Here is a 57,552-nt window from a genome sequence, read left to right as displayed (position 1 = left end):
TAGGGCACAACCAAGAGTCAAGCCGAGAAATTCGGGAAATATCGCCGGAGAATCCATTTTCGACCCCGAAACCCGAAAGACTTCTACAACGAATAATTCGCCTCGCTACCAATCCCGGCGACCTCATCCTCGACAGCTTCCTCGGCTCCGGCACCACCGCCGCCGTGGCGCACAAGATGGGTCGGCGCTGGATCGGTATCGAAATGGGCGAGCACGCGCGCACCCATTGCCAGCCGCGTCTGGCCAAGGTCGTCGATGGCGAGCAGGGTGGCATTTCCGCTGCGGTGGGTTGGCAGGGCGGCGGCGGTTTTCGCTTCTACCAACTCGGCCCCAAGGTGTTCGACGACCGGGGGCGTATCAACCCCGAGATCAAGTTCGAGCACCTGGCCGCGCACATCTGGTTTGCCGAAACCGGCACCGCGCGCAGCACGCGCGCGATGAAGTCGCCGCTGCTGGGCGTGCACGGCGGCACGGCTTATTACCTGCTCTACAACGGCATTCTGGGCGACCTAACACTTGCGGGCGGCAACATGCTGACCCTGAAGCTGCTGGCCAGCCTGCCCGCGCACGACGGGCCGATGGTGATCTACGGCGAGGGCACGAACCTGAGCGACGAGCGCCTGCGCTCGCTGGGCATCACGTTCAAGAAGACGCCCAACGACATCCGGGCGAGGTGACGGCATGGACTTGAAGGACTACCAGGACAAGTCGCTCACAAAGCTGGGCGACTTTCTGCGCGCCGCGCGCGCCGATGGCATTGCCCAGGCCTTTGCCGCACACGCCCACCCGGACACCAAGACCATGCTGGCGCCCGAGTACCGCGCCCTGCGCGACAAGGAGGGTGCGGAGCTGCCCAGCCTGCGCGGCGTGCCCTATGTGGCCATTCGCATCCCCACCGGCGGCGGCAAGACGCTGATGGGCGCGCACTTTATCCGCTGCGCGGCCGACCATTGGCTGGAGCGTGAGCGCCCGCTGGTGGTGTGGCTGGTGCCCAGCCGCACCATCAAGCGGCAGACGCTGGACGCCTTCAAGAACCGCCGCCACCCCTACCGCCTGGAGCTGGACGCGGCCTTTGGCGGCCAGGTAGCGGTGCTCGACAGCGACGAGATCGAGCAACTGACGCCGCAGGAGCTGGCCACGCGCACCTGCATCGTCGTTGCCACCATGGCGGCGGCGCGCGTGCACGACATCGACATCCGCGACTTCTACGCGCACAAGGAGGCGCTGGAGCCGCACTTCATCGCCTTGCCGAAAGACGCGCGCTTGCCCGAGCTGGAGCCGACCGAGGACGGCAAGGGGCCGCGTTTTTCCTTTGCCAACCTGTTGCGCCTGCACCGCCCGCTGGTGATTACCGACGAGGCGCACAACGCCAGCAGCGAGCTGTCTGCCACGGTGTACGAGCGCCTGGCGCCCAGCGCCATCATCGAGCTCACGGCCACGCCGGACATGGCCACCAGCAATGTGCTGGTGCGGGTGTCGGCATCGCAGCTGTATGCCGAGCAAATGATCAAGCTGCCGGTGCTGCTGGAAGAGCACCTGGACGGCTGGGACGTGGCCCTGCGCCACGCGTTGCTGCGGCGGCAGGAGCTGGAAGAGGCGGCGAAGAAGGAGCCGGACTACATCCGCCCGATTCTGCTGGTGCAGGCCGAGCACAAGGGCGGCGAGGCCACGGTGGACGTTATCTATGACCACCTGACCGGCGAGGACGGCGAGCGCATCGACAAAAGCTGGGTGAAGATCGCCACCGGTGAGCAGCGCGAGCTGGATGGCATCGACCTGTTTTCCGCCGATTGCCCGGTGCGCGTCATCATCACCATGGAGGCGCTCAAGGAGGGCTGGGACTGCTCGTTCGCCTACGTGCTGTGCTCGGTGTCGGGCACCAAATCGGCCACGGCCATCGAGCAGCTGCTGGGCCGCGTGCTGCGCATGCCGTATGCACGCACGCGCACGCAGGCGGCGCTGAACAAGGCCTATGCGCATGTGGTCTCGCCGTACTTCGGCGCCAAGGCGGTGGAGTTCACTGACCATCTGGAAAGCATGGGGTTTTCAAGGTTGGAAGCGGCGCAAAGCGTGCCCGTGCAGCCTTCGCTGCTTGCCGATGTCGGTGAGCACCCGGCCTTGCGAGTCGAATCGCTGCGCTTCACGGCGGCCAAGAGGCCGGACCTGGCCAATGTGCCGGCGGCGGACCTGCGCCACATCAGTATTCAACCGGCCGAGGAGGCGGGCAAGTTCACGGTGGAAGTCAGAGGCGCGGTGCAGCCCGAGAGCGTGGAGGCCATCGCCAAGGTGTTTACCGGCAAGGTCAGGGAGCAGGTGCGCACCGCGCTGGAGCAGCACAACACGCGCGCCAACCTGCGCCAGACGCCGGCGCAAAAGGGCGTGAAGTTCGAGGTGCCGCAGCTGGCGATTCAGTTTGGCGAGCGCGTGGTGCCGGTCGAAAACGACCTGCTGGTGGAGGACGGTTTCTGGAATCCGGCCGATAGCGCGGGCACGCTGGATACCTTGAGTTTCGACACGCGCACGCAGACCTGGGAAATCGACATCGGCGAAAAGGCGGTACAGATGCACATGGTGCAGGAGCCGCAGACCGAATACCTGTCTGGTCTGTCTGGCGACTGGGAGGAAGCCGACCTGCTGGTGTGGCTGGAAGGCCGGGTGGTGCAGAACAACGTGCGCCAAGAGGTGATGATGGCCTGGATAGCCCAGGCCATCGCGCCGCTCAGGCACAAGGGCTACAGCCTGGGGCAACTGGTGCGCGGGCGTTTCATCATCGCGCGCCGCCTGCTGGCGCTGCTGGACGAGGCCAAAGCCCAACGTGGCAACCAGGCGCACCAGCGCCTGTTCGAGTTGGAAGAGGTGGTGGTGGACCCTGCCGTGGTGTTCCGCTTTGCCGACATGGCCTATCCCATGCGCTCGCCTTGCCCAGCGCCGCACGACTGGCCCAAGCACTATTACGCGGTGCCGGGCGACCTGCCGTTTCGCCGCAAGGACGGCGCGCTGGCCGAGGAATACCGTTGCGCGCTGGCCATCGAGCGCAACCCCGAGGTGGACATGTGGGTGCGCAACCTGGCGCACCCGACGCAGTTCCGCTTTCCGACCGCGACAGGCTTCACCTACCCCGACTTCGTCGCCAAGCTGCGGGACGGGCGGATTTTCGTCATCGAGTACAAGGGCGAGGATCGCTACGACCACCCGAAGAACGTCGCCAAGCGCGCCGTCGGCGAGTTGTGGGCGCGCAAGTACCCGAACGGGCTCTACCTGATGCCGAGTGACAGGGGCACAGCAGGTCGCGACATCGACCAGCAGATTGCGCATGCCATAGCCAGGTAATGGGCGGCGATAGGCCTGGGTGCGATATTTGAACGTGTTGTGCTGGTCGTATGCACGCTACGACTGGATGCGCCGGATCAAATTGACTTGCCATTGAAAAAGTTGTACAAATCGTGGCGTGGCTACGACTAATTCAAGCAAGTTAAACACGCTCTACACCCGGCTGGCACCGGGAACGCCGCTGACCTCCGAGGACTTGGCGGCGTTGGGCATCTCTGCCGACCTGGCCGTTCACTATGTCCGGGCAGGGTGGCTCACGCGCCTGGCGCGGGGGGTGTTCTGCCGCCCCAACGATCCCCCAGTGCTCCATCCCAGCCTGCTGCTGTTGCAGCGCCAATTCGAGGGGCTGCACGTCGGCGGCAAGTCGGCATTGGACTGGTACGGTGTGCGGCAGTACGTCTCTCAGCAGCCGGTGCTGCACCTGTATGGCTGGAAGGCAGCGCGCTTGCCGCAATGGTTCACCGAACGCTTCCCGGCCGAGTACCACCGCAAACGGCTGTTCGATGAGCAGCCGGAGGCCTTGCTTCACGTCGGCCCGTTCGAGCAGCGCAGCGGGGCGCCGCAGGTGTCGGCGCCAGAGCGCGCCCTGCTTGAGCTGCTCTCCGAAGTCGGCGTGCGCCAGCCCTTGCAGGAAGCCCGCGAACTCGTCGAAAGTGCGTACAACCTGCGTGCCGACGTGCTGCGCGAGTTGTTGCAGCATTGCACGAGCGTCAAGACCGTGCGGCTGTGCCTGCAACTCGGCCGCGAGGCGTCGCTGCCTTGGGCGGCCAAGCTCGACCCGGCCGCGCTGCCGACGGGCAGCGACCGGCCCTGGGTGTCTCGATCGGCCCATGGCCTGCTGGTGCTCAAGCCATGAACCAGACGTATCTCGATACCGCGCGCCTGCTGACGCAGGTGGCGCCACTGGTGTTCGTGGACGATACCTTTGCCCTGAAGGGCGGTACGGCGATCAATCTGTTCGTGCGCGACATGCCGCGCTTGTCGGTCGATCTCGATCTGGTCTTTCCCGATCACACCTTGCCGCGCGACGAGGCACTGGCGCGCATCAACGAGGCCATTCGCCAGGCTGCCGAGCGGTTGAAGAAGCGAGGATTCCAGACACACGCGCCAGCGGCAGCGGCAGGGGAGACCAAGCTGCTGGTGCGGCGTGGCTCGATTCAGGTCAAGGTCGAAGTCAATTTCGTCATGCGCGGCACGGTGCGGCCGGTGCGCCGGGGGAAATGTTCATCTGACCCCATTTATCCATTTATCTCAGTTAGATCAAGCCGACCCCAGACTCCATCGGCTTGGAGTAAAACTGTTCGCCCGTGACCAGAATTACACGAACGGACTTTCGAGCCGCATCTTTCGCTTCGGCTAGGCTCAAAGGTATTGTCGCTACCAAGGGCTCGGCAACACTCAGAAGTCTCGGGAGCGAACCTTCTGCCGAAAATCGATCGTACTCAGTGATGATGCCACCTAGGAGGTGTCCAGTCTCTCGAACGCCGATCGATGAAATCGTGACCGGGCGGCGAGAGTTGTTCGTTATCACGACCTCGATCCAGGCTCGCGTGGCTTCGATTGAAGTGGTATGGAAGCCAGGAGGCACATCGGTGCAAACCTTCGATGCCACGTGCACATTGGCCACATCCAACGCTTGAGCAATGCTGACTGAACGGTGGGCTGCCAAGGCAGAAAATGCTGCAGCCGTAGCGCTGAAAATCGCGGTCATCAATGTGGTGCGCTCCGAGAAGCTCCCCCCATAGGTGGCCACCAACCCTAGGGTACTCGCGCCGATTGCAACAAGCACAAAGGAGGTCCAGTCCAAACGCTTGAGCCATCCTCTCCACTCAAACGTCCTCATCCACGATGCCCATCTGACGCGCTTCATAGCCTCCCCTGTTTGCGCTCAACCACGGTGGATTTGTGGAATTGGTGGAATTGGTGTCAGATCAACATTTCCATGCGAGCACGACACGCATGAGAAAGTCAACTGCACGTTTACTCCACCGCATCCGCCGGCTGCCGCTGCAGCATGGCCAGGATGTTGGCAATCTTCTCGCGCAGCTCGCGCCGGTCGCAGATGAAATCGACCGCGCCCTTGGTCTGCAAGAACTCGGCGCGCTGAAAGCCCTCGGGCAGGGTCACGCGCACGGTGTTTTCGATCACGCGCGGGCCGGCAAAGCCGATCAGGGCCTTGGGCTCGGCGATCACCACGTCGCCGACGAAGGCAAAGCCGGCCGACACGCCGCCCATGGTGGGGTCGGTCAGCACGCTGATGTAGGGCAGGCCCTTCTTGGCCAGGCGGGTGAGGGCGGCGTTGGTCTTGGCCATTTGCATCAGGCTCATCAGGCCCTCCTGCATGCGCGCGCCGCCGGTGGCGGTAAAGCAGATGAAGGGCACTTTCTGCTCGATGGCGGTGTGCACGCCGCGCGCAAAGCGCTCGCCCACCACGCTGCCCATGCTGCCGCCCATGAAGTCGAACTCGAAGGCGGCGGCCACCACGCTGATGCTCTTGACGGCGCCGCCCATGACGACGAGCGCGTCGGTCTCGCCGGTGTTTTCCATGGCCTCCTTGATGCGCTCGGGGTACTTGCGGCTGTCCTTGAACTTGAGCGCATCGACGGGCACCACCTCTTGTCCGATCTCGTAGCGGCCTTCGCCGTCGAGGAACACGTTGAGCCGCTCGCGCGCACCGATGCGGTGGTGGTGGCCACAGTGCGGGCAAACGTTCTGGTTTTGCTCCAGGTCGGTCTTGTACAGCACGGTGTCGCACTCGGGGCACTTGATCCACAGGCCCTCGGGCATCTGGCGGCGCTCGGACGCGTCGCTGGGTTGGATCTTGGGGGGCAGCAGTTTTTCGAGCCAGCTCATGACGGGTTCCTTGAAGGTCGGCGCGGATTATGCGTCGAGTGCGGCGCGGATCGGGCGCAGGAAATCGGCCGCGGCGGCGGCCACGCGCTCGTGCGGTTGATTTTCGATTGCCTGGATCAGGCGGGTGCCGATGACCACCGCGTCGGCCACGCGGCCGATGGCGCGGGCGGTCTCGGCGTCGCGGATGCCGAAGCCCACGCCGACGGGGATTTGCACGTGCTGGCGGATGCGCGGCAGCATGGCCTCCACCTCGGCGGTGTTGAGCGCGCCCGATCCGGTGACGCCCTTGAGCGAGACGTAGTACACGTAGCCGCTGGCCACCTGCGCCACTTGCTGCATGCGCGCGTCGGTGGAGGTGGGGGCCAGCAGAAAAATCAGGTCCATGCCGGCGGCCTTGAGCGCGGCGGAAAACTCGGCGCATTCCTCGGGCGGGTAGTCCACCACCAGCACGCCGTCCACGCCGCACGCCGCCGCATCGCGCACGAAGGCGCCGGCGCCATGGGCGAGGTCGTAGCGCTCGATCGGGTTGGCGTAGCCCATCAGCACCACGGGGGTGGTCTTGTCTTTGGCGCGAAAGGTCTTGACCATGGCCAGCACCTGCGTGAGGCCAATGCCCAGGGCGAGGGCGCGATCGCCGGCTTTCTGGATCACCGGGCCGTCGGCGCTGGGGTCGGAGAAGGGCACGCCCAGCTCGATCACGTCGGCGCCGGCGGCCACCATGCCGTGCATCAGCGCGGGGGTGATGTCGGCGTAAGGGAAGCCGGCCGTGACGTAGGGGATCAGGGCCTTGCGGCCTTGCGACTTGAGGGTGGCGAAGGTGGTGGCGATGCGGCTCATTGGATAACCTCCGTGCTTTGCACTGCGGTGCGAGCCCGCTTCGGAACGGCCGTGCGCGGGCTCATGCCTTGGCTCCCTTGACGACGTGACCGCGCATCGAAGGGCGGTCGTAGAAGTCGGCGCCATCGAGGTCGGCCACGGTGCCGATGTCCTTGTCGCCGCGGCCCGACAGGCACACCAGAATGGACTGGTCGGAGCGCATGGTGGGCGCCAGCTTGAGCGCATGGGCAAAGGCATGGCTGGATTCAAGCGCGGGGATGATGCCCTCGATGCGGCACAGGTGATGAAAGGCCGCCAGTGCCTCGGCATCGGTCGCGCCCACGTACTCGGCGCGGCCGGTGTCTTTCAGCCACGCGTGCTCGGGGCCCACGCCGGGGTAGTCCAGGCCGGCACTGATGCTGTGCGTCTCGGTGATCTGGCCGTTGTCGTCCTGCAGGATGTAGGTGCGGTTGCCGTGCAGCACGCCGGGGCTGCCGCGCTCCAGACTGGCCGAGTGGCGGCCAGAGTCCAGGCCTTCGCCGGCGGCTTCCACCCCGATCAGGCGCACCTGCTCATGCGGGATGTAGGGGTAGAAGATGCCCATGGCGTTGCTGCCGCCGCCCACGCAGGCCAGCACCGCGTCGGGTTGCCGGCCGTGGGTCATCTCGGGCATCTGCGCCAGGCATTCGGTGCCGATCACGCTCTGGAAGTCGCGCACCATCATCGGGTAGGGGTGCGGCCCGGCCACCGTGCCGATGATGTAGAAGGTGTTGTCCACGTTCGCCACCCAGTCGCGCATGGCTTCGTTCAGCGCGTCCTTCAGCGTCTTGCTGCCCGATTCAACCGGCACCACGGTGGCGCCCAGCAGCTTCATGCGGTAGACGTTGGGGCTTTGGCGCTTGACGTCTTCGCTGCCCATGTAGACCACGCATTCCAGCCCGTAGCGCGCGCAGATGGTGGCGGTGGCCACGCCGTGCTGGCCGGCGCCGGTCTCGGCGATGATGCGCGGCTTGCCCATGCGGCGCGCCAGCATGGCCTGGCCGATCACGTTGTTGATCTTGTGCGCGCCGGTGTGGTTGAGGTCTTCGCGCTTGAGGTAAATCTGCGCGCCCCCCAACTCGCGGCTGGTGCGTGCGGCGTGGTAGATGGGCGAGGGGCGGCCCACGTAGTGCGCCAGCTCGTACTGGAATTCGGCCAGGAAGTCCGGGTCGTGCTGGTATTTGGCGTAGGCGTCTCTCAGCTCGTTGATGGCGAAGGTGAGCGTCTCGCTGACAAAGCTGCCGCCGTAGCGGCCGAAGTGCCCGCTGGCGTCGGGCTGGTGATAGTCGGTCATGATGGTTTGATTCCTGCAAAGAGCGCATCGGCCGCATGCACGGCGGCGACAAAGCGCATGATCTTGTCGGCGTCCTTGATGCCCTTGATGGGCTTGCCATCGGGACCATCGGCTTCGACGCCGGAGGAGACGTCAACCGCGAGCGAGTGCCCGCGGCCGCGCAGCGCGGCCAAGCCAGCGCTCACGTTTGCAGGTGTAAGCCCACCAGACAAGACGAGGTGAGCGGGAACGTTTGGTGGTAGCAGTGACCAATCGAATGTCTTTCCGCCGCCGCCGTAGCCATCGACCTGTGCGTCCAGCAGCAGGGCTTGGGCGGCGCGGTAGCGTGAGGCAAATTCTAGCAAGCCCGAGCCCTGGGCGGGATCGAGCGGCAGGCGCGCTGCACGCCAGAAGGGGCAGCGGGCGCGCTGCGCGGCGGCCAGGCAGTCGGCCGGCGATTCATCACCATGAAACTGCACGATAGCCGGCGCCACGCCTGCGCAAGCAGCTTCTATTTCTGTAGCGTTGGCGTTGACGAACAACAGCACCGGCGTGACCAGCGGCGGCAGGCGTCGTGCCAGCTCGGCCGCGCGCGCGGCCGTCACGTGGCGCGGACTCTTGGGGTAGAGCACGAAACCGACGGCATCCACCCCGGCCGCCACGGCTGCGTCCACGTCCTGCTCGCGTGTCAGGCCGCAGATCTTGATGCGGGTGCGCGGTGCAATTGCTTCATTCATGGAAGCCAATCATAGGCCGCGGTGCGCTCCGGCAGGCCCCAGTGGGGGGCATAGACGGGCCCGCGAAAGTACAGGCCGTCCGGCGCGAAGGTGGGGGCTGCGGCGTCGCGGTCGCGCGCCTGCAGCACCTCGCGCATCCAACCCGGCGGCTGCAGACCCTGGCCGACGGCGATCAGGCAGCCCATGATGTTGCGGATCATGTGGTGCAGGAAGGCGTTGGCCTCGAAATCGAAGCGCCAGTACGCGCCGCGCTGCTCGATGGTGATGGGAGCCAGTTGCTTGATGGGCGAGGGGGCTTGGCAGATGCTGGCGCGAAAGGACGTGAAGTCGTGCTCGCCTTGCAGGTGCGCGGCGGCGGCGCGCATGGCGTTGCCGTCCAGCGGGCGAAAGCTCCAGCCCACGCGGGCCGCGTCCAGGCTGGGCCGCACGGGCGATTGCAGCACGATGTAGGTGTAGCGGCGCGCCAGTGCGCTGGCGCGGGCATGGAAGTCGGCGGGGACCGGCCGCGCCCACTGCACGGCGATGTCCGGCGGCAGGTAGCGATTGGTGCCGCGCACCCAGGAGAAGGGCTCGCGCTGCACGTCGGTGTCGAAATGCACCACCTGCATCAGGCCATGTACGCCGGCGTCGGTGCGGCCGGCGCACAGGGTATGCAGGGCTTGGGTGGAAAACTGCTGCAGGGCGCTTTCAAGCCGGTCCTGCACGGTCTGGCCGGAGGGCTGGCTCTGCCAGCCGTGATAGTGGGTGCCGGCGTAGCTGAGTCCGAGGGCGAGTCTGGCCATGGGGGTATTGTGGCCGCCTGCACGGGCCAAAAAAACGGCGCCACCAAGGCGCCGCGGAAGGTCAAACGAGAATCCGCGCCTGGGTCAGAGTTCTCCCAGGAAACGCTCCGCGCGAACCTTGAGCGCGCCCGTGGCCTCGGCAACCACCTCGCCGGCCAGGGAGCGTGCACCGTCGATGTCGCCGATGGCGCGGAACTCCTGCGCCAGCGCCAGCTTGGTGGACAAGGGATTGTCGTCGGCGTCTTCAAACTGCTCGGTCTTCACCTCGGCGCCCGAGCGCGAATCGGGATCGACCGACAGGGCGCTCATGTCAAAGTCGATCATGCCCGAGTTGGATGCGGGGGCGGGGGCTGGAGTTGGGGCGGGGGTTGGCGCGGGCGCCGACTTGGCAGACACCGGCGCGGGCGCCGATGTGCCTTGCAGCTGGGACGGGGGCGCGAAATCCATGCCCAGGTCCAGATCGACGAACTCGCTGTCGGCCTTGACGGGTTCGGGCGTGCGCTCGAGCGCCTGGCGGGCCGAGGGCGTGGTCGCAGCCGCGGCAGCCAAACCGCCCGCGACGGTCGCCGTGACTGCCGCAGCCGCCGGCGCCGCAGCCTTTGCCACGCTGCCGGCCGCCTGGCGGACCGAGTCGCCCAGGTCCAGGTTCAGGTCCAGCGGCGAGCGCGCGGTGTCGGTGCGGTCCTTGCTCAGGATGACCTGGGCGGTCTGCGGTTCGGTGTCGGCGCCGAACTGGCGCCGCCCGGTTGTGGGCGCAACCTTGGAGATGGGCTTGCCGCCCGGCTTGTACAGGGGGTTGTTGGGGTCCAGCTCGGCGCCCAGGCTGGCGATGGCCTGCCAGTCGGGGCCGCTGCCGTCGGTCAGGGGATGGGCTTCGGAGGCGATGGCTTCCAGGGCGCGGGCGTCGCGTCGCTTGGCGTAGATCTCGGCCAGCTTGCGGTGGATGGACACGCGGCCGGGGTGGGTGAGCAGGGCTTCCTTCAGGATTTCCTCGGCCTGCATGTCACGGCCGTAGGCCAGGTACACATCGGCTTCGGCCACTGGGTCGACGTCGCCGGCCGCATCGAGCTGACTGGGCGAGTACGCCATGGACGAGGAGCCACTGGCACGTTCCTTGGTGTTGACCTGCTGGCCGCCGCTGGCGCCGAAGAAAGAGTCGGGCTGCAAGCGGCTTTCGATGAATTCGCTGTCGCGCGCGGCGTCCTTGCTCTTGCGCTGGCGCGAGCGGTAGACACCGTACCCCGCCAACAGGGCGATCAGGCCGGCACCCGCGATGGGCAGCAGCGGGTTCTCGGTCAGCGTGTCGAGGAAGGACGGCTCGGCCGCGGGCGCGGGGGCTGCCACCGGCGGTTTGGGTTGAGCCGGGGCGTTGGCGGCCACCGCCGGCGCCTCCGATGCGCTGGCTTCGGGCGCGGACGCGCTGTCGGCTGCGGGGGCCGCACTGGCCTCGGTGGCGGGTTCGGACGCCGCGGCCATTGCAGCGGGCGCTGCATCGGCCGTGGCTGCGCTGGCGGTCGGCGCTGCGGCGACGGGCGTTGCCGAGGCGGAAGGGGCGGCGGGCACGCTGGGTGCGCCGGCTGCGATCGGCACGTTCAATGCCGGCACGGCGCTGCTGGCAGCTGGCGCGGCGGCCGCGGGGGCGCTGGCGGCGTTCTTCAAGCCGGCGAGCTCGTTCAGGTTTTTCTTCAGCTCGGCGACCCGGTCGGCTTCTTCCTTGGCCTGGCGCGTCTGCGCGGTCTGGGTTTCGGCGCCGCTGGCGGCACCCGCCTTGGACAGGGTGAGGCGGTCGGGCGCGGGCGCTGGCGCCTTGCTGTCCTGCACCTGGGCTTGCACGGTCCCACTGGTGCTTTGGCCGCTGCCGCCTGCCGCCGGGGTGGCCGTGGCGTTTTGGGCAACCGCGCTGCGGTAATTGTGGAAGTCGCGGCTTTGGGCCACGACGGCGCGGCGGGCCGCTGGCCTGGAAGTCGCCTGGGCCTGCTCGGCCGTGGGCAGTTGCAGCACGGCGCCCGACTTCATCAGGTTGACGTTGCCGCGAATGAAGGCATGCGGATTGGCCTGCAGCAATGCCACCAGCATCTGGTCGAGCGAGACGCCGTCGATGGCGTGCGCAGCGGCAATGCGCCCGGCGGTGTCACCGCGCTGCACGGTCACCTGCTCGCCGCTGCCGGAACTGGCGGCTGCGGGCGCGGGTCTGGGTGCGCTGCGCGTTGGTGCGGGTGCGGGTGCGGTGGCAGCGCGGCTGGGTGCGATTTGTTCGGCAACCGCGGGCTTTTCTGGCGCCGCGGCGGCTTGGGCCGGCGTGGTGACGACGGCCGGTGCGGCTTCGCGGGTGGGCGGGTCGAGCAGCAGGGTGTAGTCCCGCACGATGCGGCCGTTGGCCCAGTTGGCCTCGATCACGACGCCGACGTAGGGCTCGTTGATCGGGCGCGTGCCGACGATGCGAAGGTAGGCTTGTCCGTTGGCGCGGCGCTGCAGCGTGACGCGTGCCCCAGCCAGCGCGGGGCTGTACTCGACGCCGGCGGCGCGAAACGCCTGGGGCGAGGCCATGTTGGCCTGGAAGGTTGACGCTTCTTCCGACGAGATTTGTGGAATCTCGACCTCGGCGCGCAGCGGCTCGCCCAGCGCCGAGCGCACGGCAATGGCGCCCAGTGCGACGGCTTGCGCATCCAGGCTGATCGACAGCAGCGCAAGCGCGGTGGCCGAGGCCAGAGCGGCCTTTTTCAGGAGGGGGAAGCCCGCCGCGCGTGCAGGCGCCGAAATTCCCTCTCGATCATTGACAGTGTTCTTGTGCATGGCTTGTTGGAGGCAGGGAGTTTCCCGCCAGTACAGACTTGAAAATCGACGTTAACATCAACGTATTGGGCTGACAAGCTGATACGCCTCTCAAACGCGGACACAAGTTCAAAGTGCCTCAGCCCGTGGCTTGGATGTTGTCAGCAGACAACGCACGCTGGCTTGATGCCGCCCCCGTTTCGCGCAGGGGCGCCGGCGCGGGCTCAGCGCTCCAGCAGGATGCGCAGCATGCGGCGCAGCGGCTCGGCCGCGCCCCACAGCAGTTGGTCGCCGACGGTGAAGGCGCCCAGGTATTCGGAGCCCATGGCCAGCTTGCGGATGCGGCCCACCGGGATGCGCATGGTGCCGGTCACGGCCACGGGCGTCAGCTCTTTCATCGTGGCCTCCCGGGTGTTGGGCACCACCTTCACCCATTCGTTGTCGGCGGCAATCATGGCCTCGACGTCGGCCACGGGCACGTCCTTCTTGAGCTTGAAGGTCAGCGCCTGGCTGTGGCAGCGCATGGCGCCCACGCGCACGCAAAAACCGTCGACCGGGATGGCGGGGCTGCCAAAACCCGGGCCCAGGCCCATGATCTTGTTGGTCTCGGCCATGCCCTTCCATTCTTCCTTGGACATGCCGTCGCCCAGGTCCTTGTCGATCCACGGGATCAGGCTGCCGCCCAGCGGCACGCCGAAGTTGGCGGTTTCGCCGGCCGACAACGCGCGCTGCTTGGCAATGACCTTGCGGTCGATCTCCAGGATGGCGCTTTTGGGGTCATCCAGCAGGTTGCGCACCTCGGCGTTCAGCGTGCCGTATTGCGTCAGCAGCTCGCGCATGTGCTGCGCGCCGCCGCCGCTGGCCGCCTGGTAGGTCTGCGTGCTCATCCATTCGACCAACCCCGCCTTGTACAGCGCGCCCACGCCCATCAGCATGCAGCTGACGGTGCAGTTGCCGCCGATCCAGTTGTTGCCGCCCCTGGCCAGCGCGTTCTTGATGACCGGCATGTTGACCGGATCGAGGATGATGACCGCGTCGTCCTTCATGCGCAGGGCCGACGCGGCGTCGATCCAGTGGCCCTTCCAGCCCGCGCCGCGCAGCTTGGGAAAGACGTCGTTGGTGTAGTCGCCGCCCTGGCAGGTGATGATGATGTCGCACTTTTTCAGTGCGTCGATGTCGTGCGCATCCTTCAGCGTCTTTTCGTTCTTGGCCATGGCCGGCGCTGCGCCGCCGGCATTGGAGGTGGAGAAGAACAGGGGCTCGATCAAGTCGAAGTCCTTTTCCTCTTGCATGCGATCCATGAGGACCGAGCCGACCATGCCGCGCCAGCCGACCAAACCAACCAAACTGCTCATTTTCTAGCCCTTTAACAAGTGAAAAACCGGTCAACGGCCACACTGCTCGCCCGGCTCGTCTGGCCAGGAAGGGCGCGCGACGAGCCAAGGCTGGATCAGCCGGTCGTCTTTTTGGTGATGATTGCACATGCCGCCACGCCAGCCGAGGCGGCGGTGATGTTCTGGATGAACGTATCGGCGGCAAACATGCCTTGGCATTGTACCGGAGTCCCGCCATTCGCCGCTGGCGTTGGGATACGCGGCCACCATCCTCGGCTACAGTTGCCGCTTGCCTTGCCAGCCCAACATGCCCACATCCCTGCTGATGTCCAAGAATCGCCTCGAAGCCCTTTCGGACGGCATCTATGCCGTGGCCTTGACCCTGCTGGCGCTCGATCTCAAGCTGGCAGCCTTGCCCGAGGCCAGCAACGCGAGCTTGGGCGCCGAGCTTGAAAACCTGCTGCCCAAGGCGCTGATCTGGCTGCTGGCCTTCTGGGTGACGGCGCTGTTCTGGCTGGCGCAAAGCCGCACGTTGCGCCAATACGACGAACTGGACAAGCCGGCCATGATGATCGAGCTGACGCAGCTGGCCCTGATCACGCTGCTGCCGTTCACCTGCAGCCTGATGGCCGAACACGGCGACCTGGGTACGGCCGCGCTGGTCTACAGCTTGCACCTGACCTTGTTGGCCGTGCTCTCCTGGCTGCGCATCGCGCGGCTGTTGCGCACGCCCGCATTGCGCAGTGCCGACGGGTTCGACGAGCCGGCGGCACGGCTGCAACTGCAACGTGCCGTGGTGGTGGTGCTGTGTGCGCTGGTGACCGTGGCGCTGGCGTGGTGGCTGCCGGCGTGGAACATGCTGGCCATGCTCGGCATCGTGCTGCACCGCCGTGCCAGCGCAACGCCCGGTGCCGCCCGGGCATAGCGCGCGCTCAGGCCAGGGCGCGCACCACCGCGTCGCCCATCTGCACCGTGCCGACCTTGGTCGTGCCTTCGCTGTAGATGTCCGGCGTGCGCAGGCCTTGGGCCAGCACCTTTTTCACGGCGGTCTCGATGCGGTCGGCGGCCTCGGCCTGATTCAGCGAAAAACGCAGCATCATCGCCGCCGACAGGATGGTGGCCAGCGGGTTGGCCACGCCCTTGCCGGCGATGTCCGGGGCGCTGCCGTGGCTGGGCTCGTACAGGCCTTGCTTTTTGTCGTTCAGGCTGGCCGAGGGCAGCATGCCGATGGAGCCGGTCAGCATGGAGGCCTCGTCGCTCAGGATGTCGCCGAACATGTTGCCGGTGACGATGACGTCGAAGGCCTTGGGCGCCTTGACCAGCTGCATGGCGGCGTTGTCCACGTACATGTGCTGCAGCTCGACGTCGGGGTAGTCCTTGTGGGTCTCGATCACCACGTCCTTCCAGAACTGGAAGGTTTCCAGCACGTTGGCCTTGTCGACGCTGGTGACCTTTTTGCCACGCTTGCGGGCCGCCTCGAAGGCGACGCGGGCGATGCGCTCGACTTCGGGGCGCGAGTAGCGCATGGTGTCGAAAGCTTCCTCGCTGCCCGGAAAGTGGCCGTCGACGGCGGTGCGCTTGCCGCGCGGCTGGCCGAAGTAGATGTCGCCCGTCAGCTCGCGGATGATGAGGATGTCCAGGCCCGCCACCAGCTCGGGCTTGAGACTGGAGGCGCCGACGAGCTGTTCGTAGCAGATGGCGGGGCGGAAGTTGGCGAACAGGCCCAGGTGCTTGCGCAGACCCAGGATGGCCTGCTCGGGGCGCAGGGGGCGATCCAGCTTGTCGTACTTCCAGTCGCCCACGGCGCCGAACAGGATGGCGTCGGCGCTCTTGGCCAGATTCAGGGTGGACTCGGGCAGCGGGTGGCCCGACGCTTCGTAGGCGGCGCCGCCGACGGGGGCGGTTTCCATCTCGAACTTCAAGTCCAGGGCCTTCAAGACCTTGACGGCCTCGGCGACGATTTCCGTGCCGATGCCGTCACCGGGGAGAACTGCGATTTTCATGACTCGTATACTATTGGATTTGTAGCTGCTCACGATTGATTGAAGCGCGCTGGCGGGTTATTTGGCTTGAAATCGTGGGGTGCCCACTCGCCCTGCGCGGAGGATGGGTGCCCGGCCTTGCGCAGGTTCAACCCAGGGTGCCGAGCGTATGCGCCAGCCAGGGCTTGGCGGCCAGGCGGCGCGCCTCGAAGGCCTTGATCTCGTCCTGGTGGCGCAGCGTCAGGCCAATGTCGTCCAGCCCGCCCAGCAGGCAGTGCTTGCGAAACGGTTGCACGTCGAAGGCGATTTCGCTGCCGTCGGGTTTGACGATGACCTGGCGCTCCAGATCGACGGTGAGCTGGTAGCCGGCAAACGCGTTGACTTCGTCGAACAGCTTGCCGATGACGGACTCGGCCAGCACGATGGGCAGCAGGCCGTTCTTGAAGCAGTTGTTGAAGAAGATGTCGGCAAAGCTGGACGCCAGGATGGCGCGAAAGCCGTACTGCTGCAGCGCCCAGGGCGCGTGCTCGCGGCTGGAGCCGCAGCCGAAATTCTTGCGCGCCAGCAGGATGGAGGCGCCGGCATAGCGCGGCTGGTTCAGCACGAAATCGGGGTTGGGCTTGCGCGCGGCCGGGTCCATGCCGGGCTCGCCGTGGTCCAGGTAGCGCCACTCGTCGAACAGGTTGGGACCAAAGCCGGTCTTCTTGATCGACTTGAGGAACTGCTTGGGGATGATGGCGTCGGTGTCGACGTTCTCGCGGTCCAGCGGGGCCACCAGGCCCTTGTGCACGGTGAATTTTTCCATGGCGGGGCAGCGGTCCTCTTACTTGTCGGCGGCGCGCTCGATGGCGCCGCCGGCTTTTTGCACGTCCTGGCCCATGCCCTTGACGGTGTTGCAGCCGGCCAGCACAAAGGTCAGCGCGAGGGCGAGGAGGGTGGCGGTCTTGGTCATGATGGCTCCTTGGGTTGTGTCAGGCAAATTGGCGGATATCGACGAAATGACCGTGCACGGCGGCGGCGGCGGCCATGGCGGGGCTGACCAGGTGGGTGCGCCCACCGGCGCCCTGGCGGCCTTCGAAGTTGCGGTTGCTGGTGGAGGCGCAGCGCTCGCCGGGCTCCAGCCGGTCGGCGTTCATGGCCAGGCACATGCTGCAGCCGGGCTCGCGCCACTCGAAGCCGGCAGCGGTGAAAATTTTGTCCATGCCCTCCGCCTCGGCCTGCTGTTTGACCAGGCCCGAGCCCGGCACCACCATGGCCAGCTTGACGTTGGACGCCACCCGACGGCCTAGCTTCTTGACCACGGCGGCGGCGGCGCGGAGGTCCTCGATGCGGCTGTTGGTGCAGCTGCCGATGAAGACCTTGTCGATCACGATGTCGCTGATGGCCTTGTTGGGCTGCAGGCCCATGTAGGTCAGGGCGCGCTCGATGGCGTGGCGCTTGCTGGCGTCCTTTTCCTTGTCGGGGTCGGGCACGCGGGCGTCGATGCCCACGACCATCTCGGGGCTGGTGCCCCAGCTCACCTGCGGCACGATGGCGCGCGCGTCCAGCTCGACCACGGCGTCGAACTTCGCATCCGCATCGGTGTGCAGCGTGCGCCAATAGGCCACGGCCTGATCCCACTCGGGCCCGCCGGTGAACTTGCCGCTGACCAGGTCGGTGCCGGGCGCCATCGGGCGGCCACGGACGTAGTCGATGGTCTTGTCATCGACCGCCACCAGGCCGGCGCGCGCGCCCGCCTCGATGGCCATGTTGCACACCGTCATGCGGCCTTCCATCGACAGGTCGCGAATCGCCTCGCCGGCAAACTCGATGGTGTAGCCGGTGCCGCCGGCGGTGCCGATCTTGCCGATGATGGCCAGCACGATGTCCTTGGCGGTGATGCCGGGCGCCACGTGGCCGTTGACGCGAATCAGCATGTTCTTGGCCTTCTTGGCCAGCAGGGTCTGCGTGGCCAGCACGTGCTCGACCTCGCTGGTGCCGATGCCGTGGGCCAGCGCGCCAAAGGCGCCGTGGGTGCTGGTGTGGCTGTCGCCGCAGACCACGGTCATGCCGGGCAGGGTGGCGCCGTTCTCGGGCCCGATCACGTGCACGATGCCCTGGCGCTGACTGAGGAAGGGGAAGAAAGCCGCCGCGCCGGTGCTCTTGATGTTGGCGTCCAGCGTGGTGACTTGCTCCTTGCTGATGGGGTCCTCGATGCCGTCGTAACCACGCTCCCAGCCCGTCGTCGGGGTGTTGTGGTCGGCCGTGGCCACCACGCTGCTGGTGCGCCAGACCTTGCGGCCGGCTTGGCGCAGGCCCTCGAAGGCCTGCGGGCTGGTGACCTCGTGCACCAGGTGGCGGTCGATGTAGAGGATGGCGGTGCCGTCTTCTTCGGTGTGGACGACGTGCTCGTCCCAGATCTTGTCGTACAGCGTGCGGGCGGACATGGTGGGGAACAACTTCCTTGGTGGGTTTGAAATTTTATGCGGCGGCGGCATCGCCGGTCAGGTGCTCGACCAGCGCGCGGGCGGTGACGGGCAGGCTGTCGAAGTCGCGCGCGACGAGGCTGATCTGGCGGCGCGCCCAGGCGTCTTGCAGGGGGATGCAGCGCAGCGGGCTGGCGCCGTGGATGAGCTCGAAGGCGCGCTGGGGCATCACGCCCACGCCCAGGCCATTGGCGATCATGCGGCACATGGCGTCCAGCCCCGTCACGCGAATGCGCAGGCGCACGCTGCGCCCGGCCAGCGCCGCGGCCTGGTGCATGGCCAGGGCGATCGAGCTGCCGGCGTTCAGGCCGACGTGGTCAAAGTCCAGCGTGTCTGCAAAATCAATGGCAGGCGGCGCATTGGGCACGAGGGCTGGCGGCGCAATCAGGGCCAGGCGGTCTTGCCGATAGGGCCGCAGCTGCAAGCCGCCCTGAGCGCTGCCGGCGTGGCAGATGCCCAGGTCGGCGGCGCCCTCCATCACGGCGCGCTCGACCGCCGAGGACAGGTGCTCCTCCAGGTCGATCTTGACCTGGGGATGGCTGTGGATGAAGCGGCCCAAGTCCTCGGGCAGGAACTGCACGATGGCCGACATGCTGGCGTGCATGCGCACGTGGCCGCGCACGCCGCTGGCGTATTCGCGCAGGTCGCCGTGCAGCTGATCCAGGCCAAACAGCACGCTGCGGGCGTGGTGCAGCAGGCTCTGGCCGGCGGGCGTCAGCGTGACGCCGCGCGCCTGGCGATAGAGCAGGGCGGCGCCCAGCGTGCTTTCGAGCTCGGCCACGCGCTTGCTGACGGCCGAGGCGGCGATGCGCTCGCGCTGCGCCGCCTGCGCGATGGCGCCCGTCTCCGCCACGGCCACGAAGAGCTGCAGCGAGGTCAGATCGATGGGGCGATCCAGGGGACGGGCCGGGGCGGACATGGGTTGGCGCGGGTGGTGTCAGGTATCGTGTATTGCGTTGGCTTGGTGAATTATTACCCATATTTTGCGTTTTGACATCGCAAATGGAGATGTTTTGATCGGGGTGATGGCGAGCGCGCCTTTTGTCCCCGCCCACTGTGGGCGGATTTGTGGAAAAGACCTGGAACAAGTCCGCCAAGCCGCGCCCCGCTTGGCTTGGCGGACGATGCCTCAATTTTCAGCGGCGCGGCAGCGGGGGCCTGCCGTGCGGAAATTGTTCAGCGCGTGCCTTACCATTCGCGCCCTGATTCGTGGGAGAAAACTGCATGTGGGCATCGGCCTTGTTGTGTTGGGTGCCCATGGTGAGCGACGGTGATTCGCTCAAGGTGCGCTGCGAGCCGGGGCAGGGTCCGCGCACGCTCACCCTGTGCGTGGCCCAGATCGATGCGCCCGAGCTGCGCCAGGCTTTTGGCCGTCAGTCACGCCGGGCCCTGGCCGCCCTGTGCCAGCGCCAGCGTGCGCGGGTGGAGGTGCTAGAGCAGGACGTTTCTGGCCGCTCGGTGGCGCGGGTGCAATGCCAGGGCGTGAACGTGGCCCAGGCCCAGGTGCGCGCCGGCATGGCCTGGGTGGCGCCCGGCTATGTGCGGGGTGATGGCGGCCTGCAGGCGCTGGAGCGCCAGGCCCGCCAGCGCCGGGTGGGGCTGTGGGCTCAGCCGCGCCCCACGCCGCCCTGGGCCTATCGCCACCGCCGCTCGCGCTGAAGGTGCTGGCGCTTTAGCCCACCATGGCGCGGTAGTAGTTGGGCAGGGCAAAGAGCGCGCCGTGCAGCTCGGCGTTGTAGAGCTGCAGGCGCGTGATGCCGCGCTGCGCCAGGCGCTCTTGCACGGCGGCGGCGCTCAGCGCCTTGGGGCGCAGGGTGTCGGACGCCACCGCCAGGCCCCAGTAGGCGCCGTACAGCGGGATGTACAGGCCGAAGGGGCTGACCTGGGTGAAGCGCGCGCTCAGGCGGGCCAGCAGGGTGCGCACCTGCTCGGGGTGGAACACGGGGCTGCCCAGGTGCAGCACCAGCGCGCCGCCCGGTGCCAGCGCGCGCTGCATGCGCGCCAGCGCGGCGGGCTCGTACAGGGCGCTGGCGGGGGTGTCCGGGTCGGTCAGGTCCATCAAAATCAAATCGAACTGGCCGGGGCAGTGGTCCACATAGGCCATGCCGTCGCCGATTTCGATGCGCACGCGGGGGTCATCCAGCGCGCCGCGGTGCACCGATTGCAACTGCTGGCGCGCTAGCTCGACGACCTGCGCGTCCAGCTCGGCGATCACCACCTCGTGCACGCTGGGGTGCTTGAGCAGCTCCTCGGCCGCGCCGCCGTCGCCGCCGCCGATGATCAGGCAGCGCGCGGGCGCGGGGTGGGCGATGGCGGCGGGATGCACCAGGGCCTCGTGATAGAAAAATTCGTCCTTCTCCGAGGTCATGAAGCGGCCGTCGAGGCGCAGCACCCGGCCAAAGCGCGGCGTGTGCAGCAGCTCCAGCGACTGGTGCTCCGAGCTCTGGCGCTCCAGCACCGTGCCGCGAAAGCTGAAGGCGGCGGTGGGCGAGAGGGCCTCGACGATCCAGCCTTCCTCCTCGGGCGCGGGCGAGGCCTGTGGCGCGGACGCGCTGATGTCGCCACGCAGCAGGCGGTTGCGCACCACGCGCTGGGGTTGATAGGCCTGGACCATGCCTTCCAGCAATTGGCTGGCCTTGGTGGAGTTGTCGGTGGAGAAATTGCAGACGTAGACGTCGAGCGTGACGTTGCCGGTCTCGGGCCAGGTGTGGATGGCCAGGTGCGATTCGGCCAGCAACAGGGTTCCGGTTACGCCACCGGGCTGGCCTTGCCATTCGGGAAACTGGACCCAGCAGTCGTCCACGCGGGTCAGTCCGGCAGCCTCGGTCTGCGCGCGGCACAGGTGGGCGATGGCGTCGGGGTCGACCATCAGGAGCGGCGCGCATTGGCACGCATACAAATCAGCGGTCAGGTGCAAACCTTGCACGTCGTTCACCTCCTCGCAAACAGGGCGACTGGCCGGCCCGATCGAGCCGCCTCACGGGTCAATGTATCCCAGTTGCCGCCGCGCGCATGCCGGGCTCTGGAATCGGCTTGGTCATGAAAAAACCGCGCCAAGGGAACCCCCTTGGCGCGGCTTGTTGCGATGCGCGGGTGCTCAGGCGGCAACGCCCTTGGCGACTTCGGCGTATTCCTCGATCTGGTCGAAGTTCATGTAGCGATAGACGCTGTCCTTGTTGGCATCGACCACGCCGATTTCCCTCAGGTATTCCTCCTTGGTGGGCAGCTTGCCCAGGCGGGACGCGATGGCGGTCAGCTCGGCCGAGCCCAGGAACACGTTGGTGTTCTTGCCCAGGCGGTTGGGGAAGTTGCGGGTCGATGTCGAGATGACCGTCGCGCCCTCATGCACCTGGGCCTGGTTGCCCATGCACAGGCTGCAGCCGGGCATCTCGGTGCGCGCACCGGCCGTGCCGAAGGCTGCGTAGTGGCCTTCCTTGATCAGCTCGTTCTGGTCCATCTTGGTGGGCGGGGCAATCCACAGCTTGGTCGGGATGTCGCGCTGGCCGCCCAGCAGCTTGGCTGCGGCGCGGAAGTGGCCGATGTTGGTCATGCACGAGCCGATGAAGGCTTCGTCGATCTGGGTGCCGGCGACTTCGGAGAGGAACTTGGCGTCGTCCGGGTCGTTGGGGCAGCAGACGATCGGTTCCTTGATCTCGTTCATGTCGATCTCGATCACGGCGGCGTACTCGGCGTCCTTGTCGGCTTCGAGCAGCTGGGGGTTGGCCAGCCAGGCCTCGACCTTCTCGATGCGGCGCGCCAGGGTCTTCGCATCTTGGTAGCCCTCGGCAATCATGTTCTTCATCAGCACGATGTTGCTGGTCAGGTACTCCTTGATCGGCTCGGGGCCCAGCTTGATGGTGCAGCCAGCGGCGGAACGCTCGGCGGACGCGTCGGACAGTTCAAAGGCTTGTTCCACCTTCAGGTCCGGCAGGCCTTCGATCTCCAGGATCTTGCCCGAGAAGATGTTCTTCTTGCCGGCCTTGGCCACGGTCAGCAAACCGGCCTTGATGGCGTACAGCGGAATCGCGTGCACCAGGTCGCGCAGCGTCACGCCGGGCTGCAGCTGGCCCTTGAAACGCACCAGCACGGATTCAGGCATGTCCAGCGGCATCACGCCCGTGGCGGCGCCGAAGGCCACCAGGCCCGACCCTGCCGGGACGCTGATGCCGATGGGAAAGCGCGTGTGCGAGTCGCCGCCCGTGCCCACGGTGTCGGGCAGCAGCAGGCGGTTGAGCCAGCTGTGGATCACGCCGTCGCCCGGGCGCAGGGCCACGCCGCCGCGGTTGCTGATGAACTGGGGCAGCTCGCGGTGGGTCTTCACGTCCACGGGCTTGGGGTAGGCGGCGGTGTGGCAGAAGCTTTGCATCACCATGTCGGCCGAGAAGCCCAGGCAGGCCAGGTCTTTGAGCTCGTCGCGCGTCATCGGGCCGGTGGTGTCTTGCGAACCCACGGTGGTCATCTTGGGCTCGCAATAAGTCCCGGGACGAATGCCCTGACCTTCGGGCAGACCGCAGGCGCGGCCCACCATTTTTTGCGCCAGGGTGAAGCCGGCCTTGGATGGAGCCGGGGCTTGCGGCAGACGGAAGGCGGTGGAGGCGGCCAGGCCCAGGAACTCACGCGCCTTGGCGGTCAGGCTGCGGCCGATGATGAGGTTGATACGGCCGCCGGCCTGCACCTCGTCCAGCAGCACTTCCGATTTGAGAGCAAAGTCGGCAATCTTCGCGCCGGCCTTCTCAATTTTCCCTGCATAGGGGTAGATGTCGATGACGTCGCCCATTTCCATCTTGCTCACATCGACCTCGATGGGCAGCGAGCCTGAATCCTCTTGCGTGTTGAAGAAGATGGGGGCGATCTTGCCGCCCAGCGTGACGCCGCCAAAGCGCTTGTTGGGCACGAAGGGAATGTCCTGGCCCGTAGCCCAGATGACGCTGTTGGTGGCCGACTTGCGCGAAGAACCCGTGCCGACCACATCGCCCACGTAGGCGACGACGTGGCCCTTTTTCTTCAGGTCCTCGATGAACTGCATGGGGCCGCGCACACCGTCCTTTTCAGGCTTGAAGGCTGCGTCGGGGCGCGTGTTCTTGAGCATCGCCAGGTAGTGCATGGGGATGTCGGGACGCGTGGTGGCATCGGGCGCGGGCGAGAGGTCGTCGGTGTTGGTCTCGCCCGGCACCTTGAAGACGGTGACAGTGATTTTTTCTGCTACCTTGGGGCGGCTGGTGAACCATTCGGCGTCGGCCCAGCTTTGCATCACTTCCTTGGCGCGGGCGTTGCCCGCCTTGGCCTTGGCCGCCACGTCGTTGAAGTAGTCGAACATGAGCAGCGTTTTCTTGAGCGCCTCGGCGGCTTGCGGTGCCACCTCGGCGTCGTCCAGCAGCTCGATCAGCGGGTGCACGTTGTAGCCGCCCACCATGGTGCCCAGGAGCTCGGTAGCGCGGGCCCTGCTGATCAGGCCCACTTGGATGTCGCCATGCGCCACGGCGGCGAGGAAGGATGCCTTGACCTTGGCCGCATCGTCCACGCCCGGGGGCACGCGGTGGGTCAGCAAGTCCAGCAGGAACTCGGCCTCGCCGGCCGGCGGGTTCTTGATGAGTTCGATCAGGTCGGCCACCTGCTTGGCGTCCAAGGCCAGAGGGGGGATACCCAGGGCGGCGCGTTCGGCGGCGTGGGCGCGGTAGGCTTGCAACATGGCGTCTTCCGAATGGATGGAGTGAAAAGGGATCGATGCACGCACACCGGGCTTGGGTGCGTGCGGCAGCGCTCGGGTCAGCGCTTGGGTTCGTCGAACAGCGTGGGTTGGGGTCTGAGCTTCAGCTGCGCAGCCACTTCGCGCTGCTCCGGCGTGGTGCAGTCGTCGGCAATGCGCTGTCCCAGCTTCTGGTTCATCAGCATCGACTTGTTGCCCAACTGCAGCCACATGGCGCCGGCGCGGTTGTCTTCCATGCGAACGGCACCCGTGCGGCTCTCCACCGGGTGCATGTAGTAGTGCTGCTTGCCGGAGGACACGCGGAAGAAGCCTGGGTTCTTTTCGTCCGCCGTGACGGTGACGTGCGCGCCCAGTTCGCAGGGAATTTCGCCGGTCTGGATGGTCTTGGCAATGGCCAATTCGTCATCCGTCAGGCGATCGCTCAGTGACTGCACGGGCGTCTCCGTTTCAACGGCCTTGGCGGTCTTGGCGGGCACGCCCTTCTTGGTCACATGCTTCTTGGCAACGACCTTCTTGGCGGCAGAAGCCGACTTGGCCGACGCCGCCGGCTTGTTGGTTGCGGCGGTGGCGCTGGATTGGGCATGGGCCATTCCCATCGACAGGGACAGTACGCCGAGGGCAATGATCGATAGGGACTTCATGATTTGCATCCTTGAGGAGTCGATCCGAAAAGGGAAGGGGGAGAGCAGGGTCTGGCGCCTGGTCAGAACCAGGCCAGGGTGGATGCCGGCAGGGGTCGGCCTGTGGCGTGGGCACGCACCAACACTTGCCAGAAGTGGCGGTAGCTGGCGCGGTCGTGCAAGGCGCCACCATGACTGATGGGCGCCCAGTCGGCTTGCGCGGCAGCCAGCAGGATGGCGGCCGCGGTGTCGATCTGCCGCTCGTCGGGGGCAAAGGCCTCCAGGATCGGGCGGATCTGGCTGGGATGGATGCTCCACATGCGGGTGAAGCCGAAATCGCGCGCGGCCCGGCGGGCCGCCGCTCGCAGCGCCGCCGTGTCGTTGAACTCGGTCACCACGCAGTGCGAGGGCACCTTGCCGAAGGCGTGCGCGGCGGAGGCGATCTCGAGCTTGGCACGCACCACCAGCGGTTGCGTGAACTGCGCCTGGGCGCCCATGCCGTCGGCCGCAATGGCGCCGGCGTGCGCGGACACGAAGTCCATCAGGCCGAAGCTGAGCGACTGCACGCGCGCCAGCGCGGCGATGTCAAAGGCGCGGTGCACGGCGTGCGGCGATTCGATCAGCACGTGCAGGGGCAAGCCGGCAGGGTGGTATCGCAGCAGTACCTTTTCGGCCTGCTGCACGTCGGCCACCGATTCCACCTTGGGAATCATGATGTGCGTCAGGCGATGCCCGGCCTGGCCGGCGATCTGGCGCAGGTCTGCCTCGAACGCGGGGTGATCCACCGGATGCACGCGCACGGCCACGCGCGCACCCGCGGGTGCGGCCAGGACCAGTTCGGTGACGAGCGCGGCATGCTCGGCTTCGCCACCGACCGGGGCGCCGTCTTCGCAGTCGAGCGTGACGTCAAACACGCAGGTGCCGAACTCCGCCGTCATCTCCGCCTGCAACTGCAGGCTCTTGCGCATGCGCGCCTCCACCCCGCTGTAGTGGTCGCACACCGGTAGCACCACGGCGCCGGCCTGTGCTTGCTGGAGGATGTCGCGGGGATGCATGGGGAGGTTGAGCGTTGGGCGTTCAGCGTTGCAAGTTGAGCGAGGGGCGGCCTCTGAAATCCGCCCAACGCCAAGCCTGAATACCTCAGAGCAGGTGCTTGACGCCGTCTTTTTCGCCCTCGAGCTCGGCCAGCGTCTTGTCGATGCATTTCTGGCTGAACGCGTCGATCGGCAGGCCCTCGACCACCTTGTACTCGCCGTTCTCGCAGGTGACGGGAAAGCCGAACATGGTGTCCTTGGGGATGCCGTACCAGCCCTGCGAGGGGATGCCCATGGTCACCCATTCGCCTGCGGTGCCCAGCGCCCAGTCGTGCATGTGGTCGATGGCGGCGTTGGCGGCGCTGGCGGCAGACGACAGGCCGCGCGCATCGATGATGGCGGCGCCGCGCTTGCCCACGGTGGGCAGAAACACGTTCTCGTTCCAGTCCTGGTCGTTGATCATGTCCTTGACGCTCTGGCCATCGATGGTGGCAAAGCGGTAGTCGGCGTACATGGTGGGCGAGTGGTTGCCCCACACGCACAGCTTGCGGATGTCGGCCACGGCCTTGCCGGTCTTTTCGGCGACCTGGCTGAGCGCTCGGTTGTGATCCAGTCGCAGCATGGCGGTGAAGTTCTTGGCGGGCAGGTCGGGCGCCGACTTCATGGCGATGTAGGCGTTGGTGTTGGCCGGGTTGCCCACCACCAGCACCTTGACGTTGCGCGAGGCCACGGCGTTGAGCGCCTTGCCTTGGGCGGTGAAGATCTGGGCGTTGGCGGCCAGCAGGTCGGCGCGCTCCATGCCGGGGCCGCGCGGGCGGGCGCCCACCAGCAGGGCGTAGTCGATGTCCTTGAAGGCGGTCATCGGGTCGCTGTGCGCCTGCATGCCCACCAGCAGCGGAAAAGCGCAGTCCTGCAATTCCATCATCACGCCCTTGAGCGCCTTCTGGGCCTTCTCGTCGGGGATCTCGAGCAGTTGCAGGATGACCGGTTGATCCTTGCCCAGCATTTCGCCGGAAGCGATGCGAAACAGCAAGGCATAGCCAATCTGACCTGCGGCGCCGGTGACGGCCACGCGAACGGGTTTTTTGCTCATGAAAAAATCTCCAGACGATGGATAAAAGAAAGCCAATGTCGCGGCCGTTCGCGCCCAAGGGGTAAACCCGTAGATGCGCCCATGCGAACAACTGTCAAGTGTAGCGTCGAATGAGTGACACGGTCAATTGATCTTATGTCTTATATAAGATATGATTGACACGTTCTTACACACGGACGACGCGTTTCGTCCCCTCGTCACCATGGCCGCTGCTTCACATTTGTCCACCGCCCTTGCCGCCGATGCGCGCGACGAGCCTGGCGGCGCGGCCATGGCGGGGCCGGCCCCCGCGTTCAGCCCGCTCTACCAGCAGATCAAGCAGCTCATCCTGCAAGGCTTGCAGCACGGCGAGTGGCGGCCGGGCGAGGTGATTCCCAGCGAGTTCGAACTGGCCGCGCGCTACAAGGTCAGCCAGGGCACGGTGCGCAAGGCCATTGACGAATTGGCCGCCGAGCATCTGCTGGTGCGGCGCCAGGGGCGCGGCACTTTCGTGGCCACCCATGCCGAGCAGCAGGTGCAGTACCGCTTCCTGCGCTTGCATCCGGACCAGGGCGCCGTCGACGGCGAAGGCCCGGCGCAGCGCGATTTCGTCGATTGCCGGCGCGCACGCGCCAGCGCCGACGTCGCCCGTGCGCTGGGCTTGCGTACCGGTGACTCGGTGCTGCAGTCGCGACGCCTGCTGCGCTTTGGCGGCGTGCCCACCATCCTCGAGGACTTGTGGCTGCCGGGCGGCCCCTTCAAGGGGCTCACGGCCGAACGGCTGATGGACTATCACGGTCCGATGTATGCGCTGTTCGAGTCCGAATTCGGCGTACGCATGGTGCGCGCCGACGAGCGGATCCGCGCGGTGTTGCCCGATGCGGCGCAGGCGCGCTTGCTCGCGGTCGATGCCTCGACACCGCTGCTGAGTGTGGAACGCATTGCCTACACCTACAACGACGTGCCGATGGAGTTGCGCCGCGGTCTGTACCGGACCGACACGCACCACTATCGAAACCAGCTCAATTGATCGCGCCCAGTCTTCACACGCTGCGCGCTGCTGCGCCTTCGCCCTTCAAGGGGGCGTCGCCGGTGGCCGGTGGAAATCGGTTGATGCAGGGTCAAGACCCAAGGCAAGCACGAGCGCCTGCTGCATTGCAATAGAATTTGCGCACCCCACCGTCAGAAATTACAACGCAGTTACACCATCGCACGAGGGTATCCCATGAGTGAAGTCTCCAAACCCCGCCCCCAATACCGCAACCTCAATCTGTTCACCGACGTGCGGACCTATCGCCTGCCCTTGGCGGGTCTGGTGTCCATCCTGCATCGCGTCAGCGGATTTCTGATGTTCGTGCTGCTGCCGTTCATCATCTGGTTGTTCGACAAGTCCATCTCCTCCGAGATCTCCTTTGGCCAGTTCAGCGCGGCTTTCAGCGCCGGGCTGTGGATCTTTCCGGGCTGGTTCATCAAGCTTGTCGTGCTGGCACTGATCTGGTCATACCTGCATCACCTGTTTGCCGGTGTGCGCCACCTGTATCTCGACGTCTCGCACCGCACCACCAAGGAGTTCGGCCGCCATTCCGCCGCGACGGTGCTGGTGGCCAGCCTTGCGTTGACGGTGATCCTGGGCGCCAAGCTGTTTGGCCTGTACTGAGTCAAGAGAACGAGGAAGAACGACATGTCTGCAACCTATGGCTACAAGCGCACCGTGGTGGGTGCGCATTACGGATGGCGCGATTTTCTGGTGCAGCGCATCAGCGCCGTTTTGATGGCGGTGTTCACCCTGTTGGTGCTGGTGCAGGTGCTGTTCACCAAGGGGCCCATCGGCTACGACGTCTGGGCCGGCATCTTTGCTGCGCAGTGGATGAAGGCACTGACCTTCGCCGTCATCGTGGCGCTGCTGTGGCACGCCTGGATCGGCATGTGCAGCATCTGGTACGACTACGGCAAGCCCGCCGGCCTGCGCCTGCTGCTGCAGGCCGCCACCATCGTCTGGCTGGTGGCTTGCGGAGGCTGGGCCGTGCAGGTGCTTTGGCGTCTGTAGGGCGCCGCGCGCGTCCGATCACGGCCCAGGTCAATCCCACGAATTCATTCAAAAAACGACCATGAGTTACACCAAGGAAAACACTGCCGTTCGCAAGTTCGACGTCGTCATCGTCGGCGCGGGCGGCTCGGGCATGCGCGCCTCGCTGCAACTGGCGCGTGCCGGCCTCAACGTCGCCGTCCTCTCCAAGGTCTTTCCCACCCGCTCGCACACCGTGGCGGCGCAGGGCGGCATCGGCGCCTCGCTGGGCAACATGAGCGAGGACAACTGGCACTTTCACTTCTACGACACCGTCAAGGGCGGCGACTGGCTGGGCGACCAGGACGTGATCGAGTTCATGTGCCGCGAGGCGCCGCACGTGGTGTACGACCTCGAGCACATGGGCATGCCCTTTGACCGCAACGCCGACGGCACGATCTACCAACGTCCCTTCGGCGGCCACACCGCCAACTATGGCGAAAAGCCCGTGCAGCGCGCCTGTGCCGCGGCTGACCGCACCGGCCACGCCATGCTGCACACGCTGTACCAGCAGAACGTGGCGTCCAACACCACCTTCTTCGTCGAGTGGATGGCACTGGATCTGATCCGCGACGCCGACGGCGACGTGGTCGGTGTCACGGCGCTGGAGATGGAAACCGGCGACCTGTACGCGCTGCACGCAAAGGCCGTGCTGCTGGCCACCGGCGGCGCCGGTCGCATCTTCGCCGCCAGCACCAACGCCTACATCAACACCGGCGACGGCCTGGGCATGGCCGCGCGCGCCGGCGTTCCGCTGCAGGACATGGAGTTCTGGCAGTTCCACCCCACCGGGGTGGCCGGCGCGGGCGTGCTGCTGACCGAAGGCTGCCGGGGCGAGGGCGCCATCCTGATCAACAGCGAGGGCGAGCGCTTCATGGAGCGTTATGCCCCGACCCTGAAGGACCTGGCGCCGCGCGACTTCGTTTCACGCTCGATGGACCAGGAAATCAAGGAAGGGCGCGGCTGCGGTCCCAACAAGGACTACATCCTGCTCAAGCTCGACCACCTGGGCGCCGACACCATCCACAAGCGCCTGCCCTCGGTGTACGAGATCGGCCACAACTTCGCCAACGTGGACATCACCAAGGAGCCGATTCCGGTGGTGCCCACCATCCACTATCAGATGGGCGGCATTCCCACCAACATCCACGGCCAGGTCGTGGTGCAGGCGGGGGGCGACGACAACCACGTCGTCAATGGCCTGTACGCGGTGGGCGAGTGCTCCTGCGTGAGCGTGCACGGCGCCAACCGCCTGGGCACCAACTCGCTGCTGGACCTGCTGGTGTTCGGCAAGGCTGCGGGCGACCACATCGTCGAATTCAACCGCCAGACGCCGCACCACAAGCCGCTGCCGGCCAATGCGCTGGATTTGACGCTGGCGCGGCTGAACCGCCTGGAAGAGGCCAACGAGGGCGAATACGCGCAAACCATTGCCAACGACATCCGCACCACCATGCAGACGCATGCCGGCGTGTTCCGCACCCAAGCCACGATGAACGAAGGCGTCGTCAAGGTGGCCGAGCTGCGCGAGCGCGTCAACAAGGTGGGCCTGAAGGATCACTCCAAGATTTTCAACACCGCGCGCGTCGAGGCGCTGGAGGTGGAAAACCTGATCGAGGTGGCGCAGGCCACCATGGTGTCGGCCGCCGCGCGCAAGGAATGCCGCGGCGCCCACACCGTGGAAGACTATGAACACCCGGCCGACCACCCCACCGCGCCGCTGGGGCGCGACGACGTCAACTGGCTCAAGCACACGCTGTGGCATGCCGAGACCAACAGCCTGACCTACAAGCCTGTGCGGCTCAAGCCGCTCACCGTCGAGACGATCCCGCCCAAGGTTCGCACGTTCTGAGCGCAACGGGTTCGAAGGATAAAAACACCATGCCAAAACGCACTTTCCAGATTTACCGCTACGACCCGGACAAGGACGCAAAGCCGTACATGCAGACCTTCGAGCTCGAGCTCGAAGGCCACGAGCGCATGTTGCTGGACGCCCTGATCAAGCTCAAGGCGCAGGATCCGACCATCGCCTTTCGCCGCTCGTGCCGCGAAGGCGTGTGCGGCTCCGACGCGATGAACATCAACGGCAAGAACGGCCTGGCCTGCCTGACCAACCTGCGCACGTTGAAGGACCCGATCGTGCTCAAGCCGCTGCCGGGCCTGCCCGTGGTGCGCGATCTGTTCGTCGACATGACGGATTTCTTCAAGCAGTACCACTCCATCAAGCCCTACCTGATCAATCCGACGCAGCCGCCGGAGACCGAGCGCCTGCAATCGCCCGAGGAGCGCGAAGAGCTGGACGGTCTGTACGAATGCATTTTGTGCGCCTGCTGCTCCACCTCGTGCCCCAGCTTCTGGTGGAACCCCGACAAGTTCGTGGGCCCGGCCGGCTTGCTGCAGGCGTACCGTTTCATCGCCGACAGCCGAGACCAAGCCACCAGCGAGCGTCTGGACAACCTGGACGATCCGTACCGGCTGTTCCGCTGCCACACCATCATGAACTGTGTGGACGTGTGCCCCAAGGGCCTCAAGCCCGCGGCCGCGATCAGCAAGATCAAGGAATTGATGGTGCGCCGCGCCATCTGAGCGCGGCCCATTTCGCGCATGCTGGACGACCGCATTGACGAGCGCGCCTTCAGCAAGCTCCGGTGGCGTTGCCGCCGCGGGCTGCTGGAAAACGATTTGCTCATCGGGCGGTTCCTTGACCGCCATGGCGAGCGGCTGACGGTCAGGCAGGGGCAAGCTCTGGCGCGCATGATGGACTTGTCCGACAATGACTTGCTGGACTTGTTGCTGCGGCGCGCCGAGCCCAGCGGTGCGCTGGCCACCCCCGACATTGCCCAACTGCTCGATTTGATGCGGCCTCCACAGTGACCGGTCGTGTCTTGAACATTCATCAAACCCCAGGAAACCCGTCATGAACCCCTCTGATACCAAAGCGACGCTATCGTTTTCCAACGGAACGCCCGACATGACCCTGCCCGTCTACAAGGGCAGCATCGGCCCGGACGTCATCGACATTCGCAAGCTCTACGGCCAGACGGGGATGTTCACTTACGACCCCGGCTTCATGTCCACCGCGGCCTGCGAGTCGGCCATCACCTACATCGACGGCGACAAGGGGGAGCTGCTGTATCGCGGCTACCCGATCGAGCAGATCGCCACCCAGTGCGATTACCTGGACACGTGCTACCTGCTGCTCAATGGCGAGCTGCCGGACGCCAACCAGCGCAAGGACTTCCACAAGCTCGTGACCAACCACACCATGGTGCACGAGCAGATGCAGTTCTTCCTGCGCGGCTTTCGCCGTGACGCCCACCCCATGGCCGTGCTGACGGGCCTGGTGGGCGCGCTGTCCGCCTTCTATCACGACTCCACCGACATCCACAACGCCGAGCACCGCCACATCGCCGCCATCCGCCTGATCGCCAAGATGCCCACCCTGGTGGCCATGGCCTACAAGTACGGCATGGGCCAGCCCTTCATGTACCCGCGCAATGACTTGTCCTACAGCGGCAACTTCCTGCGCATGATGTTCGGCACGCCCTGCGAGGACTACAAGGTCAGCCCGGTGCTCGAGAAGGCGATGGACCGCATCTTCATCCTGCACGCCGACCACGAGCAGAACGCCTCGACGTCCACCGTGCGCCTGTGCGGCAGCTCGGGCACCAACCCGTTTGCCGCCATTGCGGCCGGTGTGGCCTGCCTGTGGGGCCCGGCCCACGGCGGCGCCAACGAGGCGGCGCTGAACATGCTGGAAGGCATCCAGCGCGAGGGCGGTGTGGCCAAGATCGGCGAGTTCGTCGCCAAGGTCAAGGACAAGAACAGCTCCGTCAAGCTGATGGGCTTTGGCCACCGGGTCTACAAAAACTACGACCCGCGCGCCAAGCTGATGCAGCAGACCTGCAACGAGGTGCTGGACGAGCTGGGCCTGCACAACGACCCGCTGTTTGCGCTGGCCAAGGCGCTCGAGAAGATCGCGCTGGAGGACGACTACTTCGTGCAGCGCAAGCTCTACCCGAACGTGGACTTCTACTCCGGCATCGTGCAGCGCGCCATCGGCATCCCCGTCAAGCTGTTCACCGGCATCTTCGCGCTGGCCCGCACCGTGGGCTGGATCGCGCAGCTCAACGAGATGATCGGCGATCCGGAATACAAGATCGGCCGCCCGCGCCAGCTCTACACGGGTGCTGCGCGCCGCGACATCGCCTGAAGTCAAAGCGACGTCGCGCCTGCGACCTGCCATGAAAAAGAGCCACCTCGGGGTGGCTCTTTTTTTGCTCTGCGACGCCGCCTTCGGCGCTCAGAACCGGATACCCGCCGGGTTGGTGGGCGACGTGGGCGGGCTCACCGAAGGCTCCGGCGGTGCACTGGCCGCGGCGCTGGGTACGGAGGCCGAGCTTGCCGAGGGCGCAGGCCGATCCGAGGTCAACGGCGTGGGCGCGGGCGAGCGCCAGTTGGCCGGCAGCTGCGACTGCCTGGGATAGCCGGCAGCGTCCAGGTACTGGTTCCACTGCGCGTCCGAAAAGCCCTTGAGCTGCTGCGCACCGATGGTGAGCGCCGGCAGGCTGTCGGTGCCGGTCAGCTTTTGCAGGGCGGCGATGTCGGCATTGGTGTTGACCGTCTTTTCGGTGAAGGGCACGCCACGCGCCGTGAGCAGTTGGCGCCCGCCGGTGCATCCGTCACACGACGAGGTGGTGTAGAGCGTGACGGGGTAGCGCTGCGCCGTTTGCCTCAGCTCGTAGGGCAGGGCGGCGTTGCCGGGCTGGGCCGGGGTCTGGCTGCCGGCCTTGGGCTGCTTGGCGCCCTGGGCTGCTGGTGGCGTGTCGGAAAACGTGACCTGGCCGTCCGACCCGACGGATCGGTACACCTGGGCTTGCGCCGTGGCGGCCAGCAGGGCCAGTCCAAGACCCAAGGCCTGGCCTGCAAGGCGCAGCGGATGTGCGGTGACGGTTTGGTTCATGAATGAGATGGGTGTGACGGCCAGGATGAAACGGGGGCGATACCGGTGGCGGAACGCGCCGCACCCGCGTTCATATCACACTCGGGAGGCGGCGCTCTGTCCGGCGATGGCGCGTCGGTGCAATTTGTTCACGCCATGCCCTGGTGACGCAGCAGCGCGTCGATGCTGGGCTCGCGGCCGCGGAAGGCCTTGAAGGACTCCATCGCCGGGCGGCTGCCGCCGGCCTCGAGGATGGCGTGCCGATAGCGTCGGCCCGTGTCCACGCTGGGCATGCCATCCGCGCCTGCAGCCTCCTCGAAGGCGGCATAGGCGTCGGCCGAAAGCACCTCCGCCCACTTGTAGCTGTAGTAGCCCGCCGCGTAGCCGCCGGCAAAGATGTGGCTGAAGGTGTTGGCCATGCGGTTGAAGGCCGGCGGCGGCATGACGGCGACTTCGTCGCGCACGGTTTGCAGCAGCGCCTGCGCGTCTTGCGCGGGGTCGTGGCTGGTGTGCAAGAGCATGTCGAACAGCGAAAACTCGACCTGGCGCAGCGTTTGCAGGCCGGCCTGGTAGTTGCGGGCCGCCAGCATCTTGTCGAACAAGGCGCGCGGCAGCGCCTCGCCGGTCTGGACGTGGGCCGTCATGTCGCGCAGCACGGCCCATTCCCAGCAGAAGTTTTCCATGAACTGGCTGGGCAATTCGACCGCGTCCCATTCGACGCCGCCGATGCCCGAGACGTCGTGCTCGTTCACCTGGGTCAGCATGTGGTGCAGGCCGTGACCGAACTCGTGAAACAGCGTGGTGACGTCGTCGTGCGTGAGCAGCGGCGGCTTGCCGTCGACGCCCGAGGCGAAGTTGCACACCAGATAGGCGACCGGCGTTTGCAGCACGCCGGTGTCGGGGCGCAGCCAGCGCGCGCGCGCGTCGTCCATCCAGGCGCCGCCGCGCTTGCCGGTGCGCGCCAGCGGGTCCAGGTAGAACTGGCCCAGCAACTGGCCGTCGCGCTCGATGCGGAAAAATTCGACGCTGGAATGCCACACCGCGGCGCTGTCGCGGCGAATTTGCACCTCGAACAAGGTCTCGACAATCTTGAACAGGCCGCCCAGCACCTTGGGCAGCGTGAAGTAGTTCTTGACCTCCTGCTCGCTGAAGGCGTAGCGCGCTTCCTTGAGCTTTTCGCCGACGTAGGGCCAGTCCCAGGCCTGGGGATCGGGCAGGCCCAGTTCATGCGCGGCAAACGCACGCAGGTCGGCCAGGTCGCGCTGTGCGTAGGGGCGCGCCTTGGTGGCAAGCGTGCGCAGGAACGCAAGCACTTGCGCGGGCGACTCGGCCATCTTGGGCACCAGCGAAACGTCGCCATAGCTGGCGTAGCCCAGCAGTTGTGCCTCTTCGCGCCGCAGGGCCAGGATCTCGCGCATGATGGCGCTGTTGTCAAAGCGCCGGGCCTCGCCTTCGGCCTGGTCGCTGGCGCGGGTGACGTAGGCTCGGTACAGGCGCTGGCGCAGCGCTGCGTTGTCGGCAAACTGCATCACGGGCAGATAGCACGGCAGTTGCAGGCTGAGCTTGAAGCCGTCCTTGCCTTCGGCCTGCGCCGCGGCCCGGGCGGCGGCCTTCACGTCGGCCGGCACGCCGGCCAGTTCGTCGTCACCGGCGAAGTAGGCAAAGCTGTCGGTGGCATCCAGCGCGTTCTCGCTGAACTTTTGCGTCAAGTCCGCCAGGCGCTCCTGGATCCTGGCAAAGCGTGCCTTGGGTTCGCCCGTCAGATCGGCGCCGCCCAGCGTGAAGTCGCGCACGCTGTTTTTCAGTGCCTGCCGCTGCTCGGGGTTGAGCGTGGCGGCGTCGATGGCCTTGTACTTGGCGTACAGGCGCTCGTCGGATCCCAGGCGGGTGAAAAACTCGGTCACGCGGGGCAGGGCGGCGTTGTAGGCGGCACGCAGCTCGGGCGTGTCCATGACGGCCTTCAGGTGCGACACCGCGCCCCAGGCGCGGCCCAGGCGCTCGGTGGCCACATCCAGCGTGCGCGACAGGGCGCTCCATTCGGGCGGCTGATCGGGCTGCACGACGCGCTCGAGCGCGGCGTCGGCTTCTTGCAGCAACTGGTCGACCGCGGGAGCGACGTGTTCGGGACGGATCTGGTCGAACCGGGGCAGATCGGAAAAGTCGAGCAGAGGATTGGTCATGACGCCTCAGATGGGGATGGGGCCGGAAGAATCAAGGCCATCAGTATGAAAATGATAGCTTGTAGCGCTTGATGGGCGGGCGCTGAAGGGTGATTCGGCATGAACTCCGGGATCCGTCGATCCGCGGTTGCCAAATCCTGAGCTTGCAAAGAAAACACCAAAGAAGAATTTTTCTTGGACTTCTTCTGCGCCCTCTGCGAGTCCTTTGCGCCCTCTGCGTTCAAAAATGGGGCGCCCCGCCCCACTCAGGTCCGTTCAGCGGCCTCGAGGGTATTGACCAGCAGCATGGCGCGCGTCATGGGGCCCACGCCGCCGGGGACGGGGGTGATCCAGCTGGCGACTTCCCGCACGCCGTCGAAGTCCACGTCGCCGCACAGCTTGCCTTGCTCGTTGCGGTTCATGCCCACGTCGATCACCACCGCGCCGGGCTTGACCATGTCGGCCGTGAGCACGTTGCGTTTGCCCACCGCCGCGACGATCACGTCGGCCTGCAGGGTTTGCGCCTTGAGGTTGGCGGTGCGCGAGTGGCAGATGGTGACCGTGGCGTCGCGCTGCAGCAGCATCAGCGCCATGGGCTTGCCCACGATGTTGGAGCGGCCGATGACCACCGCGTGCTTGCCCCGCAAGTCGCAGCCGATGGCGTCGAGCATCTTCAGGCAGCCGTGGGGCGTGCAGGGCCAGAAGCCGGGCAGGCCGGTCATCAGCGCGCCGGCGCTTTGCACGTGAAAGCCGTCGACGTCCTTGGCGGGTGCGATGGCCTCGATGACCTTGTGCGCGTCCATGTGCGCGGGCAGCGGCAACTGCACCAGGATGCCGTGCACGGCGGGGTCCGCGTTGAGCGCGGCAATGCGCGCAAGCAGGGCGGCTTCGGGCAGATCGGCCGGGTGGCGCTCCAGCGTGGCGGCCAGGCCGGTCTCGGTGCTGTCGGCCACCTTGTGGCGCGTGTAGACCTGGCTGGCGGGGTCGTCGCCCACCAGCAGGATGTGCAGAGCCGGCTGCACGCCGCGCGCCTTGAGGGCGGCGGTGCGGCCTTGCACCTGTTGGCGAATCTGGTGGGCGAGGGCGGTGCCGTCGATGAGCTGCGCGGGCATGGACTGAGCAAGGAAACAGCCGCTGGCGCCCGTGTATCAGGCGCAAGCAGCTACACAAATGAGAGTATCAGGCCTTGGCCGTGACCTGGCCGAGCGCGATCTTCAGCAGGTCGGCCACGGTGTTGGCGCCCAGCTTTTCCATGATGTTGGCGCGGTGCGCCTCCACCGTCTTGATGCTGATGCCCAGGTCGTCGGCGATCTGCTTGTTCAGGCGGCCGGCGACGATGCGCTCGAGCACCTGGGCCTCGCGGCCGGTCAGCTTGGACAGCAGCGCGTCACGGCTGGCGGCCTGCTGGTGTTCGGCAAAGGCCGTGCGCGCCTGCTCCAGCATGCGCTCGACCAAGGGCACCAGGCTTTCCTCGTTGAAGGGCTTCTGGATGAAGTCCATCGCGCCTTTCTTCATGGTGTCCACCGCCATGGGCACATCGCCATGGCCGGTGACGAAGGCCAGCGGCAGCGGCGATCCGCGTTCGGCGAGCCGGTCTTGCAGGTCCAGCCCGCTCATGCCGCTCATGCGGATGTCCACCAGCACGCAGCCGACTTCGCGCGGGTCGTAGCGCGCCAGGAAGGATTCGGCCGACTCGAAGCAGCGCACGCGAAAGTCCTGGCCTTCGAGCAGCCACTGCACGGAGTCGCGCACGGCCTCGTCGTCATCGACGACGTAGACGGTTCCGCGTTTGGGGATGAGGTTCATGCGATGGCCTTGATCTTGCTGCCCGCGTCATCGGGGGGCGGGGGTTGCTGGATGGGGCTCACCGGAATCCAGAAGGTGAAGCGGCAACCCGTGACTTGACCGGCATTGTAGAGGTTCTCGGCGTTGATTCGCCCCTGGTGCGACTCGACGATGGAGCGGCACAGATTCAGGCCGATCCCCATGCCTTCGCTCTTGGTGGAGAAGAAGGCTTCGTAGAGGCGCTCGATGGCTTCGGGCGACAGGCCCGGGCCTGCGTCGGTGACGCTGAACTGCACGGCCGCCACGCCTTCGATGTCGCGCATCCCCACGTGCAATTCCACCACGCGCTCGGCCAGCGGGCGATTGGCGCCGTCGATGGCGTCCGCGCCGTTCTTGATCAGGTTCATCAGCACCTGCTCGATCAGGATCGGATCGACGAACAGTGGCGGCAGCGACATGGCCACGTGATGCACCAGGCGCACCTGGCGGCGGCGCAGGTCGATCTCGGCCAGCTCGACCACCTGGTCGATGATCGTGTGCACGCTCGAGACCTGCCGGCGCGGCTCGCTGCGCTTGACGAAACTGCGGATGTGCTGCACCACCTGGCCTGCGCGCTGCGCCTGGCGCGCCGTCTTGTTCAGCGCGCCCAGCAGGTCGTCCTGGTTGATCTGTCCGCCCTTGATGCGCGTGATCATGCCGTTGCAGTAGTTGTTGATGGCCGTCAGCGGCTGGTTGAGCTCGTGCGCCACGCTGGAGGCCATCTCGCCCATGGTGATCAGGCGGCTGGCGCTTTGCGCCCGCTCGGCCTGCGCGGCGGCCTGCTCTTCGGCCTGGCGCCGCGCGGTGATGTCGGTGGCAATCACCATTTGCGCCAGGCGGCCGTCGACCCAGTTGAGGTAGCGCGAGCGCACCTCCACCCATTTTTCCAGGCGCTCCAGATAAATTTCGGCGTGCTCGGCCGGCGGGGTGCTGGCCAGGCCTTCCATCGGCAGGCCGACAAAGGAGTCCACCGCGTCCAGGCTTTCGTCGGCGGCCATCGAGTCGACCGTGCCGCCGCGCAGCACCAGCTTCAGATGCCCCTCGGTGGTGGTGCCGAACCACTGGCGGTACAGCTTGTTGGCAAACAGCAACTCCTTGCTGCCCAGCGGCGCCACCGAGACCGACGCGTCCAGCGCTTCCAGCACGGTGGTGAAGCGCTCGTAGGAGGCCGACAGCTGGCGGCGCACGCGGTTGGGCTCGGTGATGTCGGTCATCGAGGCCATCCAGCCGGTCTGCTTGCCCGTGGCGTCCACCAGGGGCGAGACGTACAGCCGGGCGTCGAACACCGTGCCGTCCTTGCGCTTGACGCGCATCTGAAAGCCCGAGGGGTCGGAGACGCCGCCCAGCTCCTCGGTCAGGCGGGCCGCCAGTTGGTCGCGGTCTTCGTTGGGCCAGTAGGCGAAAGGCTCGGTCTGGCCCAGCAGGTCTTCCTCGCGCCAGCCGGTCATCTTGCAGAACGCCGGGTTGACGTAGGTGATGCGCCCTTGCAGGTCGAGCGCGCGCATGCCCGTGAGCATGGAGTTTTCCATGGCGCGGCGAAAGCCGGTCTCGGCCTGCAGCGCGTGCTGGGCCTGCTGGCGGCGCAGCGACTGGCGCCAGTTGGCCACCAGCATCCAGACCGTCATGCCCGACAGCACCATCACCAGCCAGAAGATGCCACTGCCGATCAGGCCCTGCGAGGTGCGCCAGGCCTGCGCACGCAGCACCAGGCTGTTGCCCACAGGCGAGACCGGGATTTCGAATTCGTTGACCTTGCCGGCCCAGGGCAGACGCTCGGACAGGCCGGGGCGCTCGGGGATGCTCTGGCCGCTGAGCAGCTGCCCCTGGGCGTCCAGCAGGGCAACGGCATACTTGGCCAGCACCTCGCTGGGCACGCCGTAGCGCAGCAGGCCGTCCACGCTGAATTCCACCAGCAGCTCGCCGGTGAACTGCCCGCGCGGCGTGATCGGCACGTGCAGCTCCAGTGTGGGCTCGGTGTTCTTGCTCACCGGGGGCAGCACGTACACCGGCTGGCGCAAATCGCGCGCCAGGCCAAAGCCGTTCTCCGCTTCGTCGGCGCGCAACTGGCCGCCGTCCATCCAGCGCGGCTGCGGTTGCGCGCTGGGGCGCGTTTCGATCGCCAGCACATGGCGGCGCACGTCCACCCAGCCAATGGACAGCAGCTCGGGGTACTGGGCCACCAGCGCCTCGGCCCGGCTGGGGAACTGTGCGACGACCACCTCGCGGTTGGAGATGTCGCGCGCCAGCCGCATGAGTTGCTCCTGACGCTCCAGCAGCCGCAGGCGCAGGCGCTGCTGAGCGTATTCGACATCGCGCTTGAGCGCTTCCTGCTCGCGGCGCACCTCTTCCAGCCGCAAATAGCTGAAAGCCGCCAGGATGACGACCACAAACAGCAGCACCGCCAGCAAGGGCGCCACGTGCAACCAGCCGTCCGCGCGCAGCAGCGGCCAGCGCTCGCGCCAGCGGCCGACGGATTCGGCCAGGGGGCGGACGGGCGCGACGCGAGGGAGGGACTGCATCCCGAAAGTGTAGGGCACGGGGCCGCTGCACGGTCTCGATGAGGGACGCCTGGAACCCGCATGGACTGCGCAGAAATTTCAATATATAAAAAATAAAATCAACACTTGAAAAATAAAACCCGACATGCGATGATGCGCCGGTTTTCGTACACAATGACTTTCAACCGATCCACAGGAGACAAGGCGATGTCCGCTGAAGCCAAGGCAGCTGTTCCCCCTTCCCTCGAACTCGACGCACAAGAAACCAAGGAGTGGTTGGACGCGCTGTCCGCCGTCATCGACCGGGAGGGCCCCGAGCGAGCGCACTACCTGCTGGAGCAGTTGCTCGAGCAGGCCCGCCAAAGCAGCATCGACCTGCCGTTTTCGGCCAACACCGGCTACGTCAACACCATCGAGCCCGAGCAGGAGGCGCGCTGCCCCGGCAACATCGCGATCGAAAAGCGCCTGCGCGCCTACATGCGCTGGAACGCGATGGCCATGGTGGTGCGCGCCAACCGCCTGCACCCGGCCGACGGGGGCGATCTGGGCGGGCACATCGGCTCGTTTGCGTCGCTGGCCAGCATGTGGGGCGCCGGCTTCAACCACTTCTGGCACGCCGAGGGCAAGGACCACGGCGGCGACTGCGTGTACTTCCAGGGTCACAGCGCGCCCGGCATCTACGCCCGTGCCTATCTGGAGGGCCGCATCAGCGAGGAGCAGCTCGAGAACTTCCGCCAGGAGGTGCATGGCAAGGGCCTGTCCAGCTACCCGCATCCGCACCTGATGCCCGGCTTCTGGCAGTTTCCGACCGTCAGCATGGGCCTGGGCCCGCTGATGGCGATCTACCAGGCGCGCTTTCTCAAGTACCTGCAGGCGCGCGGCATCGCGGACACCACCCGGCGCAAGGTCTGGGTGTTCCTGGGCGACGGCGAGATGGACGAGCCCGAGAGCAAGGGTGCCATCAGCCTGGCGGCGCGAGAGAACCTGGACAACCTGATCTTCGTCATCAACTGCAACCTGCAACGCCTGGACGGCCCGGTGCGCGGCAACGGCAAGATCATCCAGGAGCTGGAGGGCGACTTCCGCGGCGCCGGCTGGCACGTGATCAAGGTGCTGTGGGGCAAGGGCTGGGATCCGCTGCTGGCGCGCGACAAGTCCGGCAAGCTGCGTCAGCTGATGATGGAGACGCTGGACGGCGACTACCAGACCTACCGCGCGATGGACGGCGCCTACCTGCGCAAGCACTTCTTCGGCAAGTACCCCGAGACCGCCAAGCTGGTCGAGCACATGACCGATGACGAGCTGTGGGAGCTGCGCCGCGGCGGCCACGACCCGGAGAAGGTGTACGCCGCCTTCCACGCCGCCAACGAGTACCAGGGCCAGCCCACCGTGCTGCTGGTCAAGACCGTCAAGGGCTACGGCATGGGCAAGGCCGGCGAGGCCAAGAACACCGTGCACCAGACCAAGAAGCTGGACGACGAGGACATCAAGTACATCCGCGACCGCTTCAACATCCCGATCCCCGACAGCGAGCTGGAAAAGCTGCCCTACTACAAGCCGGCCGACGACACGCCGGAGATGAAGTACCTGCACGAGCGCCGCCAAGCCCTGGGCGGCTACCTGCCCACGCGCCGCGAGAAGGCCGACGAAAGCTTCACCATCCCCTCGCTGGACACCTTCAAGGCCGTGCTCGAACCCACGGCCGAGGGCCGCGAGATCAGCACCACGCAGGCCTTCGTGCGCTTCTTGACGCAATTGCTGCGCGACAAGGCCTTCGGCCCGCGCGTGGTCCCCATCGTGGTGGACGAGTCGCGCACCTTCGGCATGGAGGGCTTGTTCCGCCAGATCGGCATCTACAACCCCAAGGGCCAGCAGTACGTGCCGGTCGACCGCGAACAGGTGATGTACTACAAGGAGCAGGCCGACGGCCAGATCCTGCAAGAGGGCATCAACGAGGCCGGCGGCATGGCCAGCTGGATCGCGGCGGCCACCAGCTACAGCACCAACAACCGCATCATGGTGCCGTTCTACGTGTACTACTCCATGTTCGGCTTCCAGCGCTTTGGCGATCTGGCCTGGGCCGCCGGCGACATGGGCGCGCGCGGCTTTCTGCTGGGCGGAACCAGCGGACGCACCACGCTCAATGGCGAGGGCCTGCAGCACGAGGACGGCCACAGCCTGGTGCTGGCCAGCACCATTCCCAACTGTGTCAGCTACGACCCGGCCTTTGCGCACGAGGTCGGCATCATCCTGCACCACGGCCTGCGCCGCATGGTCGAAAAGCAGGAGGACGTCTTCTATTACGTCACCCTGCTGAACGAGAACTACCCCATGCCCGGCCTCACCGCGGGCACCGAGGAGCAGATCCTGCAAGGCATGTACCTGTGCAAGGCCGGCGCCGCTGGCGATCAGCGCGTGCAACTGCTGGGCTCGGGCTCCATCCTGCGTGAATCGCTGGAGGCGCAAAAGCTGCTGGCCACCGACTGGGGCGTGCAGGCCGACGTGTGGAGCTGCCCCAGCTTCAACGAGCTGGCGCGCGAAGGCCAGGACGTGGTGCGCTGGAACCTGCTGAATCCCACCGACAAGCCGCGCGTGCCCTTCGTCACGCGCCAGTTGCAGCCGCATGCCGGCCCGGTGGTGGCGTCCACCGACTACATCAAGAACTACGCCGAGCAGATCCGCGCGTACATCCCGGCGGGCCGCAGCTACAGCGTGCTGGGCGCCGACGGCTTTGGCCGCAGCGACTTCCGCTCGCGCCTGCGCGAGCACTTCGAGATCAACCGCCACTACATCGTGCTGGCCGCGCTGAAGGCGCTGGCCGACGAGGGCAAGCTGCCCGCCAAGAAGGTGGCCGAAGCGGTCAGGAAGTACGCCATCCGCACCGACAAGATCAACCCCCTGCACGCCTAAAGCACAACCCGGAGACAAGACATGGCATTGGTCAACATCCAGGTCCCGGACATCGGGGATTTCGCCGAGGTCGGCGTCATCGAATTGCTGGTGAAGGTGGGCGACACGGTGAAGGTCGAGCAGTCGCTGATCACCGTCGAATCCGACAAGGCGTCGATGGAGATTCCCTCCAGCCACGCTGGCGTCATCAAGGAACTCAAGGTCAAGCTGGGCGACAAGGTCAGCATGGGCAGCGTGATCGCGGTGCTGGACAGCGCGGACGCTGCACAGTCTGAACAAAAACCGGCTACAGCGCCCGCTGCGCAAGCGCAAGCAGCTACCAAATCCGAAGCATCGGCGCCCGCTGCGTCCACCGGGCCGGCCGCGCCCGCAGGTCGCATCGACGTGCGCGTGCCCGACATCGGCGACTTCAAGGACGTGGCGGTGATCGAGCTGCTGGTCAAGCCGGGCGACACCATCGCCCCCGAGCAGTCGCTGTTCACGGTCGAGTCCGACAAGGCCTCGATGGAAATCCCGTCACCCGCCGCCGGGGTCTTGAAGGAGCTCAAGATCAAGGTCGGCGACAAGGTCAACCAGGGCGATCTGGTGGCGGTGATCGAAGGAGCTGCTGCGGCGTCTTCTCCCGCTCCCGCCGGGGCGGGAGATGGCAAGGGTGAGGGTGGGGCGGCCGCCAGTTCCGCACCGTCCGCTTCGGCGCCAACGCCGCAGCCCTCACCCCAACCCGCTCCCGCCAGCGGGAGAGCGAGCGAGCCCGCCCACAACCCCACCGCGGCCCCCACGGGGCAGTTGCCCCACGCCAGCCCCAGCGTGCGCAAGTTCGCGCGCGAGTTGGGCGTGCCGCTGGCCGAGGTCAAGGGCAGCGGCGGCAAGGGCCGCATCACCCAGGAGGACGTTCAGGCCTTCACGCGTTCGGTCATGGCCGGCGCCGTGCAAACGCAGGCCCAGGCGGCCAATCGCCCCGCGGGATCGGGCGTGGGGCTCGATCTGCTGCCCTGGCCCAAGGTGGACTTCGCCAAGTTCGGCCCGATCGACGCCAGGCCGCTGTCACGCATCAAGAAGATCAGCGGCGCCAACCTGGCGCGCAACTGGGTGATGATCCCGCACGTCACCAACAACGACGAGGCCGACATCACCGAGCTGGAAGCCTTCCGCGTGCAAACCAACGCCGAAAGCGCCAAGGCCAAGAGCGAGGTCAAGGTGACCATGCTGGCCTTCGTCATCAAGGCCGTGGTGGCGGCGCTGAAGAAGTTCCCCGAGTTCAACGCCAGCCTGGACGGCGACAACCTGGTCTTCAAGCAGTACTACCACGTCGGCTTTGCCGCCGACACGCCCAACGGGCTGGTGGTGCCGGTGCTGCGCGATGCCGACAAGAAGGGCATCCTGCAGATCAGCGAGGAAATGGGCGCGCTGGCCAAGAAGGCGCGCGACGGCAAGATGGGCCCGGCCGACATGGCCGGCGGCTGCATGTCCATCAGCTCGCTGGGCGGCATTGGCGGCACGCACTTCACCCCCATCATCAACGCGCCCGAGGTGGCCATCCTGGGCCTGTCCAAGAGCGCGATGAAGCCGGTGTGGGACGGCAAGGCCTTCGTGCCGCGCCTGATGCTGCCGCTGTCGCTGTCGTACGACCACCGCGTCATCGACGGCGCGGCGGCCGCGCGCTTCAACGCCTATCTGGGCCAGGTCCTGGCGGACTTCCGCCGCGTGCTGCTGTGATCGGGAGGTCTTGATATGAGCGAAGTGCAAGTCAAGGTGCCCGACATCGGCGACTTCAAGGACGTCGCCGTGATCGAAGTGCTGGTCAAGCCGGGCGACACCGTCAAGGTCGAGCAAAGCCTGATCACCGTCGAATCCGACAAGGCCAGCATGGAGATCCCCTCCAGTGCAGCCGGCGTGGTCAAGTCGCTGGCCGTCAAGCTGGGCGACAAGATCAACGAAGGCTCGCTGGTGCTGACGCTGGAGGCCGCCGGTATTGCTCCCTCTCCCGCCGCGGCGGGAGAGGGCCGGGGTGAGGGTGGGGCGGCGCCCAAAGCCAACGCCGCTCCCTCACCCCAACCCTCTCCCGCAAGCGGGAGAGGGGGCGAACAGCCCGCACCAGCGGCATCCAACTTCGCCGGCAACGTCGATCTGGACTGCGACGTGGTGGTCCTTGGCGGCGGCCCCGGCGGCTATTCCGCCGCTTTTCGCGCCGCCGATCTGGGCCTGAAGGTCGTTATCGTCGAGCGCTACGCCACCCTGGGCGGCGTGTGCCTGAACGTGGGCTGCATTCCCAGCAAGGCGCTGCTGCACGTGGCAGCGGTGATGGACGAAGTCGGCCACCTGGCGGCGCTGGGCATCGACTACGGCAGCAAGCCCAAGGTCGACATCGACAAGCTGCGCGGCCACAAGGAAAAGGTGATCGGCAAGCTGACCGGCGGGCTGGGCGCGATGGCCAAGATGCGCAAGGTGACCACGGTGCGCGGCGTCGGCAGCTTTGTCGGCGCCAATCACATCGAGGTCGAAGAAACCAGCGGCAGCGGCCAGGACAAGACCGGCGCCAAGAAGGTGGTGCAATTCAAGCGCGCCATCATCGCCGCCGGCAGCCAGGCCGTGCGCCTGCCCTTCATGCCCGACGATCCGCGCGTGGTGGACAGCACCGGCGCGCTGGCCCTGAGCGGCGTGCCCAAGAAGATGCTGATCCTGGGCGGCGGCATCATCGGCCTGGAGATGGGCACGGTGTACAGCACGCTGGGTGCGCGCCTGGACGTGGTCGAGATGCTGGACGGCCTGATGCAGGGCGCCGACCGCGACCTGGTGAAGGTGTGGCAAAAGCTGAATGCGCCGCGCTTCGACAACATCATGCTCAAGACCAAGACGGTTGCTGCCCGCGCCACCGACAAGGGCATCGAGGTCAGCTTTGAAGGCGAGGGCGCGCCGGCGCCGCAGACCTACGATCTGGTCTTGCAGGCCGTGGGCCGCAGCCCCAATGGCAAGAAAATCGGCGCCGACAAGGCGGGTGTCGCCGTCACCGACCGCGGCTTCATCGACGTAGACATCCAGATGCGCACCAACGTGCCGCACATCTTCGCCATCGGCGACATCGTCGGCCAGCCCATGCTGGCGCACAAGGCGGTGCACGAAGCGCATGTGGCGGCCGAGGTCATCGCCGGCGAACTAAAAGGTGACGAGGCCCTGGCGCGCGCCGCCTTCAACGCCCGCGTGATCCCCAGCGTGGCCTACACCGACCCCGAGGTGGCCTGGGTCGGCCTGACCGAGGACCAGGCCAAGGCCCAGGGCATCAAGGTCAAGAAGGGCCTGTTCCCCTGGACGGCCTCGGGCCGCGCCATCGCCAACGGCCGCGACGAGGGCTACACCAAGCTCTTGTTCGACGACAGCCCCGAGGCGCACGGCCACGGCCGCATCCTGGGCGGCGGCATCGTCGGCACGCACGCCGGCGACATGATCGGCGAGGTGGCCCTGGCCATCGAGATGGGCGCCGACGCGGTGGACATCGGCAAGACCATCCATCCGCACCCCACGCTGGGAGAGAGTATCGGCATGGCGGCCGAGATCGCCCACGGCAGCTGCACCGACGTGCCGCCGCAGAAGAAGTAGGCACGGCGCGCTGCGCTGGAGCAACAAGGCCCGGTCTGGCAACAGTCCGGGCCTTGTTGTTCCGTGGTGCTACTCGGTCCGCACGATATCCACCGAAATTTCCACCGCCGCCACCGTGCCGCGGTTTTCCAGCCAGTGCACGGTGGCGTGGTCCTCGGGCCAGCCCAGGCCCGGGCCGTAGTCGGTGGCGATGCCGTTGCGGTGATCGGTGATGGTGCCTTGCAGGATGAAGACCGTGCCCGGCCGGTCCACGTGGCTGTGCACCGGGCCGAACACGCCGCCGGGCGCGATCGTCACCTTGCGCATGCGCAACTGGCGCCCGGCCATGCCCTCGATCTCGGGGCCCAGGTCCATCGCCTGCAAAAGCTCCACCGTCACGCCCCGGGGTCTCGGGGGCCTGCTGCTGCTGGCTCATCACGCTCTCCTCGCTGTCCTTGCCGGACGAAGCTGGGCGCGCCGCCCGTTGCATCGATCAGGTCGCGCGTTCAGCAGGCGCAATATGCGCCCTGCCGACCGGGTGCGCAAGGGGTGTGCTGCTCAGGGCCGCACCAGCACCAAGGGCTCACCGATGCGGGCCTTGGCCACGTCGTCGGCGTCAAACGGCAGGGCGTGCCAGCGCTTGGCCGAGAACTCGCGCATCTGGTCGTTGGCGTGGGGCGATGCGGGGTCGGTGGACTCGCCATAGGTCAGGATGGCCTGCGCCACCGGCCCGCGCGCATCGAAGGTGACGGTCTGCACGTAGCTGGTGCCGTAGTCGATGCGCAGGCCCCGCTTGTTGATGGGCGCGGGCTCCTGGCGGCCCAGGTTGTTGAGCACGCCCTCGAAATCCTCGCCGCCGTGCAGGGGAATGGGCTCGTCGGTGATGGCCGGGTGCTGCACGCTGCCCAGCGTGGCGTCCAGCGCAAAGCCGCTGGTTCGGATCAGCTTGACCGCACCCTCCAGTGCCTGCCACACCTTGGCGGCGGTGGCGGCGTCGTCCATCTTCAGGCCGGCGGGCGTGGCCACGGGCTGCCGCGCGTCGAACGGCACGCGGTACACGCCGGGGATGTTGCGCGCCGTGCGCCAGAACTCGCGAAACACGTGGGCGCCGCGGGCATCCAGGTTGTTGTGGCGGTTCCAGCCCTTCAGGGCCGCGCAGCCATCGCGCGCCTCGGTGCTGGGCGCGTTGCCACAGGCAGCCAGCAGGTCGGGCACGATGACGCTGGCCATGAAGTTGCGGTTTTCAAACAGCTGCTGCTGGATGGCGGCCAGCGTCAGCTTGCCGCGGCCCAGCATCTGCGGAATTTCGGTCAGGCCGGCGCGGGTGCGCGGGCGGCTCAGGCTGGCGTCGCCCACCAGCGGCGAGATGTCACCCCATTTTTGCCCCGGGTGGGTGTAGAAAAAGCTGTCGTTGCTGTTTTGCACCCAGTCGGTTCGATACGCCACCGGCATGCGCTCGATGGGGATCAGCCCGGGCACGGGCGAGCGCGCATCGCGCTGCCAGGCACAGTCGGCGCGCGCGCCGTTCAACACCACCAGGCCGGCGGCCTTGAGCAACGCGGCCGCCGGCTTGCCGGGTGTGCAGCGGGCCAGTTGGGCGGCGTCCACGTCGGGCACCACGCTCACGTCGGCGTACATGGCGGTGCCATGACGGTCGGCGGCCAGGGTGTTGACCCAGGGCATGCCCAGGTTGGCCTGGGCCTGGTGCAGCTCTTGCACGCTGCGGGCGCGGGCAAAGGCCAGGGCGGTGTCCATCATGCGTGCGTTGCCGGCGTTGGCGTCGCGCAGGGCGTAGGCGGTCTTGGCGGTCCACGTCAGGCCCGCGCGCGGGATGACGACCAGCGGCCCCCAGCGGCTGGACCACAGCGTGTGGCCGGCGATGGTGCGTGAAGTCATCTTCTCGCTCTTGCCGTCCACCATGTAGGCCGTGGAGTCCTGCGGGTCCAGCGTCAGCTCGTACAGCGTGAAGCGCTTGCCGGTGGAGACGGTGTGTGACCAGGCCACGTCCTTGTTGAAGCCGATGGACACCACCGGATAGGTGCCGATGCCCGCGCCCATCACGTCCATCTGGCCCGGGATGGTCAGGTGCAGCTCGTAGAAGCGGTTGGGCCCGCTCCAGGGGAAATGCGGGTTGCCCAGCAGCATGCCGCTGCCGTTGGCCGTCACGTCCTTGCCGAAGGCCCAGGCGTTGGAGCCCAGGGGCGAGTCCAGCAGGCCCGCTTCGCGCAGGGCCTGGGCGGCGTCGGCCAGGTTCACCGAGGTGTCGGCCTGCGCGGCCTTGGCGGCGGGCGGCTGCGCGCCCAGCATGCCGTCGGCCAGCGCGGCAATGCCGGCCTGCACCGCCAGCACCTCGCCCATGCGGCGGTATTCGGGCAGCGTCATGGGCTTGACCCAGGCCTGGCCCTGGCAGGCTTGCGGCAGGCGAGCGGCGTTGTCGGCCAGAAAGCGGTTGTAGCCGGCCACGTAGCCGCGGGCCATGGCCTGCGTCTGGGCGCTGGTGGCGGCCCAGGCGCGTTCCAGCGCGGCATCGTCCATGTGCGCGGCAACGAACAGGTCGATCTGCTCGTTGGGCAGGTAGCGCCGGCCCAGCAGGCCGGTGGTCTTGGCGCCAAACGCGGCGCTGCGCTGCCCGCGTGCGGTGACGAGTTGATCGGCCGTCATGCAGACGTTGTCCTGGGCGTAGGCGTAGGCCACGCCATAGGCCAGCGACTCGGGGTCGTTCGCGGTGATGTGCGGAATGCCGAAGGGGGTGCGCGTGATGCTCACGCTGCGGTCGCCCGGGGCATTGGGGCCGCTGGCGCAGCCGGCCAGCAGGGCGGCCGCGGCCAGGGCGGTGAGGGTAGCGTGAAGGACCGTTCGGCGGCGCGGTGTCTTGCTCATCGCGAATGTTTCCAAAATTTTGGGAAAGGGGGCGGGGCGGGCCGGTGCAGACCACAGAGCGGCGCTTCAGCACGGTGGCGCCGTTCCATGCTAATGGCAGTCAATGGATGGACGAGGTGCCAATTCCGCCAAAAATGGTGGCAATATCGCCAATGCCATGGCGCAACCCGCTTCCATCCCCACAATGCACGTCGGCATCCTCTGGAGCCCACTTGCCATGGCCGGCGCTGCCGCCACGGTGGTCGACGTGCTGCAAGCCGTGAACAGCCTGGTGCAAGAACGCACGGGTGGGCCGTCGCCCATGCACTGGCGCTGGCTGGTCATGCCGGGTGGCGGCGCCGGGCCGCCGCCCGTGCCCGGCGCGCAGCAGGGCCCGCAGGAGGGCGCAGCCGGGCTGGATGTGATCGTCATCCCCGGCTGGATGGCGCCCACCGGCCCGCGGCTGCGTGCGATCAGCGCCGCGCACCAGCGCCACTTTGGGCCGCTGCTGCAGGCCCACGTGGCGCGCGGCGGGCGCATCGCCGCGTGTTTCAATGGCTCGGCGCTGCTGGCCGACGCCGGGCTTCTGCCGGGGCGCGAGGCCGCGCTGCCTTGGGCGTTTGCGCCGTCCATCGCGTTGCAGTGCGGCGACACCCTGCGCTGGCGGCGCGACCGCGCCTGGCATCACGATGGCCCGCTGTGGACCACTGCCTCGCTGCCAGACACGCTGCCGGCCTTTCTGGACCTGCTGGGCGACACGCCCGCCGCCGACCTGGCGCGCGCCGTGGCCACCGTGCTCGTGCATGACCCGCAGCGACAACTCGCGGCCAGCGCTGCGCTGGAGACGCCCACCCAGCAGCCCACGGTGGCCGGTGCGCTGGAGCAGGCGCGGCGCTGGTTGCAAACCCACCGCACCGAGCCCTACAGCCTGGCCGCCACCGCCCGCGCCGCGGCCACCAGCCCGCGCACGCTGCTGCGCTGGTTCACCCAGGTGCATGGACAGACGCCGCTGGACTACATGCACGGCCTGCGCATCGCCCAGGCCCAGTCGCTGCTGCAAACCACCTACCTGACCGTGGAGGCCGTGGCCCGCCAGTGTGGCTACGGCGACACCGGCAGCTTCCGCAAAATCTTCGTGCGCGTGGCCGGTGTGGCGCCCGGCGCGTACCGTCGGCAGTTCCAGCTGCGGACCGCGCGCAAGCAGTGGGCCGGGCCGGGCGGGTAGCGATCACTCTGTTATTGATAGCTGGCTGCGCATGCTGGTAAACGGCTGCAAGGCTGAAACACCAAAATTCAAGATGCAAGCCCTGATTGACGCCATCGCCGCCATGCCGCTGCCCACGGATGCGCAGCGCATCTTCCATGGCCGCGGCGGCCTGCATCCCGGGTGTGAGGCGTGGACGCTGGACGCTTTCCCGCCCGTCTTCGTTCTCACCTGCTTTGCTCCGGCCGCCGAAGCGGAACTGGCCGCCGTCGGTGCGGCGCTGCACGCGCGCTGGGCACAACTGGCACCCGGCCAGCCCTTGAACTGGGTCTTTCAGCAACGCGGCGACGGCCCAGCCGACACGCGGTTGATGGCCGGCAGCGTGCCCGACCCGCACACGGTCACCGAATCCGGCGCGCGCTACCGGGTGCACGTGCTGCGCGGGCAAAACCACGGCCTGTTCCTGGACATGGCCGAAGGCCGGCGCTGGGTGCGCGACTTTGCCACGGCGTTCAAGGCACGGGAGGAGCGTGGCGCGCGCGTGCTCAACCTGTTTGCCTACACGGGCGCCTTCAGCGTGGCCGCGCTGCAGGGCGGGGCGGCGCAGGTGGTCAACATCGACATGGCGCGCGGCGCGCTGGCCACGGGGCAGCACAACCACCAGCTCAACGGCGTGGCCGGCGCGCTGTTCTGGCCGCACGACATCTTCACGTCCTGGGGCAAGATTGCCCGCCACGGCCCGTACGACCTGATCATTGCCGACCCGCCCAGCCACCAGACGGGCAGCTTTGTCGCCACCAAGGACTACCCGCGCCTGATGCGCCGCCTGCCGGCCCTGCTGGCGCCCGCGGGTCACACCCTGCTGTGCCTCAACGCGCCGGAGCTGGGCATGGATTTCCTGCACCATCACATGCACCAGCAGGCGCCGGGGCTGGATTTCGTTGAACGGGTGGCGAACCCGGCGGTGTTTCGGGATGTGGACGAGAACCGGGCCTTGAAAGTGGGGGTGTATCGCCTGGAGTCTTGACGATTGTCAATCAAGCGGCATCGGCCACACGGGTACTATCGTCCGAGCCGATCGGGGCGCATATGCCCCTTGGCAGTTCTGGCGGGTCGCTCGCCTGCGCCGCGCTGCAGTGGCGTTTGGGGCCTGCCCATCTTTGCCGGGTCGCGCCGCAGGCGGGCCCGGCCGCCCGTGCGCCGAGACTGCGGCACTCATCGGGCAAATTTGGAGGAGGCCTTTTGCGGCAGGGCCGCATTTGCGCTCCATGGCTGAAAACCTGTTTGGATTCGAAAGGCCCATGAAATACCAATCCAGCATCAAGACCGTCCTGTCAGGCCTGTTGGCCGTGAGCGTTCTGGCCGCTTGCGGCGGCGGCGGGGGTTCCGATCCACCCGAGTTGCAGCCGGCGCCCGAAGTGGCTGCGCCGCCGGCGGAGTTCCTGGAAACCTGTCCGCTGCCCGCGGTGGCGCAGATCCGGATCGAGACGGACGAGCACCGCCCGGTCGTGGACAAGGACAATTACATCGCGGCGAGCTTTCAGGTGTCGGGGCCGGCGCAGGCGCAGGAGCCCGAAGGCAGTGCGCTGTCGATGAAGATCCGCGGTCGCGGCAACACCACCTGGGACATGCCCAAGCGGCCCTATCTGCTCAAGTTTGACGACAAGGTCAGCGTTCTGGGCATGTCCGCGAACAAGAAGTGGGTGTTGCTGGCCAACTATTCGGACAAGAGCATGCTGCGCAGCGCGCTCGCGTTTTGTACGGCGCGCCTGATGGGCATGGCCTATACGCCGCAGGATCGGTTTGTCGAGTTGACGCTCAACGGCGACTACCTGGGGCTCTATCAAATCACCAACAAGGACTACGAAGTCAGGGACCTCATCGAGAAGCAGGGCAAGACCTATTTCAACGAGGTGACGAACACTTCGAGCTTCGACGATCCTTTCCTGATCGAGATCAACTGGCGAACCGACGAAGACTTCAATTTCGTGACGACATCGGGCATCGGTTTTTCGTTCGATTCGGACAGCAATGCGGCCCAGGTGCGTCGGGTTCGAGGCTGGCTTGGCGACCTCGAAACGGACTTGGGCAACCTTGAATCACCCGAGACCTGGGCCAGGGTCTCGACCGAGGTGGACCTGGCCTCGCTGGCCAATCTCTACCTGGTCAACGAGTTGGCCAGCAACACGGATGCGTTCTATTCGAGCACGTATCTGTATCGTTTTCGAGGTGGCCCATTGGCCTTCGGCCCGGTCTGGGACTTCGATCTGGCCTACGGCAACGTGGACTACGAGAGCAGCCGCTATCCCGAGGGCTGGTATGTGCGCGATATGCGCTGGGCCTGGTACCTGCGGGCCTTGCTGAGGCAGCCGGCATTTGCCGAGATGGTGCGCCAGCGCTGGGCGGTGCTGGGCGCGCAGGTTCCCCAACTGCTGGGCTATGTGCGGGCGGCGGCGGGCGCCCTGGACGAGGCGCAGCGCCGCAATTTCGTGCGCTGGCCCATCCTGGAGCAGTACGTGTGGCCCAACTCCGTGGTGACGGGCTCGTATGCGGGCGAGGTGGACTTTCTGCGCGACTGGCTGTATCGGCGCGCCCAGTGGATCGACGACAACATCCCGTGGATCGAGCAGACGAGCGATGATCCCTACGGGGGTGGGCCTTCGGATTCCGGTCCGGCCGATGACTGAGCGTCGCTGCAAAATCGGGCTTCCCACCGACCCGGCGGCGGACGCAACCATCCGGTGGCGCCCATGCCCGGGTCACTCGCAAGGAGCCCTCACATGACCGAATCCATCCACGCACCCGATGCCGGCGTGCTGCACAGCGCCGACGTCCGCGGCGTGCACGTGCTCACGCTCAACCAGCCCAAGGCCTTCAACGTGCTCAGCGAGGCGGTGCTGGGCGCACTGCAAGGCCGCATCGACGCCATTGCCGCCGACGACAAGGCCCGCGTGCTGGTGATCGCCGCCGAGGGCAAGGCCTTTTGCGCCGGCCATGACCTGAAGCAGATGAAGGCCAACCCGCGGCTGGACTACTACCAGCAGCTGTTTGCCCAGTGCAGCAAGATGATGGTGTCGCTGATCAAGCTGCCCATTCCCGTGATCGCGCGGGTGCAGGGCGTGGCCGCCGCCGCCGGCTGCCAGCTGGTGGCGCAGTGCGACCTGGCGGTGGCCGCCGAGGGCGTGCGCTTTGGCGTCAACGGCATCGACGTGGGCCTGTTTTGCGGCACGCCCAGCGTGCCGCTGGTGCGCAACATGCAGCCCAAGCAGGCGATGGAGATGCTGCTGACGGGCGGCTTCATCACCGCCGCCGAGGCGCACGCGCGCGGACTGGTCAACCGGGTGGTGGTGCCCGAGCAGCTGGACGCGGCGCTCGATGACATGGTGCAGGCCATCCTGGCCAAGCCGCGCGAGGCGATCGCCATCGGCAAGGAGCTGTTCTACCGGCAGCGCGAACTGGGCATCGAGGCGGCGTACCAGTTGGCCAACCAGAGCATGGCCTGCAACATGATGGCCGACGTGGCGCAAGAGGGTGTGCAGGCCTTCATCGACAAGCGAGAGCCAGCGTGGCGCAAGGCAACGCGTTGACGGATTGGGTGGCCAGCGGCCTGGCGGCGCGGCGCAGCCTGCGCATCGACGACTGGGGTGTCTGGTGGGCGTCCATCACCCGGCCGGTGGTGCTGGGCGAGTTTGTCGGCATTGCCGTCTGCGGCCTGATTGCCTGGGGCCTGGCCACCGGCCTGCTGCGCATGTGGATGCGCGGGGGGGAGCGCACCCCGGGCATCTGGCTGGGCCGGCGTGGCGTGGACGGTGCCTTGTTTCCGTTGCTGTGGCTGTGCCTGACGGCAGTGGGACGCTTTCTGTGGCTGCACTGGCAGGATCACGCGCCGCTCATGCGCGTGGCCCTGCCCATGCTGATGGCGCTGGCGATGATCCGCTTTGGCGTCAAGGTGCTGCAGGCGGCGTTTCCGGGGGTGCGGGCCGTCCGGGTGCTCGAGCGCACGATATCCTGGCTGGTCTGGGTCGTCTGGGTGCTGTGGACGATCGGCCTGCTGCCGGTGCTGCTCGAAGAAGCCAGCGACATTCGCTGGCGGGTGGGGGCCTCCTCGCTCAGCCTGCGCAGCCTGATCGAAGGCAGCGTGAACGTCGCCATCGCCCTGTTGCTGGCGCTGTGGCTGTCGTCGACGCTCGAGTCGCGGCTGCTGCGCTCGGCCGGCGGCGCCGAGTTGTCGCTGCGCAAGATGGTCGCCAATGCGGTGCGCGCCGGCCTGGTTTTTCTGGCCGTGCTGCTGGCCCTGTCGGCGGTCGGCATCGACCTGACCACGCTGTCGGTGCTGGGCGGCGCCATCGGTGTGGGCATCGGCCTGGGCCTGCAAAAGCTCGCGGCCAACTACGTGTCGGGCTTCGTGGTGCTGGCCGAGCGCGCGCTGCGCATCGGCGACATGGTGCGGGTGGACGGCTTCGACGGGCAGATCACCGACATCCGCGCGCGCTACACCGTCATTCGCAGCGGATCGGGGCGCGAATCCATCGTGCCCAACGAGATGATGGTGACGCAGCGCGTCGAAAACCTGTCGCTGGCCGACCGGCGCGTGTGGCAATCCACCGTCGTGGGGGTCGAGTACGGCTGCGACGTGGAGCTGGTGCAGACGCTGCTGCGTCAGGCCGCGCTGTCCAGCAAGCGGGTGCTGCGCGAGCCCGCGCCCTTCGTGGGGCTGACGGCGTTTGCAGCCGATTCGCTGGAGTTCACCGTCGGCTACTGGATGAACGAGCCGGAGGCGGGAGCGCTCGGGCTGCGCTCGGAGGTCAACCTGGCGATCTTGCAGGCGCTGCGCGCGCACGGCATCGACATTCCGTTTCCGCAGCGGGTGGTGCACTCGGCAACGCCCGCTGCGCCGGCCCCGGCCCGTGGCACCGCACCGCTTGGATAAAGAGCACGATGGTTCTTTTTTATGGGTGACACGAAGACACGCGAGGGCTCCACTAGAATATTTGCTGATCCCCGCCGCCCGCCCGCCGGTGCGGCGTGGACGCCAAGCCTTCGCAATTCAACAGGAGATTCCAGATGAAAGCACTCGTCGCGGTCAAACGCGTGGTGGACTACAACGTCAAGGTGCGCGTCAAGGGCGACGGCACCGGGGTGGACATCGCCAACGTCAAGATGAGCATGAACCCCTTTGACGAAATCGCCGTCGAGGAGGCCGTGCGCCTGAAGGAAAAAGGCGTCATCAGCGAAGTCATCGCCGTCTCCTGCGGCGTGGCGCAGTGCCAGGAAACCCTGCGCACCGCCATGGCGATTGGCGCCGACCGCGCCATCCTGGTCGAGACCGCCGAAGAGCTGCAGCCCCTGGCCGTGGCCAAGCTGCTCAAGGCCCTGGTCGACAAGGAGCAGCCAAGCCTGGTCATCCTGGGCAAGCAGGCCATCGACGACGACGCCAACCAGACCGGCCAGATGCTGGCCGCCCTGGCCGAGCTGCCCCAGGCCACCTTTGCCAGCAAGGTGGAGATCGAGGGCGAGAAGGCCAAGGTCACGCGCGAAGTCGATGGCGGCCTGGAAACCATCGCCATCAGCCTGCCCGCCGTGGTGACCACCGACCTGCGCCTGAACGAGCCGCGCTACGTCACCCTGCCCAACATCATGAAGGCCAAGAAAAAGCCGCTCGACACCGTCAAGCCCGAAGACCTGGGCGTGGACGTCAAGCCGCACCTGAAGACCCTGAAGGTCAGCGAGCCGCCCAAGCGCGGCGCCGGCATCAAGGTGCCCGACGTGGCCACCCTGGTGGAAAAGCTGCGCAACGAAGCCAAAGTGATCTGATCAAGAGGGTAGAAGAAACATGACCGCACTCGTCATCGCCGAACACGACAACGCCGCCATCAAGGGCGCCACCCTCAACACCATCACCGCCGCCAAGGCCTGCGGCGGCGACGTGCACGTGCTGGTGGCCGGCCACAATGCCGGCGCTGCCGCCCAGGCCGCCGCGCAGATTGCCGGCGTGGCCAAGGTGCTGCACGCCGACGCCGAAGGCCTGGCCCACGGCCTGGCCGAAAACGTCGCCGCCCAGGTGCTGGCGCTGGCCAAGGACTACAGCCACATCCTGTTTCCGGCCACCGCCAGCGGCAAGAACATCGCCCCGCGCGTGGCCGCCAAGCTGGACGTGGCGCAGATCAGCGACATCACCAAGGTCGACAGCGCCGACACCTTCGAGCGCCCCATCTACGCCGGCAACGCCATTGCCACCGTGCAGTCGCAGGACGCCATCAAGGTCATCACCGTGCGCGGCACCGGCTTTGACGCAGCGGCGGCCAGCGGGGGCAGCGCCGCGGTCGAGACCGTGGCGGCGGTGGCCGACAGTGGCAAGAGCCATTTCGTCGGCCAGGAGATCGCCAAGAACGACCGCCCCGAGCTGACGGCCGCCAAGATCATCGTCTCGGGCGGGCGCGCGCTGGGCAGCAGCGAGAAGTTCAACGAAGTCATGACCCCACTGGCCGACAAGCTGGGCGCGGCCATCGGCGCCAGCCGCGCCGCGGTGGACGCGGGCTACGCCGCCAACGACCTGCAGGTGGGGCAGACCGGCAAGATCGTCGCGCCGCAGCTGTACGTGGCCTGCGGCATTTCCGGCGCCATCCAGCATCTGGCCGGCATGAAGGACAGCAAGGTCATCGTGGCCATCAACAAGGACGAAGAGGCGCCGATCTTCAGCGT

At 66.8% G+C, this 57,552-nt stretch carries 46 protein-coding genes and 1 pseudogene (1 of these 47 only partly in view); 23 read left to right on the top strand and 24 right to left on the bottom strand.

Annotated features, from left to right (window positions below):
- The 4 genes and pseudogenes from U1F38_RS07985 to U1F38_RS07970 all read left to right on the top strand — a co-directional run.
- Positions 1-677, top strand: the 3' portion of a protein-coding gene (locus U1F38_RS07985; protein WP_409986531.1) for a site-specific DNA-methyltransferase. It extends 874 nt beyond the left edge of the window; 677 of the gene's 1,551 nt are visible here — the last part of the coding sequence; the start codon falls outside the window, past its left edge; it ends in the stop codon at positions 675-677.
- Between the two features lie 4 nt (positions 678-681).
- Entirely contained in the window at positions 682-3,330 is a 2,649-nt protein-coding gene (locus U1F38_RS07980) for a DEAD/DEAH box helicase (RefSeq protein ID WP_409986530.1), read from the top strand.
- Between the two features lie 118 nt (positions 3,331-3,448).
- Positions 3,449-4,186 (top strand): type IV toxin-antitoxin system AbiEi family antitoxin domain-containing protein, encoded by a 738-nt coding sequence (locus U1F38_RS07975; protein WP_409986529.1) that lies wholly within the window; start codon positions 3,449-3,451, stop codon positions 4,184-4,186.
- Positions 4,183-4,545, top strand: a pseudogene (locus U1F38_RS07970) (nucleotidyl transferase AbiEii/AbiGii toxin family protein); the annotation flags it as partial. The gene U1F38_RS07975 and the pseudogene U1F38_RS07970, both read left to right, overlap by 4 nt.
- Positions 4,546-5,310: 765 nt before the next feature.
- Here U1F38_RS07970 and accD read toward each other — a convergent pair.
- The 7 genes from accD to asd all read right to left on the bottom strand — a co-directional run bounded on the left by accD (position 5,311) and on the right by asd (position 13,957).
- Positions 5,311-6,183, bottom strand: a complete 873-nt coding sequence (gene accD, locus U1F38_RS07965) for an acetyl-CoA carboxylase, carboxyltransferase subunit beta (RefSeq protein ID WP_409986528.1) — start codon at positions 6,181-6,183, stop codon at positions 5,311-5,313.
- Between the two features lie 27 nt (positions 6,184-6,210).
- Complete coding sequence (trpA, locus tag U1F38_RS07960) at positions 6,211-7,020, bottom strand: tryptophan synthase subunit alpha (RefSeq protein WP_409986527.1); 810 nt, start codon at positions 7,018-7,020, stop codon at positions 6,211-6,213.
- Between the two features lie 61 nt (positions 7,021-7,081).
- Positions 7,082-8,332 (bottom strand): tryptophan synthase subunit beta, encoded by a 1,251-nt coding sequence (gene trpB / locus U1F38_RS07955; protein WP_409986526.1) that lies wholly within the window; start codon positions 8,330-8,332, stop codon positions 7,082-7,084.
- Positions 8,329-9,048: a phosphoribosylanthranilate isomerase gene (locus U1F38_RS07950; RefSeq protein WP_409986525.1), complete on the bottom strand. Its 720-nt coding sequence runs from the start codon at positions 9,046-9,048 to the stop codon at positions 8,329-8,331. The genes trpB and U1F38_RS07950 overlap by 4 nt, the downstream gene beginning before the upstream one ends.
- Positions 9,045-9,830, bottom strand: a complete 786-nt coding sequence (gene truA / locus U1F38_RS07945; RefSeq protein WP_409986524.1) for a tRNA pseudouridine(38-40) synthase TruA — start codon at positions 9,828-9,830, stop codon at positions 9,045-9,047. The genes U1F38_RS07950 and truA overlap by 4 nt, the downstream gene beginning before the upstream one ends.
- Positions 9,831-9,914: 84 nt before the next feature.
- Positions 9,915-12,623, bottom strand: a complete 2,709-nt coding sequence (locus tag U1F38_RS07940; RefSeq protein ID WP_409986523.1) for a FimV/HubP family polar landmark protein — start codon at positions 12,621-12,623, stop codon at positions 9,915-9,917.
- A gap of 203 nt (positions 12,624-12,826) precedes the next feature.
- Entirely contained in the window at positions 12,827-13,957 is a 1,131-nt protein-coding gene (asd, locus tag U1F38_RS07935; protein ID WP_409986522.1) for an aspartate-semialdehyde dehydrogenase, read from the bottom strand.
- Positions 13,958-14,261: 304 nt separating this feature from the next.
- Between asd and U1F38_RS07930 the strand changes: the two genes are divergently transcribed.
- The gene (locus U1F38_RS07930) at positions 14,262-14,861 is read left to right on the top strand and encodes a TMEM175 family protein (protein WP_409986521.1); all 600 of its coding nucleotides are present in this window, start codon (positions 14,262-14,264) and stop codon (positions 14,859-14,861) included.
- 7 nt (positions 14,862-14,868) lie between these two features.
- Here the strand turns inward: U1F38_RS07930 and leuB are convergent, their stop codons facing one another.
- From leuB to U1F38_RS07905, 5 genes are all read right to left on the bottom strand, one after another.
- Positions 14,869-15,939, bottom strand: coding sequence for a 3-isopropylmalate dehydrogenase (gene leuB / locus U1F38_RS07925; protein ID WP_409986520.1), 1,071 nt, complete (start codon positions 15,937-15,939; stop codon positions 14,869-14,871).
- Between the two features lie 127 nt (positions 15,940-16,066).
- Entirely contained in the window at positions 16,067-16,723 is a 657-nt protein-coding gene (leuD, locus tag U1F38_RS07920) for a 3-isopropylmalate dehydratase small subunit (protein ID WP_409986519.1), read from the bottom strand.
- Positions 16,724-16,741: 18 nt separating this feature from the next.
- A complete protein-coding gene (locus tag U1F38_RS07915; protein WP_409986518.1) occupies positions 16,742-16,870 on the bottom strand; it encodes an entericidin A/B family lipoprotein in 129 nt (42 codons plus the stop codon).
- A gap of 19 nt (positions 16,871-16,889) precedes the next feature.
- Positions 16,890-18,344, bottom strand: coding sequence for a 3-isopropylmalate dehydratase large subunit (gene leuC / locus U1F38_RS07910; RefSeq protein WP_409986517.1), 1,455 nt, complete (start codon positions 18,342-18,344; stop codon positions 16,890-16,892).
- A 34-nt stretch (positions 18,345-18,378) separates the two neighbouring features.
- A complete protein-coding gene (locus U1F38_RS07905; RefSeq protein WP_409986516.1) occupies positions 18,379-19,302 on the bottom strand; it encodes a LysR family transcriptional regulator in 924 nt (307 codons plus the stop codon).
- A 305-nt stretch (positions 19,303-19,607) separates the two neighbouring features.
- Here U1F38_RS07905 and U1F38_RS07900 point away from each other — a divergent pair, with 305 nt between their 5' ends.
- Complete coding sequence (locus U1F38_RS07900; protein ID WP_409986515.1) at positions 19,608-20,042, top strand: thermonuclease family protein; 435 nt, start codon at positions 19,608-19,610, stop codon at positions 20,040-20,042.
- 13 nt (positions 20,043-20,055) lie between these two features.
- Here the strand turns inward: U1F38_RS07900 and speE are convergent, their stop codons facing one another.
- From speE to U1F38_RS07875, 5 genes are all read right to left on the bottom strand, one after another.
- Positions 20,056-21,309: a polyamine aminopropyltransferase gene (gene speE, locus U1F38_RS07895; RefSeq protein WP_409986514.1), complete on the bottom strand. Its 1,254-nt coding sequence runs from the start codon at positions 21,307-21,309 to the stop codon at positions 20,056-20,058.
- A 171-nt stretch (positions 21,310-21,480) separates the two neighbouring features.
- Entirely contained in the window at positions 21,481-24,072 is a 2,592-nt protein-coding gene (gene acnB, locus U1F38_RS07890) for a bifunctional aconitate hydratase 2/2-methylisocitrate dehydratase (protein WP_409986513.1), read from the bottom strand.
- A gap of 77 nt (positions 24,073-24,149) precedes the next feature.
- Positions 24,150-24,731 carry a hypothetical protein gene (locus U1F38_RS07885; protein WP_409986512.1) on the bottom strand — a complete coding sequence of 194 codons (582 nt, stop codon included), beginning with the start codon at positions 24,729-24,731 and terminating at the stop codon, positions 24,150-24,152.
- A gap of 62 nt (positions 24,732-24,793) precedes the next feature.
- Positions 24,794-25,765, bottom strand: coding sequence for an HpcH/HpaI aldolase/citrate lyase family protein (locus tag U1F38_RS07880; RefSeq protein WP_409986511.1), 972 nt, complete (start codon positions 25,763-25,765; stop codon positions 24,794-24,796).
- An 85-nt stretch (positions 25,766-25,850) separates the two neighbouring features.
- The gene (locus U1F38_RS07875) at positions 25,851-26,837 is read right to left on the bottom strand and encodes a malate dehydrogenase (protein ID WP_409986510.1); all 987 of its coding nucleotides are present in this window, start codon (positions 26,835-26,837) and stop codon (positions 25,851-25,853) included.
- A gap of 271 nt (positions 26,838-27,108) precedes the next feature.
- Here U1F38_RS07875 and U1F38_RS07870 point away from each other — a divergent pair, with 271 nt between their 5' ends.
- The 7 genes from U1F38_RS07870 to gltA all read left to right on the top strand — a co-directional run bounded on the left by U1F38_RS07870 (position 27,109) and on the right by gltA (position 33,094).
- Positions 27,109-27,846, top strand: a complete 738-nt coding sequence (locus tag U1F38_RS07870; RefSeq protein ID WP_409986765.1) for a GntR family transcriptional regulator — start codon at positions 27,109-27,111, stop codon at positions 27,844-27,846.
- A 195-nt stretch (positions 27,847-28,041) separates the two neighbouring features.
- On the top strand, positions 28,042-28,473 hold the full coding sequence (gene sdhC, locus U1F38_RS07865) for a succinate dehydrogenase, cytochrome b556 subunit (protein WP_409986509.1): 432 nt from the start codon (positions 28,042-28,044) through the stop codon (positions 28,471-28,473).
- Between the two features lie 24 nt (positions 28,474-28,497).
- The gene (sdhD, locus tag U1F38_RS07860) at positions 28,498-28,863 is read left to right on the top strand and encodes a succinate dehydrogenase, hydrophobic membrane anchor protein (RefSeq protein WP_409986508.1); all 366 of its coding nucleotides are present in this window, start codon (positions 28,498-28,500) and stop codon (positions 28,861-28,863) included.
- Positions 28,864-28,924: 61 nt separating this feature from the next.
- Positions 28,925-30,733, top strand: a complete 1,809-nt coding sequence (gene sdhA / locus U1F38_RS07855; RefSeq protein WP_409986507.1) for a succinate dehydrogenase flavoprotein subunit — start codon at positions 28,925-28,927, stop codon at positions 30,731-30,733.
- Between the two features lie 29 nt (positions 30,734-30,762).
- Positions 30,763-31,467: a succinate dehydrogenase iron-sulfur subunit gene (locus tag U1F38_RS07850; protein ID WP_409986506.1), complete on the top strand. Its 705-nt coding sequence runs from the start codon at positions 30,763-30,765 to the stop codon at positions 31,465-31,467.
- Between the two features lie 18 nt (positions 31,468-31,485).
- Entirely contained in the window at positions 31,486-31,755 is a 270-nt protein-coding gene (locus U1F38_RS07845) for a succinate dehydrogenase assembly factor 2 (protein WP_409986505.1), read from the top strand.
- A 43-nt stretch (positions 31,756-31,798) separates the two neighbouring features.
- Complete coding sequence (gltA, locus tag U1F38_RS07840) at positions 31,799-33,094, top strand: citrate synthase (RefSeq protein WP_409986504.1); 1,296 nt, start codon at positions 31,799-31,801, stop codon at positions 33,092-33,094.
- Positions 33,095-33,184: 90 nt separating this feature from the next.
- Here gltA and U1F38_RS07835 read toward each other — a convergent pair whose 3' ends face one another.
- The 5 genes from U1F38_RS07835 to U1F38_RS07815 form a co-directional block, all read right to left on the bottom strand.
- Positions 33,185-33,844 carry a glutaredoxin family protein gene (locus U1F38_RS07835; RefSeq protein ID WP_409986503.1) on the bottom strand — a complete coding sequence of 220 codons (660 nt, stop codon included), beginning with the start codon at positions 33,842-33,844 and terminating at the stop codon, positions 33,185-33,187.
- A 128-nt stretch (positions 33,845-33,972) separates the two neighbouring features.
- Positions 33,973-36,003 carry a M3 family metallopeptidase gene (locus U1F38_RS07830; protein ID WP_409986502.1) on the bottom strand — a complete coding sequence of 677 codons (2,031 nt, stop codon included), beginning with the start codon at positions 36,001-36,003 and terminating at the stop codon, positions 33,973-33,975.
- Positions 36,004-36,248: 245 nt separating this feature from the next.
- Positions 36,249-37,094, bottom strand: a complete 846-nt coding sequence (locus U1F38_RS07825) for a bifunctional methylenetetrahydrofolate dehydrogenase/methenyltetrahydrofolate cyclohydrolase (RefSeq protein WP_409986501.1) — start codon at positions 37,092-37,094, stop codon at positions 36,249-36,251.
- A gap of 67 nt (positions 37,095-37,161) precedes the next feature.
- Positions 37,162-37,788, bottom strand: coding sequence for a response regulator transcription factor (locus tag U1F38_RS07820; protein ID WP_409986500.1), 627 nt, complete (start codon positions 37,786-37,788; stop codon positions 37,162-37,164).
- A complete protein-coding gene (locus U1F38_RS07815) occupies positions 37,785-40,325 on the bottom strand; it encodes a PAS domain S-box protein (RefSeq protein WP_409986499.1) in 2,541 nt (846 codons plus the stop codon). Before U1F38_RS07815 ends, U1F38_RS07820 begins: the two co-directional genes overlap by 4 nt.
- 186 nt (positions 40,326-40,511) lie before the next feature.
- Here U1F38_RS07815 and aceE point away from each other — a divergent pair, with 186 nt between their 5' ends.
- Genes aceE through lpdA form a run of 3 tightly spaced genes read left to right on the top strand, consistent with a single transcriptional unit; the run spans position 40,512 to position 46,808 of the window.
- Positions 40,512-43,214, top strand: a complete 2,703-nt coding sequence (gene aceE, locus U1F38_RS07810; RefSeq protein WP_409986498.1) for a pyruvate dehydrogenase (acetyl-transferring), homodimeric type — start codon at positions 40,512-40,514, stop codon at positions 43,212-43,214.
- 21 nt (positions 43,215-43,235) lie between these two features.
- On the top strand, positions 43,236-44,930 hold the full coding sequence (gene aceF / locus U1F38_RS07805; protein WP_409986497.1) for a dihydrolipoyllysine-residue acetyltransferase: 1,695 nt from the start codon (positions 43,236-43,238) through the stop codon (positions 44,928-44,930).
- 15 nt (positions 44,931-44,945) lie between these two features.
- Positions 44,946-46,808, top strand: a complete 1,863-nt coding sequence (gene lpdA / locus U1F38_RS07800) for a dihydrolipoyl dehydrogenase (RefSeq protein ID WP_409986496.1) — start codon at positions 44,946-44,948, stop codon at positions 46,806-46,808.
- A gap of 69 nt (positions 46,809-46,877) precedes the next feature.
- Here lpdA and U1F38_RS07795 read toward each other — a convergent pair whose 3' ends face one another.
- Together U1F38_RS07795 and U1F38_RS07790 are read right to left on the bottom strand one after the other, a co-directional pair.
- Positions 46,878-47,186 carry a cupin gene (locus tag U1F38_RS07795; RefSeq protein ID WP_409986495.1) on the bottom strand — a complete coding sequence of 103 codons (309 nt, stop codon included), beginning with the start codon at positions 47,184-47,186 and terminating at the stop codon, positions 46,878-46,880.
- Between the two features lie 159 nt (positions 47,187-47,345).
- Positions 47,346-49,667, bottom strand: a complete 2,322-nt coding sequence (locus tag U1F38_RS07790) for a penicillin acylase family protein (RefSeq protein ID WP_409986494.1) — start codon at positions 49,665-49,667, stop codon at positions 47,346-47,348.
- A 217-nt stretch (positions 49,668-49,884) separates the two neighbouring features.
- Between U1F38_RS07790 and U1F38_RS07785 the strand changes: the two genes are divergently transcribed.
- From U1F38_RS07785 to U1F38_RS07755, 7 genes are all read left to right on the top strand, one after another.
- Positions 49,885-50,871, top strand: coding sequence for a GlxA family transcriptional regulator (locus U1F38_RS07785; protein WP_409986493.1), 987 nt, complete (start codon positions 49,885-49,887; stop codon positions 50,869-50,871).
- A gap of 73 nt (positions 50,872-50,944) precedes the next feature.
- The gene (locus U1F38_RS07780; protein ID WP_409986492.1) at positions 50,945-51,877 is read left to right on the top strand and encodes a class I SAM-dependent methyltransferase; all 933 of its coding nucleotides are present in this window, start codon (positions 50,945-50,947) and stop codon (positions 51,875-51,877) included.
- 274 nt (positions 51,878-52,151) lie between these two features.
- A complete protein-coding gene (locus U1F38_RS07775) occupies positions 52,152-53,537 on the top strand; it encodes a CotH kinase family protein (protein WP_409986491.1) in 1,386 nt (461 codons plus the stop codon).
- Between the two features lie 93 nt (positions 53,538-53,630).
- Entirely contained in the window at positions 53,631-54,437 is an 807-nt protein-coding gene (locus U1F38_RS07770) for an enoyl-CoA hydratase (protein ID WP_409986490.1), read from the top strand.
- Positions 54,416-55,780 (top strand): mechanosensitive ion channel family protein, encoded by a 1,365-nt coding sequence (locus U1F38_RS07765; RefSeq protein ID WP_409986489.1) that lies wholly within the window; start codon positions 54,416-54,418, stop codon positions 55,778-55,780. Before U1F38_RS07770 ends, U1F38_RS07765 begins: the two co-directional genes overlap by 22 nt.
- 134 nt (positions 55,781-55,914) lie before the next feature.
- On the top strand, positions 55,915-56,664 hold the full coding sequence (locus U1F38_RS07760) for an electron transfer flavoprotein subunit beta/FixA family protein (protein WP_409986488.1): 750 nt from the start codon (positions 55,915-55,917) through the stop codon (positions 56,662-56,664).
- A gap of 19 nt (positions 56,665-56,683) precedes the next feature.
- Positions 56,684-57,552, top strand: an 869-nt coding sequence (locus U1F38_RS07755; RefSeq protein WP_409986487.1) for an electron transfer flavoprotein subunit alpha/FixB family protein, incomplete at its 3' end; no start/stop codon positions are given.

The organism is Ottowia sp. (assembly GCF_046348305.1).
In the GTDB taxonomy this organism is placed as follows: Bacteria; Pseudomonadota; Gammaproteobacteria; order Burkholderiales; family Burkholderiaceae_C; genus Ottowia.
This window is presented reverse-complemented; position numbering and strand designations above follow the sequence as displayed.

Coding starts and splice junctions, on each gene's coding strand:
- U1F38_RS07905 (WP_409986516.1), bottom strand. CDS start 19,302: ATGTCCGCCCCGGCCCGTCCCCTGGATCGCCCCATCGATCTGACCTCG.
- acnB (WP_409986513.1), bottom strand. CDS start 24,072: ATGTTGCAAGCCTACCGCGCCCACGCCGCCGAACGCGCCGCCCTGGGT.
- leuD (WP_409986519.1), bottom strand. CDS start 16,723: ATGGAAAAATTCACCGTGCACAAGGGCCTGGTGGCCCCGCTGGACCGC.
- U1F38_RS07825 (WP_409986501.1), bottom strand. CDS start 37,094: ATGCCCGCGCAGCTCATCGACGGCACCGCCCTCGCCCACCAGATTCGC.
- U1F38_RS07885 (WP_409986512.1), bottom strand. CDS start 24,731: ATGAAGTCCCTATCGATCATTGCCCTCGGCGTACTGTCCCTGTCGATG.
- U1F38_RS07790 (WP_409986494.1), bottom strand. CDS start 49,667: ATGAGCAAGACACCGCGCCGCCGAACGGTCCTTCACGCTACCCTCACC.
- U1F38_RS07835 (WP_409986503.1), bottom strand. CDS start 33,844: ATGAACCAAACCGTCACCGCACATCCGCTGCGCCTTGCAGGCCAGGCC.
- U1F38_RS07980 (WP_409986530.1), top strand. CDS start 682: ATGGACTTGAAGGACTACCAGGACAAGTCGCTCACAAAGCTGGGCGAC.
- U1F38_RS07830 (WP_409986502.1), bottom strand. CDS start 36,003: ATGACCAATCCTCTGCTCGACTTTTCCGATCTGCCCCGGTTCGACCAG.
- leuC (WP_409986517.1), bottom strand. CDS start 18,344: ATGTCCGCCCGCACGCTGTACGACAAGATCTGGGACGAGCACGTCGTC.
- U1F38_RS07770 (WP_409986490.1), top strand. CDS start 53,631: ATGACCGAATCCATCCACGCACCCGATGCCGGCGTGCTGCACAGCGCC.
- sdhA (WP_409986507.1), top strand. CDS start 28,925: ATGAGTTACACCAAGGAAAACACTGCCGTTCGCAAGTTCGACGTCGTC.
- U1F38_RS07775 (WP_409986491.1), top strand. CDS start 52,152: ATGAAATACCAATCCAGCATCAAGACCGTCCTGTCAGGCCTGTTGGCC.
- U1F38_RS07760 (WP_409986488.1), top strand. CDS start 55,915: ATGAAAGCACTCGTCGCGGTCAAACGCGTGGTGGACTACAACGTCAAG.
- U1F38_RS07780 (WP_409986492.1), top strand. CDS start 50,945: ATGCAAGCCCTGATTGACGCCATCGCCGCCATGCCGCTGCCCACGGAT.
- U1F38_RS07850 (WP_409986506.1), top strand. CDS start 30,763: ATGCCAAAACGCACTTTCCAGATTTACCGCTACGACCCGGACAAGGAC.
- asd (WP_409986522.1), bottom strand. CDS start 13,957: ATGAGCAGTTTGGTTGGTTTGGTCGGCTGGCGCGGCATGGTCGGCTCG.
- U1F38_RS07785 (WP_409986493.1), top strand. CDS start 49,885: ATGGCCGGCGCTGCCGCCACGGTGGTCGACGTGCTGCAAGCCGTGAAC.
- U1F38_RS07880 (WP_409986511.1), bottom strand. CDS start 25,765: ATGCATCCCCGCGACATCCTCCAGCAAGCACAGGCCGGCGCCGTGGTG.
- leuB (WP_409986520.1), bottom strand. CDS start 15,939: ATGAAAATCGCAGTTCTCCCCGGTGACGGCATCGGCACGGAAATCGTC.
- U1F38_RS07950 (WP_409986525.1), bottom strand. CDS start 9,048: ATGAATGAAGCAATTGCACCGCGCACCCGCATCAAGATCTGCGGCCTG.
- accD (WP_409986528.1), bottom strand. CDS start 6,183: ATGAGCTGGCTCGAAAAACTGCTGCCCCCCAAGATCCAACCCAGCGAC.
- U1F38_RS07940 (WP_409986523.1), bottom strand. CDS start 12,623: ATGCACAAGAACACTGTCAATGATCGAGAGGGAATTTCGGCGCCTGCA.
- U1F38_RS07820 (WP_409986500.1), bottom strand. CDS start 37,788: ATGAACCTCATCCCCAAACGCGGAACCGTCTACGTCGTCGATGACGAC.
- aceF (WP_409986497.1), top strand. CDS start 43,236: ATGGCATTGGTCAACATCCAGGTCCCGGACATCGGGGATTTCGCCGAG.
- U1F38_RS07900 (WP_409986515.1), top strand. CDS start 19,608: ATGTGGGCATCGGCCTTGTTGTGTTGGGTGCCCATGGTGAGCGACGGT.
- U1F38_RS07915 (WP_409986518.1), bottom strand. CDS start 16,870: ATGACCAAGACCGCCACCCTCCTCGCCCTCGCGCTGACCTTTGTGCTG.
- sdhD (WP_409986508.1), top strand. CDS start 28,498: ATGTCTGCAACCTATGGCTACAAGCGCACCGTGGTGGGTGCGCATTAC.
- lpdA (WP_409986496.1), top strand. CDS start 44,946: ATGAGCGAAGTGCAAGTCAAGGTGCCCGACATCGGCGACTTCAAGGAC.
- trpA (WP_409986527.1), bottom strand. CDS start 7,020: ATGAGCCGCATCGCCACCACCTTCGCCACCCTCAAGTCGCAAGGCCGC.
- U1F38_RS07845 (WP_409986505.1), top strand. CDS start 31,486: ATGCTGGACGACCGCATTGACGAGCGCGCCTTCAGCAAGCTCCGGTGG.
- aceE (WP_409986498.1), top strand. CDS start 40,512: ATGTCCGCTGAAGCCAAGGCAGCTGTTCCCCCTTCCCTCGAACTCGAC.
- U1F38_RS07870 (WP_409986765.1), top strand. CDS start 27,109: ATGGCGGGGCCGGCCCCCGCGTTCAGCCCGCTCTACCAGCAGATCAAG.
- sdhC (WP_409986509.1), top strand. CDS start 28,042: ATGAGTGAAGTCTCCAAACCCCGCCCCCAATACCGCAACCTCAATCTG.
- U1F38_RS07815 (WP_409986499.1), bottom strand. CDS start 40,325: ATGCAGTCCCTCCCTCGCGTCGCGCCCGTCCGCCCCCTGGCCGAATCC.
- U1F38_RS07875 (WP_409986510.1), bottom strand. CDS start 26,837: ATGAGCAAAAAACCCGTTCGCGTGGCCGTCACCGGCGCCGCAGGTCAG.
- truA (WP_409986524.1), bottom strand. CDS start 9,830: ATGGCCAGACTCGCCCTCGGACTCAGCTACGCCGGCACCCACTATCAC.
- gltA (WP_409986504.1), top strand. CDS start 31,799: ATGAACCCCTCTGATACCAAAGCGACGCTATCGTTTTCCAACGGAACG.
- trpB (WP_409986526.1), bottom strand. CDS start 8,332: ATGACCGACTATCACCAGCCCGACGCCAGCGGGCACTTCGGCCGCTAC.
- U1F38_RS07930 (WP_409986521.1), top strand. CDS start 14,262: ATGTCCAAGAATCGCCTCGAAGCCCTTTCGGACGGCATCTATGCCGTG.